General features: G+C 56.9%; 32 protein-coding genes (2 of these 32 running past the window's edge). 25 read left to right on the top strand and 7 right to left on the bottom strand.

Features of this window, described 5'->3' with window-relative positions; all coding sequences use genetic code 11:
- From LN244_RS11295 to LN244_RS11260, 8 genes are all read left to right on the top strand, one after another.
- A protein-coding gene (locus LN244_RS11295; protein WP_239039890.1) for a VCBS domain-containing protein crosses the window boundary here: on the top strand, positions 1 to 8,060 show its 3' portion. It extends 24,643 nt beyond the left edge of the window; the window shows 8,060 of its 32,703 coding nt (coding positions 24,644-32,703); its start codon lies off the left edge, out of view; it ends in the stop codon at positions 8,058 to 8,060.
- Positions 8,061 to 8,160: 100 nt separating this feature from the next.
- Positions 8,161 to 10,248 carry a ShlB/FhaC/HecB family hemolysin secretion/activation protein gene (locus LN244_RS11290; RefSeq protein WP_239039889.1) on the top strand — a complete coding sequence of 696 codons (2,088 nt, stop codon included), beginning with the start codon at positions 8,161 to 8,163 and terminating at the stop codon, positions 10,246 to 10,248.
- Positions 10,249 to 10,262: 14 nt separating this feature from the next.
- A complete protein-coding gene (locus LN244_RS11285; protein ID WP_239039888.1) occupies positions 10,263 to 21,554 on the top strand; it encodes a two-partner secretion domain-containing protein in 11,292 nt (3,763 codons plus the stop codon).
- Positions 21,555 to 21,575: 21 nt separating this feature from the next.
- Entirely contained in the window at positions 21,576 to 21,884 is a 309-nt protein-coding gene (locus LN244_RS11280) for a DUF3467 domain-containing protein (RefSeq protein ID WP_239039887.1), read from the top strand.
- Entirely contained in the window at positions 21,868 to 23,682 is a 1,815-nt protein-coding gene (locus LN244_RS11275) for an HlyD family efflux transporter periplasmic adaptor subunit (RefSeq protein ID WP_239039886.1), read from the top strand. Before LN244_RS11280 ends, LN244_RS11275 begins: the two co-directional genes overlap by 17 nt.
- Before the next feature lie 2 nt (positions 23,683 to 23,684).
- Complete coding sequence (locus tag LN244_RS11270; RefSeq protein WP_239039885.1) at positions 23,685 to 25,829, top strand: PqqD family peptide modification chaperone; 2,145 nt, start codon at positions 23,685 to 23,687, stop codon at positions 25,827 to 25,829.
- Between the two features lie 2 nt (positions 25,830 to 25,831).
- Positions 25,832 to 27,811, top strand: a complete 1,980-nt coding sequence (locus tag LN244_RS11265) for a preprotein translocase subunit SecA (protein ID WP_239039884.1) — start codon at positions 25,832 to 25,834, stop codon at positions 27,809 to 27,811.
- A gap of 8 nt (positions 27,812 to 27,819) precedes the next feature.
- The gene (locus LN244_RS11260) at positions 27,820 to 28,560 is read left to right on the top strand and encodes an efflux RND transporter periplasmic adaptor subunit (protein ID WP_239039883.1); all 741 of its coding nucleotides are present in this window, start codon (positions 27,820 to 27,822) and stop codon (positions 28,558 to 28,560) included.
- Between the two features lie 49 nt (positions 28,561 to 28,609).
- Here the strand turns inward: LN244_RS11260 and LN244_RS11255 are convergent, their stop codons facing one another.
- A complete protein-coding gene (locus LN244_RS11255) occupies positions 28,610 to 29,617 on the bottom strand; it encodes an AraC family transcriptional regulator (RefSeq protein WP_239039882.1) in 1,008 nt (335 codons plus the stop codon).
- A 256-nt stretch (positions 29,618 to 29,873) separates the two neighbouring features.
- Between LN244_RS11255 and antA the strand changes: the two genes are divergently transcribed.
- From antA to LN244_RS11220, 7 genes are read left to right on the top strand one after another with little or no spacing between them, the layout of a single operon-like run.
- Positions 29,874 to 31,259: an anthranilate 1,2-dioxygenase large subunit gene (gene antA / locus LN244_RS11250; RefSeq protein WP_239039881.1), complete on the top strand. Its 1,386-nt coding sequence runs from the start codon at positions 29,874 to 29,876 to the stop codon at positions 31,257 to 31,259.
- A 3-nt stretch (positions 31,260 to 31,262) separates the two neighbouring features.
- Positions 31,263 to 31,751: an anthranilate 1,2-dioxygenase small subunit gene (gene antB / locus LN244_RS11245; protein WP_239039880.1), complete on the top strand. Its 489-nt coding sequence runs from the start codon at positions 31,263 to 31,265 to the stop codon at positions 31,749 to 31,751.
- Positions 31,752 to 31,792: 41 nt separating this feature from the next.
- The gene (gene antC, locus LN244_RS11240) at positions 31,793 to 32,812 is read left to right on the top strand and encodes an anthranilate 1,2-dioxygenase electron transfer component AntC (protein ID WP_239039879.1); all 1,020 of its coding nucleotides are present in this window, start codon (positions 31,793 to 31,795) and stop codon (positions 32,810 to 32,812) included.
- A 39-nt stretch (positions 32,813 to 32,851) separates the two neighbouring features.
- Positions 32,852 to 33,775, top strand: coding sequence for a catechol 2,3-dioxygenase (locus tag LN244_RS11235; protein ID WP_239039878.1), 924 nt, complete (start codon positions 32,852 to 32,854; stop codon positions 33,773 to 33,775).
- A gap of 52 nt (positions 33,776 to 33,827) precedes the next feature.
- On the top strand, positions 33,828 to 34,817 hold the full coding sequence (locus tag LN244_RS11230) for a TRAP transporter substrate-binding protein (RefSeq protein WP_239039877.1): 990 nt from the start codon (positions 33,828 to 33,830) through the stop codon (positions 34,815 to 34,817).
- A 54-nt stretch (positions 34,818 to 34,871) separates the two neighbouring features.
- The gene (locus tag LN244_RS11225; RefSeq protein WP_239039876.1) at positions 34,872 to 35,420 is read left to right on the top strand and encodes a TRAP transporter small permease; all 549 of its coding nucleotides are present in this window, start codon (positions 34,872 to 34,874) and stop codon (positions 35,418 to 35,420) included.
- Positions 35,417 to 36,676, top strand: a complete 1,260-nt coding sequence (locus tag LN244_RS11220) for a TRAP transporter large permease (RefSeq protein WP_239039875.1) — start codon at positions 35,417 to 35,419, stop codon at positions 36,674 to 36,676. The genes LN244_RS11225 and LN244_RS11220 overlap by 4 nt, the downstream gene beginning before the upstream one ends.
- Positions 36,677 to 36,712: 36 nt before the next feature.
- Here the strand turns inward: LN244_RS11220 and LN244_RS11215 are convergent, their stop codons facing one another.
- Positions 36,713 to 37,723: an AraC family transcriptional regulator gene (locus LN244_RS11215; RefSeq protein WP_239039874.1), complete on the bottom strand. Its 1,011-nt coding sequence runs from the start codon at positions 37,721 to 37,723 to the stop codon at positions 36,713 to 36,715.
- A gap of 213 nt (positions 37,724 to 37,936) precedes the next feature.
- On the opposite strand from LN244_RS11215, the gene LN244_RS11210 reads away from it, so the two are divergent.
- The 5 genes from LN244_RS11210 (at position 37,937) to LN244_RS11190 (ending at position 42,800) form a co-directional block, all read left to right on the top strand.
- Complete coding sequence (locus tag LN244_RS11210; RefSeq protein WP_239039873.1) at positions 37,937 to 39,172, top strand: dienelactone hydrolase family protein; 1,236 nt, start codon at positions 37,937 to 37,939, stop codon at positions 39,170 to 39,172.
- A 15-nt stretch (positions 39,173 to 39,187) separates the two neighbouring features.
- Positions 39,188 to 39,976, top strand: a complete 789-nt coding sequence (locus LN244_RS11205) for an SDR family oxidoreductase (RefSeq protein ID WP_239039872.1) — start codon at positions 39,188 to 39,190, stop codon at positions 39,974 to 39,976.
- 72 nt (positions 39,977 to 40,048) lie between these two features.
- Positions 40,049 to 41,293 carry a styrene monooxygenase/indole monooxygenase family protein gene (locus tag LN244_RS11200; RefSeq protein WP_239039871.1) on the top strand — a complete coding sequence of 415 codons (1,245 nt, stop codon included), beginning with the start codon at positions 40,049 to 40,051 and terminating at the stop codon, positions 41,291 to 41,293.
- 1 nt (position 41,294) lies between these two features.
- Positions 41,295 to 41,834, top strand: coding sequence for a flavin reductase family protein (locus LN244_RS11195; protein ID WP_239039870.1), 540 nt, complete (start codon positions 41,295 to 41,297; stop codon positions 41,832 to 41,834).
- A gap of 66 nt (positions 41,835 to 41,900) precedes the next feature.
- Complete coding sequence (locus LN244_RS11190; protein WP_239039869.1) at positions 41,901 to 42,800, top strand: SphA family protein; 900 nt, start codon at positions 41,901 to 41,903, stop codon at positions 42,798 to 42,800.
- A 21-nt stretch (positions 42,801 to 42,821) separates the two neighbouring features.
- Here the strand turns inward: LN244_RS11190 and LN244_RS11185 are convergent, their stop codons facing one another.
- Positions 42,822 to 44,912 (bottom strand): cytochrome c3 family protein, encoded by a 2,091-nt coding sequence (locus tag LN244_RS11185; RefSeq protein WP_239039868.1) that lies wholly within the window; start codon positions 44,910 to 44,912, stop codon positions 42,822 to 42,824.
- Positions 44,913 to 45,080: 168 nt separating this feature from the next.
- Between LN244_RS11185 and LN244_RS11180 the strand changes: the two genes are divergently transcribed.
- Positions 45,081 to 46,034 carry a helix-turn-helix domain-containing protein gene (locus LN244_RS11180; RefSeq protein WP_239039867.1) on the top strand — a complete coding sequence of 318 codons (954 nt, stop codon included), beginning with the start codon at positions 45,081 to 45,083 and terminating at the stop codon, positions 46,032 to 46,034.
- Positions 46,035 to 46,093: 59 nt separating this feature from the next.
- Here the strand turns inward: LN244_RS11180 and LN244_RS11175 are convergent, their stop codons facing one another.
- Both LN244_RS11175 and LN244_RS11170 read right to left on the bottom strand, forming a co-directional pair.
- A complete protein-coding gene (locus tag LN244_RS11175) occupies positions 46,094 to 47,083 on the bottom strand; it encodes a porin (RefSeq protein ID WP_239039866.1) in 990 nt (329 codons plus the stop codon).
- A gap of 47 nt (positions 47,084 to 47,130) precedes the next feature.
- On the bottom strand, positions 47,131 to 48,816 hold the full coding sequence (locus LN244_RS11170) for an arylsulfatase (protein WP_239039865.1): 1,686 nt from the start codon (positions 48,814 to 48,816) through the stop codon (positions 47,131 to 47,133).
- 194 nt (positions 48,817 to 49,010) lie between these two features.
- Between LN244_RS11170 and LN244_RS11165 the strand changes: the two genes are divergently transcribed.
- Positions 49,011 to 50,381, top strand: a complete 1,371-nt coding sequence (locus LN244_RS11165) for an MATE family efflux transporter (RefSeq protein ID WP_239039864.1) — start codon at positions 49,011 to 49,013, stop codon at positions 50,379 to 50,381.
- A 193-nt stretch (positions 50,382 to 50,574) separates the two neighbouring features.
- Complete coding sequence (gene phbB / locus LN244_RS11160) at positions 50,575 to 51,324, top strand: acetoacetyl-CoA reductase (RefSeq protein ID WP_239039863.1); 750 nt, start codon at positions 50,575 to 50,577, stop codon at positions 51,322 to 51,324.
- Positions 51,325 to 51,657: 333 nt separating this feature from the next.
- Here the strand turns inward: phbB and LN244_RS11155 are convergent, their stop codons facing one another.
- Entirely contained in the window at positions 51,658 to 53,706 is a 2,049-nt protein-coding gene (locus LN244_RS11155) for a transferrin-binding protein-like solute binding protein (protein WP_239039862.1), read from the bottom strand.
- An 11-nt stretch (positions 53,707 to 53,717) separates the two neighbouring features.
- Positions 53,718 to 55,073 carry a porin family protein gene (locus LN244_RS11150; protein ID WP_239039861.1) on the bottom strand — a complete coding sequence of 452 codons (1,356 nt, stop codon included), beginning with the start codon at positions 55,071 to 55,073 and terminating at the stop codon, positions 53,718 to 53,720.
- A gap of 149 nt (positions 55,074 to 55,222) precedes the next feature.
- Here LN244_RS11150 and LN244_RS11145 point away from each other — a divergent pair, with 149 nt between their 5' ends.
- Positions 55,223 to 55,846, top strand: a complete 624-nt coding sequence (locus LN244_RS11145) for an NBR1-Ig-like domain-containing protein (protein ID WP_239039860.1) — start codon at positions 55,223 to 55,225, stop codon at positions 55,844 to 55,846.
- A gap of 130 nt (positions 55,847 to 55,976) precedes the next feature.
- Positions 55,977 to 57,671, top strand: partial view of a TonB-dependent receptor gene (locus LN244_RS11140; protein ID WP_239039859.1) — the 5' portion only. The gene runs 147 nt beyond the window's last position; 1,695 of the gene's 1,842 nt are visible here — the first part of the coding sequence; its start codon is at positions 55,977 to 55,979; the stop codon falls past the right edge of the window.

Here is a 57,671-nt window from a genome sequence, read left to right as displayed (position 1 = left end):
CTGACAGCTCGGGCCTGAACGACGGTGTCATCACCGGCATCTCCAGTGGGGCGGTCAATAACGAGGATGCGCCTGTATCCTCCTATGGCGACCGCGTGCTGCGTTTTGTCGGTTTCGAAAACCTGATTGGTGGCGTGAAGAGCGATATCTTTGCCTTTGAAGACAAGGCCGCCATCAGCGGCAGCCTCTACGGCGGTGCAGCCAGCGGTGTGGGCCTGAACACCACGTTCGAGCGTGAAGGCGTTCGCAACACCATTGATTTCTCCGACTACACCACCGCGGTCAGCATCAATACCAGTGGCAGCGAATATACCCTGCCGGACGGCTTTACCACCGTCGCAGGCGCGGCGACCGTTGCTTCCGGCAGCCGTATCAACACCAGCGCAACCAACGTCACCATCCGTGGTTTCCATAACATCATCGGTGGCAAGGGCAACGACGTACTGGTGGGCGACAAGCGCCAGAACCAGATCTTCGGCATGCAGGGTAACGATACCCTGATCAGTACCCAGGGGGGTGACCTGCTGGTCGCTGATACGCTGGTGGTCGAGGATACCGGTAAAACCATCGAGTCTCTGACCACAGCGTTGGTGGATCGTCCGGCCTGGACGCAGTTGCCTTCACGCGAGTGGACCTGGTTCGACGCCACGATTCACAGCACCTCGCTTAATGGCACCGGCGAAGTTCTGATCGGTGGCCTGGGTGACGATGTGTTGCTGGGCTCACTGGGACTTGACCGCCTGTACACTGGTGACGGCAACGACATCCTGGCGGGCGACCTTGCACGCATGAGTTTTGATTCCACCGGGGCGCTGGTCAGTGCCGAGGTTGACGAAACCCTGGATGCCGGTTTCGGCGCCGCTGATTACATCGAAGGCCTGAACGGTGACCATGTGGTGATCGGCGGTGCCGGTGCGGATGTGATCAAGCTGGGCAACGGTGACAACCTTGTGCTGGCTGACGAAGGTTACCTGTCACTGGATCCGATCAGCGGTCGTGCGCTGGATGTACGCACCCTGACCAGTGGCTATGGTGATGCGGATACGGTCACTTTGGGCAGTGGCAGCAATATCGTACTGGGTGGTGCCGGTGGCGACAGCATTACGGCAACAGAGGGTGATGCCGAGCGCAATATCATCATCGGTGACCACGGCCGGATTCAGTTCTCGCTGGCTGAAGTGGATGATCACCGCCTGAGTGAACTGACCTCCCAGACCACCGTCACGACCGGTGGCAACGATATCATTACGCTCGGTACCGGCGATGCCGTCGTCGTCGGTGGCCGAGGTGCGGACAGCATCACCCTGGCTGTGACCGGCGGTGCTGCAACCGGCAACTCCGAGCGCCTGATCGCAGGTGATCACGCGGACATCCTGTTCGATACCTATGGCTTGATGACCGCTTTCCGTTCCACTGATACCACAGCGGCAACGGCGGGGGCTGATCAGATCCGTATCGGCAGCGGCAGCGATAATGCTGCACGCGATCTGGGTCGTAACTTCATCATCGGTGGTCTGGACAACGACCGCATTCTGGTTGCGGCACATGTGGATACCGATGGCCGTCTGGTGCGGTCCGAAGCCAGCAGCGAAGATGTGGTACTGGGGGATAACGGCGAGATTCTTCGCGTTGCCTCCACGGATACCCGTCCGAACGTCATGCTGGCGGTCAACAGCACTGAAACCGACAAGGGCGGCAATGACCAGATCGTTTCTGCCAACGGTAACAAACTGGTCGTTGGCGGCTTTGGGGCCGACACGGTTAACCTGTTCGACGGTACTCATCTGGTGATGGGTGATAACGCCAGTTTCCTGTTTGACTCGGTGGCCGAGAATGGTGTGCTGCGCTCGGCCACCAGCATCGACACCGTGCTGGGTGGGGCCGACACCATCACCCTGCGTGAAGGCTACAAGCTGGTGGCGGGCGGTATCGGTGCCGATACCATCCGTATCGATGCCACGACTACGGCAGACGCCAGTGGCGCAGGCTGGAGCACCGGTGGCGAATACCTGGGCGGTACCAGCTTGCTGTCTGGAGTGGTGGGTATTGCAGCGGTGCTGCCGTCGCCGACCACAACCTCGGCTCAGATCGAGAACCGCGGACGCAGCGGACGCTTTATTGCCGGTGACAACGCCGAATTCCTGTTCGATACCCGCGGTGGTCTGACGACCCAGCGTACCCTGGATCAGATTGCGGCCACTGGTGGTGATGACACCATTGTGATCGGTGCCGACAACACCACCGCCACATTAGGCTTCAACCTGGTGATGGCGGGTATGGGGTCGGATACCGTTGAAATCGAGCCGGGTTCCCTCAGTGAAAGCGTCGTCCTGGGCGATAACGGTGAGTATCTGCGTCAGCCGCAGAGTTACCTGCTGACAGCGGTGCGCTCGACGGTGACAGGCTCCGGCGGCAGCGATAGCATTCTGCTGGGCTCCGGCCGGCATATGGTGATCGGAGGGCAGGGAGCCGATACGGTTGATATCCGTTCAAGCGATGCGCGTGCGGCTGCGGATGGCAGCAGCAACCGTATGCTGGTGGCGGGTGATTCGGCCGAACTGATCTTCAGCTCCGATGCGCTGGTCAGCATGACCAGCCTGGCGACCAACAGTGGTGGTGACGATATCCTGACGGTTCAGGAGGGTGATCTGGCGCTGATCGGTGGTTTCGGTCGAGACCTGATCAGCATCAATGCCAACACCACGGCTGTCAGGGCATTGGCAGGCGACAATGCGCGCTTTGAGTTTGCACCGACGGACCAGCCTGAGGCTCAGGTTGAGAGTCTGACCCGCATGGTATCGACCGACCTTCAGGCCGCCACCGGTGGTGATGACCAGATCCGTGTCGGTCTGGCCGGTTCCATTACCGGCGTCATGGGTGAAGTACTGGCCATTGGCGGTATCGGTGCCGATCGCATCAACATCAATGGTGCCCGTGCTCGGGCTACTCTGATCGGTGACAACGGTGAAATCCGCCGTCAGGCCGGTCTGTTCGAGAATGGTGGCGCGCAGCGCGAATCTGTCAGCAGCTTCGATTTCACTCTGGGGGCCGATGACATCCTCACCACCGTTGCCGGAGATGCGGCGATCATTGGTGGCAGCGGCAGTGACCAGATCCGTGCAGGCCGCGGTGATACGCTGATTGCCGGTGATCATGCCCGTATGCTCTTCGGTGCCAATGGCGCCATCGAGCTGATGACCAGCCTGGGGACCAGTATCGGTGGCAACGACAGCATCCAGATGGGCGGTGGTGACCTGACGCTGAATGATGGTGACAAGGTTGTCATCGGTGGCTTTGGTGCCGATACCATTACGCTGAGTGCTGACGTGGCGACCGCAGGTGAAACCCGCGAGCGTACGATCGCGGGTGATAATGCCAATATCGCCTTCGACGTTCTGGGTCGCCTGCTGAACTTCGCGACCCTGGATGGTGATATCTCCACTGGCGGCAACGACAGCATCACGCTGACCCTGTCGGGTGATGACCAGAATGCCGGTGCAATTGCCGAATACCAGGTCATTGCCGGTGGTGTGGCAGATGACACTATCCGTGTTCAGACCGGTGTCAGAACTGAAGATGTGATTTCCGGTGATAACCTGGATTACCGTCGCCTTGTCGCCGCAGACGGCATGCGTCAGCACCTGTTTGCGGGCGTAATTCAGCCGACTTTGGGTGGTGCCGACCAGATCGTGACCGCCGGAGGTGACAAGCTGATCTTTGGTGGTGCCGGCAGCGACAGCTTGACGGCCTTTACCGGTGCATTGGATGAATCTGTCATCTTTGGCGATGCCGGTGATGCTGCCTTCGAGCAGTATATCGATGCGAATGGCTTCGATCGCACCCGCCTGCAGCAGCTGATGACGACTTCAGCCACCTCGGGTGCCGTTGACACCATCGTCCTGGGCAGTGGTGATGCGGCTGTCTTCGGTGGTGCAGGGGCCGATCAGATCCGTATCAGCTCGACCGATCAGAACCGTCGCCTGGTCGCAGGTGACGAGGCACAGGTCAACTATGATCTGGGAGTGCCGGTACTGATGCAGAGCACCGATAACAGCTCTGTGGCCACCGGCTTGCCGGGTAACCAGTTCATTCTGCCGGATGCGGGCACCAACTTCCTGATCGGAGGCCTGTCCATCGATACGCTGGTGGGCAGCATCGGTGACAGCCATCGTCTGTTGCCGGGTACGGGCTCCATCAACCTGCTGAGCAAGGTGGTGAGTGTCGTGGTCCTGGGCGAGGCCGGTGAAATGGGCATCTTCGCGGATCGAGAGTACGCCTCCGGTGCCAACGACGAGCTGCTGATTTCCGGTGCGACCCTGGTCAAGGGCGATACTGGAGGTGGTACGGGTGGTGGCGACAGCTACACCTACTACGGTGAAGGCAGTGTTACCGAGGACCGTGTCGACAGCGTGTCTGGCCGTATCGCTTACCCTGCGCTGACTGGGGGCTTTGCAACCTTCAATGCGGCGAGCAATAGCCAGCAGGGACAGTATGGTTATCTGACCGTGTTCGAGAATGGTGGCTGGCGCTATGACCTGGGCCATGATGCCAACGGCTTCAGCGAAGTGGTCAATGCGCAGGTTCAGGCGCTTAAGGATGGTGATCAGCGCGTTGAGTACTTCACCGTGACCACCACCGATGGCAGTACCACCACTGTAACCATCGATGTACTGGGGACCACGGACGCACCCGAGTCTGTATCCGCGTCGTTGACCGAAGATGATGCGCTGGTCGACACCGCATCCGGACGTCTGGTCGATGGTGCCGATGCGGAACTCAAGACGCGCTACTTTGAAATGGATACTCAAACCGCGTTTGGCCGCTTCACCCTGACCGCGGATGGCCAGTGGCAGTATCTGATCAACAACAGCGCCGCGGCTGTCCAGGCGTTGCGGGCGGGTGAGCGTGCTACCGATACTCTGGTGGTGACAACACTGGATGGCAGCACCGCCTCCGTTAACGTTGAGCTGGTCGGCACCAATGATGGCGCTGTCATCGACGGGACTGAGCCGACTCAGGTGACGGTTGTCGAAGTGGCCGATAATGCCGCGGCTGACCAATTGCTGAGCACCAGTGGCCAGTTGTCGGTCAGCGATGTGGATGCCGGTGAAGCCTTCTTCGATGCGGGTGTCAGCATCCTCTCAGCCAATGCGCTGGGTGAACTCAGCATTGCGGCAGACGGTAGCTGGAAATATGTCGTGCGTAACGGTGATATCCAGCACCTGAATGCCGGCGAAGTGCGTATCGAGCGCTTCCAGGTCAGCAGTGCGGATGGCAGTGCCAGCCGCACGCTGGAGATTCGGATTGAAGGCCGCAACAACACGGCTGTAATCGCTGATCCGGGCAATCCGCAGGTTGTCGAGGACCAGCTGACACAGCTAAGTGGTGTATTGAGCATCACCGATGCGGACGCCGGTCAGTCGCAGTTTGTGGCTCAGGACAGCAGCTCGGCCTATGGCCGCTTCGTAATTGATGCCAACGGCAACTGGACCTATAGCCTCGATAATGCGTCTGTTGCCGTACAGCAGCTGACCTCGGCTGATCAGCTCAATGACAGTTTCACGCTTGTCAGCGCAGACGGCACAACGCGTACGTTTACCCTGAGCATCCAGGGCAGTGACGACCAGCCGGTGATCACACCGGCCGCGAGTGATGGTGCCCTGGCGGTGCTGACTGAAGACCAGCAGCTGCTGGCCAGCGGTGTGCTGGCGATCAGTGATGCGGATGCCGGTCAGGCCCAGTTCGTGGCTCAGGACAGCACTTCAGCCTACGGTCGCTTCATCCTGAATGCCGACGGCAGCTGGAGCTACGCGCTGGATAACACCGGTGCGGCAGTGCAGGGGCTGATAACCGGTGAACAGGTGACCGACCAGTTCACGGTCGTGACCGCCGATGGCACCACCGAAACCTTCAGTTTCACCATCCAGGGCCAGGATGATCAGCCGGTGATCACTCCGGCAGCGGGTGATGGTGCGCTGGCGGTGCTGAGTGAAGACCAGCAGCTGCTGGCCAGCGGTGTGCTGGCGATCAGTGATGCAGATGCCGGTCAGGCCCAGTTCGTGGCGCAGGACAGCACTTCAGCCTACGGTCGCTTCATCCTGAATGCCGACGGCAGCTGGAGCTACGCGCTGGATAACACCGGTGCGGCAGTACAGGGGCTGGTAACCGGTGAACAGGTGACCGACCAGTTCACGGTTGTGACCGCCGATGGCACCACCGAAACCTTCAGTTTCACCATCCAGGGTCAGGATGATCAGCCGGTGATCACTCCGACAGCGGGTGATGGTGCGCTGGCGGTGCTGAGTGAAGACCAGCAGCTGCTGGCCAGCGGTGTGCTGGCGATCAGTGATGCAGATGCCGGTCAGGCCCAGTTCGTGGCGCAGGACAGCACTTCAGCCTACGGTCGCTTCATCCTGAATGCCGACGGCAGCTGGAGCTACGCACTGGATAACATCGGTGCGGCAGTGCAGGGGCTGATAACCGGTGAGCAGGTAACCGACCAGTTCACGGTCGTGACCGCCGATGGCACCACCGAAACCTTCAGTTTCACCATCCAGGGTCAGGATGATCAGCCGGTGGTCACTCCGGCAGCGGGTGACGGTGCCCTGGCGGTGCTGAGTGAAGACCAGCAACTGCTGGCCAGCGGTGTGCTGGCGATCAGCGATGTGGATGCCGGTCAGGCCCGGTTCGTGGCTCAGGACAGCACTTCAGCCTACGGTCGCTTCATCCTGAATGCCGACGGCAGCTGGAGCTACACACTGGATAACGCTTCTACTGCCGTTCAGGCGCTGGGTGCAGGGGTTAGCGTGACCGACAGCTTCATGATTGAAACGGCTGACGGTAGCGTTCAGCAGTTCAGCTTCAGAATCGATGGCCAGGATGATGCTCCTGTGGTGACACCTGATTCTGCGGCAGGCCCGATCGCAAGCCTCGTGGAAAGCCTGGTGATGTCACAGAGCGGGCGTCTTGAGGTTGCCGATGCCGATGCTGGCGAGTCGGCTTTCCAGCCCATGAGTCAGACGACGGCCTACGGTACGCTGACGCTCACCGCGTCCGGCAACTGGACCTACCAGCTGGATCCCGCCAGTCAGGCATTGGCTGATCTGGCCCGAGATGAGACCGTCGAGGAGCAGTTTATGCTGACAACTGCGGATGGCTCTGAGGTTGTAGTAAGGGTGCTCATCACCGGTTACCTGAATGTGGCTCAGAATCAGGCAGGCTTCGAACTGGATCAGGCCGAGGTGACGGACACGGCCACTACAACTCCGACCAGTGGCACCGTTAGCCCGACATCGGGCTCTGGAAACCTGCTGGAAGAGTTGCAGGATGGTGGCTCAACCATGACTTCGGACGGTACTTCTACAGAAATTCAAACAGTTGTATTTAGTGCGGCCACACTTGGTGATAGTCTCTTCATGCCGACACAGGGAAGCGTTCCGGTCATTTCCGGCTCTTCACTTGGCGACAGCGTAGATACAGCACCGGGTTTGCTGGACTCAGGCGTCAACCTGAGTTCCGGTTCTGCGGCCAGTAATCCGGTGCCGTCTGAGCAGCCGGCTGTCGATAGCACCGGCAGCAATGAAACCGTCAATGAGCCTGTGGCACCAGCTGTCCAGACCTCTGGCAGTCTGCCGGGTGAGCAGCCTATCGCTGCTGAAGCGGCTCAGGCAGCAACCGTTCTGACACCTCCGTCAACTGTGGTTGACGATGAAGATGATGAGGACAAGCGTAACCGGGCTCAGGACTCTGGTGAGGCTGACGGCGAGACGTCTGTACAGGATGAACTGCCTGAACAGGAAGGGGTCGCCGGTGGTGCAGCCGCTGAGTCGTCTGCGGATGAAACTGACGAGCCGCAGGAAGCTGAAGCTGAAACGGAAGAGCAGCCTGAGGGTGCACCGAACGAAGAGGCTCCCGCATCGCCTGATGACGCACAGCCGGAGAATGCCGGACTGACCGCTCTTGAGGGCGTGAGTCTTGCCTCAAGTCTGGCGGTAGCCAAATCAGGGGCTTTGGGTGGTAATGGACGAATCCGCTGGAGTTGGGAGCGGGCAGAGGCCTGATAACAAGCATGAATGTTGAAGTGATGTACACAATGGACAGGTACGACGCCTTGAAATCGAAAAACGTTACTCCTTTTGGTCAGGCCTGCGAGGTAATGCAATGAGTTCTTTTAGAACTGGCATTAAACCGCTTGTTTCTCTGACGGCAACGGTTCTGGCTGCAGCTCCCATGTTGCTGTTGGCGCAAGGGCCTGATTCCGAGCCTCAGTTGGTGAGCCTGTTTGCCCAGCCGGATGGCGTCAATGTCACCAACCCTGCCTCAGATCCAATGCGTATCCCTGATCGCATGAAGGGCAAGGTCGTACTTCGGGCGCCCGCAGCGGCACCGAAGATCGATCCGGCGATTGAACCGCCACCGGTTGACCTTACCCAGCGGAGCTTCGCGGTTGATACCATCCCGGTTCTTGATGGTGCCGACGTGAATGTGGACCACCTGGCTCAGGTTATGGAGCCCTGGAGTAACAAGGCACTGAGCTTCGCTGAGTTTCAGCTTGCGGCCAACGACCTGCTGAAGTTTCTGCGTGAAAATGGCCATCCGGATGCTGTGCTGCGTTTCTCCCAGATGCAGTTCATGGAAAACCAGCAGGTGGCGGTTGCCATCGAAGGTCTCAAGCCGGTTACGCCTTATCAGGATGCAACCCCTCGCATACAGGTCGCCGGATTCGAGATCAATGGCGTCACATTGCTGACCGAGGCCGAAGTGGCTGAGCATATGGCCCAATGGTCTGATCGCGAGCTGACCGTTGAAGAATTGGGTGAAGCGGCCGAGTCACTGGCGCGCCTGCTGCGTGATCGCGGTTATGCGCTTGCTCAGGCCTGGCTGCCACCGCAGGAGATTCGTGACGGCATCGTACGCGTCGATGTGCTGGAGGGTATTGTTGATGAGCAGTCCGGTGACAACGGCCTGACCGTAGCCGGTAATGATGCTCGTCTCAAGAACGATATTGCTGCTGCTTACCTGGCTGAAGCGGTCAAGCCGGGGGAACCTCTGGATGTGACGGCGCTGGAAGAACAGGTCCGTTTGCTTAACGACCTGCCGGGCGTCAAGCGCGTCCAGACCGATCTCAAGCCCGGCGCCCAACCGGGTACCACTCAGGTACTGGCTCAGGTTGAGGATGATGACCTCGTCAACGTGCTGGTGACCGCAGATAACCACGGCAGCACCTACTCCGGCGCCGAACGCCTGAGTGCCAATATCAACCTGAACAGTCCCAGTGGTCATGGCGAGCAGGTTTTCCTGAACGTGACCGAGTCCAGCGACTCCAGCAGCTTCAAGGTTGGCGGGCACTTCCCGGCGGGCCGTTCCGGCTTGCGTCTGGGTCTGTCCTATGCCGCCATGAATGTGGATTTCGATCTGGATCAGGGATTCTCGGTGCCGGTTAACATTGCCAGTGACTCTTCGGCCACTTCACTGTTCGCCAGCTATCCGCTCAAGCGAAGTGCACAGACGAATATGGATCTGTACGCGAGCCTGGATTTCAAGAATTATCAGAACTCGATTCTCTATGGTGCGGTTGAAAACGACCGTGACATCACATCGGCCAGCCTCGGTTTCAACGGTGATCACATTGACCGCTTCAGTGGCCAGACCCGCTGGGGCCTGACCCTGACGCAAGGCAGTGTCGGGTTGGAAGAGGGCAGCAGTTATCAGTTTAACGATGCCAACGGACCGCAGACCGAGGGCAGCTTCACCAAGTTGAACTACTCGCTGCAACGCTACCAGGCGCTGCCGCTGGACGGCCTCTTCTTCAACGCTGCACTGAATGGCCAATGGGCCAGTGGCAACCTGGATAGCGCCGAGAAGTTCCAGCTGGGTGGACCAGACGGGGTGCGCGCCTGGCCGGTGGGTGAAGGGATCGGCGATAACGGCTGGGTGGCCAATCTTGAATTGCGTCAGATTCTGGCGCAACCGGATTGGGGCCGAGTCGAGGCTTTCGGGTTTTATGATGTGGGTGGTATCACCCAGTACGCTGACCTGAATCCGGGGATTGTGTATACCGGCCCCAACAGTTACACGCTCAAGGGGTATGGTGCGGGTGTAAGTCTGACCTATGGCGAAAGTGGCAATGTGCAGCTGGTTTACGCTCACAAGGCGGGAGACAACCCGAACCCGACGCCTGAAGGTACCGATAGCGATGGCAAGAACGACCAGGGACGTCTCTGGTTGATCGGCAAGATTCTGTTTTAAGGGAGAGGTCCGGAATGACCAAGAACAACCTTCGGGCGAGTACATCACCCACTTTCAAGCCCAGACTTCTTTCCCTGGCCGTGGCATCCGTCTGCCTGTCAATGAAGCTGCAGGCGGCGCCCGCCGTGGATGAACTGCCCTCCGGTGCAGCGATTCAACAGGGGCAAGCCATCATCACGCAAACCGATAACGTGATGAATATCCAGCAGAACACCTCGCGGCTGGTAACGGACTGGAATACCTTCAACATCGGTTCAGATGCCATCGTCAATTTCCTGCAGCAGCGCTCCGATCTGGCGTTGAACCGGGTCCTTTCTGGCGATCCTTCCCAGATTCTGGGGCAGTTGAACGCGCAGGGGACCGTGATCATCGCGAACCCGGCCGGTGTACTGTTTGGCAGCAGCGCGCGTATTGATGTCGGCAGTCTGGCGGTGTTGGGCCAGATGCCTGACAGCGACGAATTCATCAATGGTCAGCTGCTGCTCGAAGATCTGGCGGCTGGCGGTAACGTCATCAACAAGGGGCAGATCACCACCCAGACCGGGGGCTTTGTCGTTCTGGCCGGTAAAACCGTCGAAAACAGCGGCAGCATCACTGCAGACGCGGGGCAGGTGGCCCTGCTGTCAGGTGACAAGGCACGGCTTGAGCTGACCGCCGATGGCCTGGTCGGCGTTGAAATGGATGGCGTCAGTGCAGAGGCGGCGATTGCCAACAGTGGTGCCATTATTGCCGACGGCGGCAAGGTGCTGATTCAAAGTCGCAACGCAGGCGGCGCCCTGTCTGCGGCAATCAACCAGACCGGCATCATTCGCGCCAACTCCCTGGCGGTTGCGGGGGATGGCAGTATCCATATCGATGCCGGTAATGGCGCAGCGATGATTGCGGGTACGGTTGAAGCGCGCGGTGACGATCCTGGGGAAACCGGCGGTCGTGTCATGATTACCGGGGGTGATGTAACCCTGTCCGGCACCGTCAATGTAGACGGTACAGCCGGTGGCGGCGCCATCCATGTCGGCGGCGGCTGGCAGGGGGATCAGAGCGAGATTGCCGAGGCAGGCCGAGTTACCGTTTCTGAAAACGCTGATATCAGCGCCGATGCAACCGTTAATGGTGATGGTGGTGAAGTGGTGCTCTGGTCGGCTGATCAGACCCGTCATGACGGCACCATCTCCGCACGTGGTGCCGGAGAAGGCAGCGGCGGCCGGGTTGAAACTTCCAGCCGGGGTGCCCTGGGTGTCAGTGGCAGTGTCGATGTCTCCGCCGAGTCTGGTGAAGGCGGCAGCTGGCTGCTTGACCCGACTGACCTGACGGTCGATTCAGGCAGCGGTAACGCGGATACCGTCAGCAATACTTCGATTGAGAATTCGCTGAATGGTGGTGCAAATGTCACGTTGTCTGCGACCAATGATATTTATGTCACTGCGTCGATTGCCAAGACATCAGGTGATGCTGCGACGCTGACCTTTGACGCCGTTAACGATATCGTGCTGCAAACGGGAGTGGATATCACCTCCAGTGGCAACGGTAACGCGCTTAATCTGGTGTTTGGTGACTCTTCCACAGCTGGTACGGTTTCCATTTTCGGCCAGTTGGCGACTAACGGCGGTGATGTTACCTTCAACAAGGTGACGTACCTGCGTCATGAAACGCCGGTGAGTACCAAGGTGACCCAGAGTGTCGGCAACAATACCCCGTCCGGTGATGTCGTGTTCGTCAAAGATGTCTACCTGGCCGATGACGGCTACAGCGTCACCCTCAACACTCAGGGCTCTGATTCCGGCGGCGTCTATAACAACGTCGGCGGCAAAATCGAATTTCGTGGCCAGGTACTCAGTGCCGCACCGGTGATCTCCTCGACCAACCTGACCGCCCAGACGCAGTCGCCCCAGAACCTGGTACTGGACACCACAGGTCTGACCGGTGCTGATCCCAGCACCGCTGGCAAGATCATCTTTAACGGCAATATCGGCAGCCCTTTAAACCCGCTGCGCAGCCTAACCTTCAACGGCGCGACAAATATCGATTTCAATGCTACCAGCATTAACCTGAGCAATACTTCCGGCCCGGTCATCACGGCCAGTACCAACTTTGCCGATAACCCGGTGCTGAACCTGCTCAGCAATGATGTGACCATCAACATTACCGGTGGCGCAGTTCCTGGGTTGACGGCTGGCTATACCAGCTACCTGCAGGACAGTTTCGATATTTATGCCGCCGCAGTGGGCGATCAGACGCTGACCATCAACTCTGATCAGTCGATCAAACTCTCTGGTGTGAGTATTGATTCCAACGGCACCGATGCGTTCAATCTGCTGTTCAGTCCCAATGTCGCCACCGGCTCAGGCCAGGGCGCGGTGATCATGTCGGATGTGGCCATCACGACCACAGGTGGCAGTGTCAGCCTGGGCAGTGCCGGCAACTATGCCGAAGGTGTGGCGGGCGACACCGATGGCAGTGATGGCGTTCGTCTTCACAATACCCGAATTGAAACGGCGGGTGGCGACCTTTCGATCTATGGCCGTACCGCTGACAATACCCAGGCGTCAGACTCTTCCGGCGCGGGTGTACGTATTACCGGTGCCGCTACCTACCTGAGTACCGACAGCGGTCAGCTAAGCGTACGGGGGCAGGTGCTGAACCAGACCGATAGCGGCAACAAGGATGCCATCATCATCGGCGAGGGCGTTTCCGGCCAGGCCACGTTGACCACGACTACCGGCAATATCCTGATTGATGGTGACGCCAGCGCCGTGGGCGACAGCGTTACCGGTGGTAGCCGTTATATCGGTGTCCTGCTGGCCAACAGTGCGCTGGTGCAGAGCGGCAGTGGCGATATTCTGATCCGCGGCCAGGGCGGGGGCGGCAATGTGAACTCCGTGGAGCAGAACCACGGTATTCGCCTGCAGAACAACGACACCCGTATCCTCAGCAGCAGCGGCGATATCCTGCTACAGGGTACCTCCGGTGGACGTCTGGACGATGCCGGTGAGAACAGCTTCGGCATCTTTGCCACCGGCAACAGTATTTATGTGGGACGTGATTCGGACAAGAGTGCGGCTACCGGGGACATTATTTTCGTGGCCGACTCCATGGAGTTCGTCAACAGCTCCTCGTCTCGCCTGCAGGCGTCCAGCGATGGTCATCTGGTGATCCGTCCCGAAAACGCGGACACCCAGATCGTTTTCGGTAACGCAGGATCGCGTCCGGAAAACGGCATCAGCAAGATCCTGTATCTGGGTGAAGACTGGTTCAACGGCAGTGCCAATTCGGTGTTCCTGAGTGCGCCTCAGGTAACCGCCACGGCCGGTGCGCTGGACTCTCAACAGAATCTGCTCGTTAACGGCAATGCCGGCGGCACTTTCAAGCTGAACGTGGGTGGTGTCCTGACGGGAGATATTGCTTATTCGACAGACTCCCCAACCCTGGGTGCAAATATCCAGAGCGCGATCCAGGCCCTCGGTGACGGATACAGTAATACCACAGTCATCAATCAGGGCAGCGGCAGTTATCTGGTCACGTTCAGAGACGGGACCTCTACGCCAGTGGCTTTGGCGGATCTGGTCACGGCCGATACCGGTCGTACCGGTTTTGCCGATATTACCATCGGTCGAACTGATCTGAGCGGTAATATTACCGTGAGCGCACCGACCACCTTCCGTGATGACCTGACCCTGCTGGCGGGCGTTAACAACGATGCCTATGCGGCGAAAGTGATCATCAATTCCGCTCTCACCCTGGCTCGACAGCCGAATACATCGGATGCCGGCAGTCTGACCATCATCACGGACGGTGAATTGACCACATCCGAGGGGCTGGTGGCGAAGGGCGTGATCAGCGCCGATGAGCTGCGTCTGCAGGGCAGTGGCGATTTCGTCGCGACCGCCATCAATCGAATCGGTACGCTGGCGGCCGATGTGATCGGTGATCTGGTACTGACGACGGGTCAGGCCTTGAACATCGGCCAGATCAGCAGCACACGTGTGGAAGGGTATACCTCGAATACGACGACGGGCCAGGTTGATATCCTGCCAGCCGTGACTAACGCTACCGTTGGACTGACAGCCGATCAGATTGACCTGCGTGCGCTTAGCACCACTCCCGATGTGCTGGCTGATGTCACCCAGTCCGAGAATATTACAGCGGACATCCTGAGCGTCCAGGTTGAGAATGGCACCTATATCCAGACGGGTGGTGCCATGATTGCTGCCAGTGCCGGTGCAACAGACCTCTATTTGAGCACCGCTGACGGCACGGCCAAACTGCTCAATGCCAACGTAATCGGCACCTTTGCCGGTGCCTTCACGGCTGATTCCGGTCTTGAACTGAATAATACCGCGGCGCTGGAAATCGGTCGCGTCACCCTGTCCGGCAAGAGTGCCAATGCCGCCAGCGACCTCGGCCTGATCAGCCAGACGACCGTCAATCGAGACGGCATCCAGGCACCGGACGCGCAGGTTGTGCTGAAAACGGCCGGTGCTCTGACCCAGTCGGTGGCTGCTGGCCAGTCTCAGATCAACGCCGGCGTGCTGGCAGCTGACGTGACCGGTGGTGCAATACAGCTGGACAACCAGACCAACCAGATTGATCTGGCCGCGCTGTCGCTGAATACCGATGGTTTCGATGTCACGCTGCTCAATGCCGGTGATCTGACCATCGGTGAAGTGACCGGGATTGATACTGGCCTGATTGGCGCAGGTTCAGTCACTGGCGTGACGCCGGGGGCGAACGGCCATATCCGCATCGCTACCGGTAACGGCTCTCTGACACTGGATAAGGCCGTGACGGCAACAGGAACCGGTACCGTTGATCTGCGTGCCGGTGGGGTCGGCTCAGACCTGATCATCGACCAGGCTGCGCCTGAAACCACTCTGGTCACCAGTGAAAGCGGTGCAATCCAGCTACTGGCCGGTGGCAGCATTACCACCACCAAGGCAACCGATGGTGTAGCCCTGATCGACTCCACCGGCAGTACCGTTCTGCTGCAGGCGGGTGATGCGATCGGCAGCGACAGCAACCGAATTGAAGTCTCCGTTCCGTCCAGCCTGGCGGCGGAAGCCGGTGCCGGTGGTATCTGGCTGCGCCATCTGGACAGCACCGAGCTGCAGATTGGGCAGGCTATGGCGCTGAACACCGCCGAAACCTTCGGCGGCACCGTGAACCACACCGGTGGTGTCATGTCCGGTCTGAGTACCCTGGCGGGCAGTAACGGCAATATCAGCCTGACCAAGGTTGATGGCGACCTTGTCGTGCTGGATGCCATTGCTGCAGATGGCAGCGGCTACGTAGATCTGCGGACCGACGGTACGGGGTCCATTCGCATTCACGGTGGGCAGGTAAGCTCTGAAAGCGGCACCCTGCAGTTGCTGTCGGCAGCAGCAATCAGCACCAATACTGCCACCGACCTGACCAATGCCGGCATCGAACTGAGCACCGCCGGTGATGTGTTGCTGGTGGCGGCTGATGGCGCTATCGGCAGCCAGAGCAACCGTGTCGAGATCGAGAATGCCACCGGTGTGGCGACCCAGAGCAGCGGTGATCAGTTCCTGCGCCACAGCGGTGATATGACTGTTGCTGAGGTGACGGTGGTGAACGGCAATGCGCTGGATACGGCAGCGTCTCTGCTGGCCCTGCCCACGGGTTATTTCGGTCTGGTGGCAGGCACCAGTCAGGTGATTGACCTGCTGGTGACTGGTGCACTACAGCTGAATGAACAGGTGCAGGTCGCGGGCGGCACCATCCGCTTCAATGCAGCTTCGGTGGCACAGGATAACACCGATACCACCAAGGCCCTGACGGCACAGAATCTGAACATGCAGGCGACCGGCGATATTGCGCTGAACAATGCAGGTAACGCCATCGATACGCTGGCGGCTGACTCTAACCTTGGCAACATCAGCTATGTCGACAGCGATGGCCTGACTATTGGTACCGTTGATGCCGGTACGGCAGATGAGCTCAATGGTTTGAACGCGGCAAGTAATGTCGATGTCCAGACGCTGGGCGGTGACCTTGTCGTGGCGAAGGCGGTAGGTACTGGCACCGGCAACATCGATCTGCGTGCCTTGAATAGCGGCGCTTTGACCACCAACGATGTAGTGGTTGCCGGTAGCAATGGCAATATCGATCTGCGCACCACCAGCGGCGCTATCACGCTGAATGCCGATGTAACGGCTAACGGCACTGGCTGGATCGATGTGCGTGCCGGTGGGGCAACCTCCGATATCACGGTCGGCAATCTGGGCGCTGATTACGCCCAGATCAGTTCTAACAGCGGTAACATCCAGCTGCTGGCGGGTCAGAACCTGCTGACGACCCGTGCGACCGACGATGCCGGTCGTGCGACCCTCGCTACCAACGATGGAAGCGTCCTGTTGCAGGCGGGCGGCACTATTGGCAGTGACCTCTATCGTATCGAAATCGGGGGCGCAGCGGCCTTGGCGGCCAACGCAGCCAACGGTAGCATCTGGCTGCGCAAGCTGGGCATGACCGATGCTCTGAAGCTGGGTGACGTGGAAGCGTTCAACACCCTTGATAATGTTGGCGGCAGCTTCAATGGCAGCTTTGCCGGTTTGACCACCGGTAATGCAGGTAACATCACCCTGACCACTCAGGGCGGTGACCTGACGCTGGTCGAAAATGTATCGGCTGACTCTTCCGGTTATGTGGATCTGCGTACAGCCGGCACTGGCGCGATCGCGCTGAACAATGGTGCCCAGATCACTTCCGGCACTGGCACCCTGCAGATTCTGGCGGGTGGTGATATCACTACCGACAGAATCACCGGTACCACTACCGAGCTGGATACGAGCGGCGATGTGCTGCTGCAGAGCGGCGGCAATATCGGTAGCCAGGATTACCGTATCGAGCTGGCCAATGTGGATCAGCTGGCAGCCGTCAGCACCAGTAGTCAGTATCTGCACCACACTGGAAACATGACCGTGGATCAGGTGTTGGCAGTGAACACGGCCAACACGACCGATCATGTGGCGGCTGACCTGAACGGTCTGCTTGCGGGCGCCGGCGAAGTGATAGATCTGCTTGTTGACGGGGCATTGCAGCTGAATGACCGTATTCAGGTGTTGAGCGGTACTGTCAGAATGAATGTTGCAAATACGGTGCTCCAGAGCACCACGGCTGCTAACGAGGCCGTGACAGCATCTAACCTGAGCATTCGCGCGGGTGACAGCATTACGCTGAACAATATTTATAACGATGTAGACACGCTCGCGGCTGACTCTAACCTTGGCAACATCAGCTATGTCGACAGCGATGGCCTGACCATCGGTACCGTTGATGCCGGTACGGCAGATGAGCTGAATGGTTTGAACGCGGCAAGTAATATCGATGTCCAGACGCTGGGCGGTGACCTGATCGTGGCTCAGTCTGTCGGTACAGACAGCGGCAATATCGATCTGCGTGCCTTGAATAGCGGCGCTTTGACCACCAACGATGTAGTGGTTGCCGGTGGCAATGGCAATATCGATCTGCGCACCACCAGCGGCGCTATCACGCTGAATGCCGATGTAACGGCTAACGGCACTGGCTGGATCGATGTGCGTGCCGGTGGGGCAACCTCCGATATTACGGTCGGCAATCTGGGCGCTGATTACGCCCAGATCAGTTCTAACAGTGGCAACATACAGTTGTTGGCGGGTCAGAACCTGCTGACGACCCGTGCGACCGACGATGCCGGTCGTGCGACCCTCGCTACCAACGATGGAAGCGTCCTGTTGCAGGCGGGCGGCACTATTGGCAGTGACCTCTATCGTATCGAAATCGGGGGCGCAGCGGCCTTGGCGGCCAACGCAGCCAACGGTAGCATCTGGCTGCGCAAGCTGGGCATGACCGATGCTCTGAAGCTGGGTGACGTGGAAGCGTTCAACACCCTTGATAATGTTGGCGGCAGCTTCAATGGCAGCTTTGCCGGTTTGACCACCGGTAATGCAGGTAACATCACCCTGACCACTCAGGGCGGTGACCTGACGCTGGTCGAAAATGTATCGGCTGACTCTTCCGGTTATGTGGATCTGCGTACAGCCGGCACTGGCGCGATCGCGCTGAACAATGGTGCGCAGGTCACCTCCAGCAACGGCACCTTGCAGCTGCTGGCTGGGGGTGCGATAAGCACCGACCGTACAAGCGATCTGACCAATGCCGGTATCGAGTTGAGTACCAGTGGAGGTGTACTGCTGGTGTCGGCCACTAATGCCATCGGCAGTCAGGGCAACCGCATCGAGATCGAGAATGCCACCGGTGTTGCGACCCAGAGCAGCGGTGATCAGTTCCTGCGCCACAGCGGTGATATGACCGTTGCTGACGTGACGGTGGTGAACGGCAATCCGCTGGATACCGCAGCGTCTATGCTGGCATTGCCCACCGGTTATTTCGGTTTGGTGGCGGGTACCAGTCAGGTGATCGATCTACTGGTGACCGGTGCACTACAGCTGAATGAACAGGTGCAGGTCGCGGGCGGCACCATCCGCTTCAATGCGGCTTCGGTGGCACAGGATAACACCGATACCACCAAGGCCCTGACGGCACAGAATCTGAACGTGCAGGCGACCGGCAATATTGCGCTGAACAATGCAGGTAACGCCATCGATACGCTGGCGGCAAGCTCGACGAGCGGAAGCATCAGCTACGTGGACAGCGACGGTCTGATCGTCGGCACGGTCGATGGCCTCAGTGGCATGAACGCCGCCAGTAACATTGATGTCCAGACACTGGGGGGCGACCTGATCGTTGATCAGACGGTGGCTGCCACCAGTGGCAATATCGATCTGCGTGCACTGAACAACGGTGCATTAACGACCAACGCGGCCATTGAGGCCAGCACGGATGACCCCGACGGCAATGTAAACTTGCGCACCGAGCTGGGCGCGATTACGTTGAACGCTGATGTTACGGCTAACGGCGCAGGCCGGATCGATATCCGTTCCGGGAGTTCTGATTTGACCCTTGGCGCGGCGTCCTTGATCAGCTCGGCCACCGGTGACATCCAGCTGCTGGCCGGTAACAACCTGATCAGCGGCAAGGCCACCAACAACAGCGCTTCCATCAGGACCGATGGCAGCGTGTTGCTGCAGGCGGCTGGCAATATCGGCAGCGACAGCTATCGCATTGAGATCGGCGGTGCCGCGGCGCTGGCAGCTAACGCAGACAGCGGCAGTCTCTGGCTGCGCAAGTTGGGTACGGATGAGCTGCAGCTGGGCGGAGTTGAAGCTTTCAATGCTGGTGACAACGTCGGCGGCAGCTTCAACGGCACTTATGCGGGCCTGACAACCGGTGGTGTGGGCAGCATCACGCTGACGACTGCCGGTGGCAATCTGACGCTGGCTGAGAATGTTACAGCTTCGGGCAGTGGTGATGTGGATCTGCGTACGGCGGAAGCTGGCCTGGTTATCTTCGGCACTAATGCCCAGGTGACTTCGGGCAGCGGAAATCTGCAGATCCTTGCGGGTGGCGCTATCAACAGCGGCAGTACGTTCACTGAGCTGAGCACTACGGGTGGCAACGTCCTGTTGCAGAGCGGTGGCGACATTGGCAGCCTTGCCAATCGAATCGATATGACCGGTGTCAGTGGCTTGGCCGCACAGAGTGGCGGCAGCCAGTTCCTTGGGCAGGATGGCGCCATGACGGTGGCGGCCGTGACGGCCATTAACGCTGACAGCAACATCGATAGAGACGCCGAGAACCTGAATGGCCTGACCGCCAGTACTGACGAAACCGTTGACCTGGTGGCGACCGGTGCCCTGCAGCTGAACGACCGCGTTCAGATCAGTGGCACCAATGGTCTGATCCGCTTCGCGGCCGATAGCATCAATCAGGTGCTCGACAGCGCCAAGGCGGTCAGCGCCGGCTCGCTGAAAGCCCAGGCGAACAGTGATATTGCTCTGAACAACCCGGAAAATGCCATCGGCAGCCTGGCCGCCGAATCCGTCAATGGCACCATCAGCTATGTGGACAGCGATGGCCTGACGGTGGGTGCCGTGGACGGTCTGAACGGACTGGCAGCGGCAGGGGATATCAATGTGCAGGCATTGGCTGGTGATTTGATCCTGGCCCAGATGGTGAGCAGTGATGCGGGTAGCCTGACGCTGGGTGCGGATGCGGGTCAGATGCAGTTGAACGCCAATCTGGCAACCATCGATACGGCACAGATCCTGATCACTGCCGCCGAACTGTTGCAGACAGCAGGCACCAGTATCAACACCGGCACGCTGGTTGCGGGTGTTACCGGTGACCTGACCATGGCTGGCAACAACAGCGCCCGGACGGCCTCCCTCAGCGCGGATGGCGAGTTCAGTCATGCCGGTCTGCTGACTCTGGTCGACAGCGGTAGTCTGAGTGCTGGTGGCAATATGACGCTGGGGCCGGTGAACGGTGTGACAGCGGACCTTCTGGCTCAGGCTGATGGCCGTATCACGCTGCAGGGAGCAACAGATCTTTCCACCGCCTGGATTCGCAGTGGCAACGAACTGTTCCTCGACAGCCCCATGACCGTGCATGGCAATACCGCCAATGCGGCAGTACTGGCGGCGGGCACCTGGTTCTACAACCGTACCGGGCTGGGCAGCGATGCTATCGTGGCCAATGGCAGCAATTGGCTGGTCTATGACCGCACCGCCAACGACTACACTCAGCGCATGGCCGGTCTGGAGCCTGACTATATGGTGTTCAGCACGTTGTATAACGACATGCCGGCTGAGCAGGTAACGCGTCCGGGTAACGGCTACTATACCGGAACCACGATTCTGGAGCCGGATAACTACCTGCGCGTTGTGACGGGTATCAACCAGGAGTCTTCATCCGGCAGTGGCATCCCCAGCCAGAATGCGAGTGAACCCGTGATCGCCATATCCGAGACCGAGCAGGTGTTCCCGCCGGCACTGCTGAATACCCAGACTGATGTGGTGTTTGGTGAGCAGGTTATCACCGTTGCCGGTGAAGACGGTTATGCTCTGTTGACGACGGACCCGCTGACATCGGGTAATTTGAGTATCGAGATGCCGGTCATCAAGCTGAAAACCGGAGAGGAGTTCCGCATTCCTCTGGCTCAGTTGGTCGGCGAGTCTGAATTGGTAACTGTTGCTCTTGAGGGCGGAACGGTGCCGAACTGGATGGAAGTAATCGGTACTGGCCTGTCGGCACGTTTGTCCGGCATTATTCCGGAAGGATGGATGCCGTTCGTGATCCAGATTGAAACCAGGAACCCGTTGACGGGCGCTCTTCAGACCTTGAAGCTGTTGATCGTCCCAGTCGAATCAGAAGAATATGAGATCACACAGGAACCGACTCGTGTGTGACTTGAAACCAAGGAGTAAGAAATGTCTGAAGCTGCAGAACAGAAAACCATGAACGAACAGCCTTCACAGCAGCCGGTCATGCCGAAGATCAAGTGGAATGACACCAACATGCAGTCCACCTATGCCAATGTCTGCAATGTCATGGGCACCCGCGAGGAGATCATGGTACTGTTCGGTTCCAACAAAAGCTGGCAGGGTGGCCAGGAAGAAGTGGAAGTGATGCTGTCTCAGCGCATTCTGCTGACCCCTTATGCCGCCAAGCGCCTGCAGATCATGCTGGATATGGGACTGAAGGAATATGAAAAACGATTCGGTGAAATCAAGCTCTGATACGCCGAATCCGGAAAAATACATGCACTGGTTCAGGCTCCTCCATGAGGAGTCTGATCCGGTGTTTTTTTCGGCCTGGTTCAACCTGCTGAACGATGGACTGGGTGGCATTCAGGAAGGTGTATTGGTGCTGGGGCCTGCCAATACAGGGCCGTTTGAGCCCAAGGCATCCTGGCCCTACAAAACCCCCTGCAGCGCTGCACTGATGGCGGCTGCCGAGCAGGCTATGGAGCTGTGTCGCCCTGTGATGCAGCGTGCGGGTGCACACCTGCTGTTTGCGATGCCGGTCGTGCACAACAATGATCTGCTGGGTGTGCTGGCTATCTCCCCCAACTCTCCCGGGCTGTCTATCCAGCAGAAAAACTGGATTCAGTGGGGATTGGGCTGGTTGCTTGGCCATGGCTCTGTTCAGGCCGGGGCAAGCGACGGCGAACTTAACGAGCGTCTGATACTGCTGCTGGAACTGCTGATGTCGTCGCTGGACAGCGATGATCTGGAGCAAGCCGTACAAACCGTCTTGTCACAAGCCAGTGTCAGCCTAAACTGCGACCGTATTGCACTGGGTTTTGCTCATCGCCAGGGCGTCAAGCTTTTTAGCCTGGCGAATGTGGCAGAGTTTTCACGCAAGATCGACCTGGTTCAGGACCTCGAAGCTGCCATGGTCGAAGCCGTGGATCAGGGCGAGGCAGTTGCCTGGCCAGGGGACCAAGACAGTCTGGTCATTCGTGATGCGCACCGGGCCTTGGCCGAGCGTCAGGGTAATCACACTCTGCTGTCCATTCCCTTCATTCGTGACCGGGAACAGTACGGGGTGCTGACCTTTGAATGGGCAGAGGAACCGGAAACAGACAATATCGAGTTGGCAACGGCGGTTGCACCCATTCTTGGGCAGGTTTTGCTCAAGGGACGCAATCAGGATCATGGCTGGCTGGATCATACACGCCGCCTGTTGGCGACCCCTTTCAAGCGAGTGTTCGGGGCCGGCTATCTGGGCACCAAGATGCTCGCCATGGGCGCCTTGGCGCTGGTGTTGTTTTTCAGCCTGGCAGAAGGGGAGTTTCGCATCGACTCGGATGCTCGTCTTGAAGGAGCCCTTAACCGATCACTGGCGGCACCGTTTGATGCCTATCTGGAGCAGGCGATCCTGCGTGCCGGTCAGGTGGTGAAGGCTGGTGACCTGCTGGCCAAGCTGGATGACCGCGACATGCGGCTGGAACTGGCCAAACTGGAAAGTCAGGAAGCCCAGTATACCCGCCAGCTGCAGTTGGCTCAGGCCAGTTGGGACTCGGCGCAGGCCGGTGTGATTTCAGCTCAGCTGGCGCAGGTACAGGCGCAGTTGACGCTGGTGAGAACCATGCTGCAGCGTACCGAAATACGGGCGCCCTTCGATGCATTGATCACCAGTGGTGATTTGTCGCAGGACCTTGGGCTGCCGATTTCCAAGGGGCAGGTACTGTTTGAGCTGGCCCCGCTGGCTGATTACCGACTGGTGCTGGATGTTCCCGAAGCCGATATCGGCTATCTCCAGGTCGGGCAGCGTGGTGAACTGGTGCTGAAAGCTTTTCCGGATCAGCCTGCACATTTCGAGGTGTCCTTGATCACGCCGCTGGCAGAAGCTCGCGACGGGCAAAACCTGTTCCGTGTAGAAGCGCAGCTGGATGCCTTTACCGAGGGGATGAGACCCGGTTTGGAAGGTGTCGGCAAGGTCAGTGTGGACGAGCGCAAGCTGATCTGGATCTGGACCCGTGAATTGCGTCACTGGTTGAGCCTATCCCTCTGGAAGTGGTTTGGGGTCTAAGCATGTCGGCACTCTTTTCCGCATCCTGGTACCGTACGGCAGAGCTGGTTCCTCGGCTCAGAACCCAGGCACGTATCTACCGTCATGTATACCGGGGAGAAGTCTGGCGGGTGGTGCAGGATCAGAGCAGCGGCAAGTTCCTGCGTCTGAATGCACAGGCCTACCGTATCCTCGGCCTGATGGACGGCCAGCGTAATCTGGAACAGATTTGGCAGCTGGCCTGTGAAACCATGGGGGACGATGTTCCCGGGCAGGACGAGATTCTGCAGCTGATGACACAGCTGCATAATGCCGGTGTTCTGATCACCGGTCAGGTGCCGGATCTGGATGAGCTTCGGGAACGGACCCGCGAGTCCAGACGCAATCGCATCAAACAGTATCTGTCCAACCCGCTGGCACTGAGAATTCCGCTAATCGACCCGGATCGCTTTCTGCAGCGACTGGTGGGTTGGATTCCGGCCTGGATGCACTCCGTTATTCTGGCTTGCTGGGCCTTGCTGGTCGCCTTCGGTGGCTGGCTGGCTTTTACGCATTGGGAAGGGTTGACCAGTGATGTGGCCCAGCTGGTATTTACGCCTCAGTACGTAGTGACCCTGCTGCTGGTTTTCCCGTTGGTGAAAGCCGTACATGAGCTTGGGCATGGCATCGCCATCAAGCTGTTTGGCGGTCAATGCCATGAAATGGGGGTGATGCTGCTGGTCATGATGCCGGTACCCTATGTGGATGCCAGCCATGCGACCGGCTTTGTCAGCAAGTACCGGCGCATGATCGTCGGCGCGGCCGGCATGATGATCGAGCTGGCGCTGGCGGCAGTGGCGCTCTGGGTCTGGACCTGGACAGAGCCCGGCTTGCTGCGGGTGTTTCTGCATGATGTGGTGATTCTGGCGGGGGTGACCACGGTGATCTTCAACCTCAATCCGCTGCTGCGGTTTGACGGCTACTACATCCTTTCGGATTGGCTCGAAATCCCGGGGTTGGGGCAGAAAGCCAACCAGTATCTGGGCTACCTGTGCAAGCGTTACCTGTTGCGTATTCGCCGTGGCCTCCAACCACCCAGAACGACGCCGCGTGAGCCGGGCTGGCTGACAGCCTATGCCATTGGCTCCTTCTGCTACCGCATGGTCCTGGTGTTTACCATCGTCATGTTCGTCGCGACGCAATTCTTCATCATCGGTATCGTGCTGGCACTCTGGGCCATCTATATGATGCTGCTCCTGCCGTTGATCAAGCTGATCAAAAACGTGATGCATGACCCCTTGATCATGGAACGCAGGATGCGTCTGTACAGTCTGGTCGCTCTGGGCATCGGCGGGCTGGTCTGGTGTCTGGCACTGACACCGGTTCCCTCGGCCACACTGGTCGAAGGGGTGGTGTGGATGCCTGAGCAGTCACGTATACGCGCCCCGCAGAACTGCTTCGTACGCGAACTGCTGCAGGAACAGGGCATGGTCCGTCAGGGCCAACCCTTGATCCGGTGCGAGGATGACCTGTTGCCGACACGTCTCGCGGTGCTGGAGCAGCGCAGGAAGGAGGTGCTGGCTCGGCAGGTGATCGCACAGCGCACGGACAGGGTCGAGGCCCGGCTGCTGGAAGAGGAGCTGATCAGTATTCAGACTCAGGTCGACGACCTCAAACAGCGTATTGCCAATTTCACGTTGGTGGCGCCCATGGATGGCCGTTTCGTGGTGCCCGGTTCTGCCGATCTGGAAGGGCGCTGGTTCCAGCGTGGTGCAGTCGTTGGGCATATCATTGATCCTGAACGTTACACGGTGATGAGTGCCGTACCGCAGATGAGTATCGACCGGGTTCGAGCGGACAGTCGGCAGGTTCGATTGCGTCCGGTGGGTGATATCGAGCGTGAAGTGACGGCGCATGTGCTGCGGGCAGTGCCTTCTGCCACCAAGCGCCTGCCCAGCCTTGCGCTGGCGCTGCAGGGCGGCGGCACGATCGGCATCGAACCCGGTGAGCAGGAAGCGCTGGCGTTGGAACCTCTGTTCCTGCTGGAGCTGAAAGCCGAATCGGATCAGCCGATCAGCACCACCTTGGGGGGACGGGTGTATGCCCGTTTCGAGCACACTCCCGAGCCATTGGCGATGCAGTGGTATCGAGTGCTGCGCGACCTGTTTATCCGCAAGTTCGGGGTCTAAGCATGTTCTCGCTACTGACCTCGGCCGAACGTTATCCGCAGAAGCTGGACTGGATTGAGCTGCCATTTCTGGAACGGGTCTGGAACTGGATGGTACTGCACTGGACCCGTCACGTGCGCCTTTCACCCCGGCGGCAACTCAGGTTTGTGCAACAGGTGGAAGCGTTTGAAGAAGCGTTCAAGGCGCTGGACGAGGCCGCGCTCAAGGCTCGGCTGCAGTCCATTCGGCTCGGCTTGCGACGTGAAGGCATAGAGGATAACCAGGTAGCGCCGGCCTTCGCACTGATCCGTGTGGTGTCATCCCGGATCATGGGGATGCGGCACCACGATGTCCAGATTCGTGGCGGTTATGTGCTGGTGCATGGCTGCATCACCGAAATGGATACGGGGGAGGGTAAAACCCTGACTGCGACGCTGGCGGCCATCGTGATGGCATTGGCCGGACGTCAGGTTCACGTTGTGACGGTCAATGACTATCTGGCCGGTCGTGATGCCGAGGAGATGGCGCCTCTGTATGCCTGGTTTGGTTTGACCACGGCAACCGTAGCGGAGGATGCACCCCGTGAAGCGCGTGAGCAGGCCTATCGCCATCCGATCGTGTACTGCACCGGCAAAACACTGGTATTCGATTACCTTAAGGACCGTCTGGTGCTGGGGCAGCAACTGTCGCAGATGGGTATCCGCCTGAAGGACTTTATCCGGAACCGGCCCGGCGGAGAGCTGCTGTTACCGGGATTGCAGTTTGCCATCGTCGACGAGATCGACAGTGTACTGATCGATGAGGCGCGTACGCCATTGATCATCTCTGCCACTGATGACAGTGCACGGCATGAACAGTACTACGGCCATGCATTGGCACTGGCGCGAGAGATGGCGCTGTATACGGATTTCGTCATCGATGCCCGCAAACGGGTTGAACTGACACGTGCCGGGCGCGAGCGCCTGGATGAGTTGGCCCAGTCGCTGGAGCCGCTCTGGCACAATCAGTTCCGTCGCGAGGAAGCCGTGATTCAGGCTTTGACAGCGCTCTACAACTTTACACGGGATGAGCACTATATCGTTCGCGACGACAAAGTGATGATCGTCGATGAACATACCGGTCGCATCATGCCGGACCGCTCCTGGGAAAAGGGGCTGCATCAGTTGATCGAACTGAAGGAAGGTGTCCCGGTCACGCCGCCCCGTGTCACGCTGGCCAAAATCAGTTTTCAGCTGTTTTTCCGCCGTTATATGGGGCTGGCCGGCATGACGGGTACCGGACGTGAGGTGGCGGCTGAAATGGGACACGTCTATGACCTGCTCTCGGTGCGGATCCCTCCTCATCGCCCCAGCCGCCGGATCAGTCAAGGCAGCCGTGTCTTTGCCACTGCTGATCTCAAATGGCAGGCGTTGGTTGAAAAACTGGGGCAGATGCAGGAGCGAGGGCAGCCGGTGCTGGTCGGGACACGGACCATCAATGCTGCTGACGAACTGGCAGAGCGGTTGGCGGCAGCAGGAATCGAGCATCAGGTACTGCATGCCAACCAGGATGTGGAAGAAGCAGAGATCGTGTCGGAAGCGGGCAAACGCGGTCGTATTACCATTGCCACCAACATGGCCGGCAGGGGAACGGATATCAAGCTGGCAGACGGGGTGGATGCCCTGGGCGGCCTGCATGTGATCCTGACCGAGCTGCACGACAGCGCGCGGGTGGATCGGCAGCTTGTCGGACGTTCAGCCCGTCAGGGACAGCCGGGCAGCTGGGAAGAGATCCTGTCGCTGGAAGATGAACTGGTGCAGGTACTATCCGGGAAGTTGCTGGCGCCGTTGGTGAAAGCGCTGCAACGCTCACCCGAGAGCAGAGCCCTCCAGTGGGTTGCCCGCAAGGTCTATTGGCTGGCACAGAAAAAGCTCGAACGATACCACAAGCGGATCCGGCGCAGCCTGCTCAAGGCCGAATTCCAGACTCGCCGCTCCTTGTCATTTACCGGAAAATCGGAGTAGTCACTCAGATGTCAAAACAGAAGTATTCCCTGCTCGTGCTGCTGGCAGGCTGTCTATCGGGATGGGCTCAGGCTGAGCCGTTACAGGCTCTCAGCTGTTATCTGGAGCCATCGGCTGATGTCACCGTAGGCACGACGGCAGAAGGACGTCTGACCCGAATGCTGGTGGACCGCTCGGATCACGTCAAGGCAGGGCAACTGCTGGCCGAGCTTGAATCGGGGCTGGAAAAAGCCGCGATCAATACCAAATCGGCTCAGGCAGCCTATGCCTCCCGCCGTCTGGAGCGCATCCGTGACCTGACAGCCGCCAAGCTGATCACCGATCAGGAAGTGGACGATATCAAGACCGAGAAATCGATTGCCAACCTGGAATTGCGTGAGCGCCGAGAGCAACTCAAGCTGAAGTCTATTACCAGCCCTATCGATGGTGTGATCGTGGAGCGCATGGTGGCGGAAGGCGATCTGGTGACAGGGGGCGAAGTGGTTCGTATCGTCAGCCTAGATCCCCTCTATGTCGAGACGGTTATGCCGCTGGAGCGCTTCGGTACCCTGAAAAAGGGTGATGCCTATCAGGTACGATTGCAGCATCTGGAAACACTCCATCAGGCTCAGGTGATCAATGTCGATCCCATCATCGATGCTGCGAGCAGTACCTTCCGGGTGCGTTTGCAGATGGACAACCCGGAGTATCGGATTCCGTCAGGGCTGAAGTGCATGTTGTTGCCAGCAGATGCAGTAGCGGCTCAATAATAGCCAGCCCCCGGTGTTTTGTGTCTCTGCCAGGCCGAGCTGAAGTCGTTCACAGATTCAGCTTGGCTTTAGCCAGTGTTTCAGAAGGGGTTTCGCCAAATATATTTTTATAATCGGTGGAAAACCTTCCCAAGTGATTAAATCCCCAGTTTAGTGCGAGTGTTGAGATGCTTTCTTCGCCCATGGATTTAATAATGTCGGTGCGGACTCCACTCATTCTGATTCTTTTTAAATAGGCTGTCGGTGGCATGCCTATATATCGTTTAAAATCAGAATATAACTTGTTTCTTGAAACGCCAGAAATCCACTCAATATCATCCATGTGAATTTCATTTCTTGCATTTTCCTTCAGGTAGTCAATGGTTTTAATTAGATAGGATGGCAGATTGTTCCTGAGGGCGTTTTTTACATCATCGGAATAGTTGTGCGGCTGAGATGTCAGGATACCCTTGATCAGAGCCTGCTCGATATCCCGAATAAAGGCGGGACTGTTGTAGAGGCTGTCCGTGTTGCCCAGCTCTGTCTCGATGTACCTGATGGTGCGCCACCAGGCGCTGGAGGAGCCAACCTTGGCGTCCATTTTTGGATCGAAAATCAATGGCTTGTCGGCAGGTTTTCCAATCAGTGACTCCAGGCCGAGTTCCATCGCCTGGCGAGAGATGCGTACCAGCGTCTTGCGGCAGTTACCGCTGATATGAAGTTCATAGGGCGCTGCAGGTGAAATGATCACGCCATTGGTAATGTTGGACTGGACATTACCATCGCGACAGCTCAGTTCCTGGTATCCACTGAGCGGCAGACTGATGCTGTAGCTGTTACTCAAGTCCTCAACTTTAACGGTTACATCGGTGCCATATTCGATATAGCCAATGGCCGTTGTAGTTGAGTTTAAAATATTGCCGACATGTCTGAAATGTATTTTGCTGGGCTCGTGAACCTTCAGGTCATGAGGGCCGCATATATTTGACATCCAGGATACGGCTTCACCGGCATTATGAATGTCGGCAACTATTTTTTTGGATGGTTCGCCACCCAGAATGTTATCTGTTTCCAGCATGGAACAACCATTTTTTAATTATTATATATTTCAGGCCTGTTGGGTCTGGGCATAAGCCATATTTCAAGCTAGCACCTGTTGTAACCTTGGGTCAACGTTTCATCACCTCGATCGATGTGTGGCAGTTGAGAGGGAAAAACGGGATAGCGCTTCTGAAAAAAGCGGATAGCTGACGAACACATGGCTCTGGTCTCATGGACGACACGATAAGAGAGGAGGGCAAGGTGATCTGCCCGCCGCCAATGGAGACCCAACCATGAATAATAACAAACTGACTCTGGAACACTGGCGTGAGACGGTCGAAGCGGCACTCGACTTCCGCCCTGATGACAAAACCTACAAGGTGGCACGCGAGATCTTTACTGATCGTGAACTGTTCGATCTGGAGATGGAGCTGATCTTCGAGAATACCTGGATCTATGCCTGTCACGAAAGTCAGATCCCCAATCCGAATGACTTCTTCACCATGCAGGCCGGCCGTCAGCCGATGATCATCACCCGTGATGCCAAGGGCGAGCTGCATGCACTGCTGAATGCGTGTCAGCATCGAGGTGCGACCCTGACACGCGTCTGCAAGGGCAACCAGTCCACGTTCACCTGTCCCTTCCACGCCTGGTGCTACAAAACCGATGGCAAGCTGGTCAAGGTCAAGGCGCCGGATGAATACCCGGCCGACTTCGACAAGTCCACCCGTGGCCTGCGCAAGGCGCTGGTCAGCAGCTACAAGGGCTTCGTCTTTATCAACCTGAACACCGAATGTCCCCAGTCGCTGGAGGAGTTCCTTGGCGATGCCCGTATCGGCTTCGACATGATGGTGGCACAGTCCGAAACCGGCGAGCTGGAAGTCTTGCCGGGCTCATCCTCGTACACCTTTGACGGCAACTGGAAGCTGCAGAACGAGAACGGACTGGATGGCTATCACGTCAGTACCGTGCACTACAACTACGTGGCCACCGTGCAGCACCGCAAGCAGCAGGACGAGGCCAAGTCCGGCAAGTCCAGCAACACACTGGATTACAGCAAGCTGGGTGCGGGTGACAAGGAGACGGATGATGGCTGGTTCGCCTTCAAGAATGGTCACACCATCCTGTTCAGCGATATGCCCAACCCCGAGGTTCGCCCGGGCTATGCCTCGGTGATGCCGCGTCTGGTCGAGGAGTATGGGCAGCAGCGTGCCGAGTGGATGATGCATCGTCTGCGTAACCTGAATATCTACCCAAGCCTGTTCTTCATGGATCAGATCAGTTCACAGCTGCGCGTGGTGCGCCCGGTCGCCTGGAACAAGACCGAGATTCACAGCTTCTGTCTGGGGGTGAAAGGGGAGTCGGACGCTGATCGCGAGAACCGCATTCGTCAATTCGAGGACTTTTTCAACGTGTCCGGCATGGGGACACCGGACGATCTGGTGGAGTTTCGTGAGGCTCAGAAGGGCTTTGAGGGCCGGGCCGAACGCTGGAATGACATCTCGCGTGGCTGCGAAAACTGGGCTTATGGACCGACGGCCAACACGCGCGCCCTTGATATCGAACCGGTGATTACCGGTACCGAGTTCACCCAGGAGGGGCTGTATGTGAATCAGCACTCAACCTGGCAGCGTTATCTGCTCGAAGGTCTGGCAGCCAAAGCGAAGAAGGAGGGGTAAGTCATGAGCAACGTAATCCAGAGCATCGAGCAGTTTCTGTACCGCGCATCCGAATACTGTGACCGCCAGCAGTGGGATGAGTACCTGGGCATGTTTGACGAAGAGGCAGAGTTCCATATCCCGCAGTGGGACACGGAACATGTCTACACCACCAACCCCAAGCGTGAAATGTCACTGATCTATTATCCGAATCGCTCCGGCCTTGAGGATCGCGTATTCCGTATTCGGACGGGCAAAAGTGCGGCCTGCACGCCGATGCCGCGCACCATGCATCTGGTCGATAACGTCCAGGCAGAGCTGCAGGACGATGGCTTGTGGAAGGTCAAAGCCAACTGGGCGACGCATTTCTTTCGCTTCGGCGAATCCGAGTGCTTCTTTGGCTGGTCTGAGTACCTGATGCGGGCGGAAGGCGACAGCTGGAAGATCATGAGCAAGCGCGCCATCGTGTTGAATGACAAGATTCGACACGTGCTGGATTTCTACCATGTCTGAGCACCTTCGGGTGCTCATGTTTCACGAGAGTGGTGAGTAGTATGCATAAGGTAGCATTGAACTTCAGCGATGGACGCACGCATTTCATCGGTATCAATCCGGGGGAGGTGCTGATGGATGCCGCTCTGCGGCATGGCCTGACATTGCCGGTCGATTGCCGGGAAGGCGTCTGCGCCTCCTGCAAGGGCACCTGTCAGTCCGGGCAATATGATCTGGAGTATGTGGATGAAGATGCGCTGAGCGAAGATGACCTGTCAAAGGGGGGGATTCTGGCGTGTCAGATGCGGGTCAGCAGTGATTGTGCGGTGCGTTTCGACTTTGATTCTTCGCTGTGTACCAGTGCCGGCCCGGAAGAGGTCGAAGCCCTGGTGACCCGAGTCGAGGTGTTATCGGACTCAACGGCCGCCCTGCATCTGGATGCCAGCAGCCGCGAAGGGCAACTGGATTTCCTGCCCGGTCAGTATGCCCATGTGCAGGTGCCGGGCTCAGATGAGTGGCGCTCCTATTCCTTCGCCTGTCAGCCCAACGAAAACAACCAGCTGCAGCTGCTGATCCGTCTGCTGCCGGATGGTGTGATGAGCAACTACCTGCGCGATCGTGCGCAAGCGGGAGACCGCATCCGACTGAAGGCCCCTTTGGGCGCTTTCTACCTGCAGCAGGTTAAACGTCCACTGATCATGGTGGCAGGTGGAACCGGTCTGGCTGCTTTTCTTGGCATGCTGGATCAGATGGAATCCGATCCGGGCCGGATTGATCAGCCGGTCAGCCTGTTCTATGGCGTAACCAGGCCCGAAGACCTCTGTGAGCTGGAGCGACTGGACCGCTATCAGCGGTCTGTCCCCGGGTTCCGCTATCACAGCATCGTGATGCAGCCGGATGAGACCTGGCAGGGCGCACAGGGCGTCGTGACCGACCTGTTCGAGGAGCAACACTTCAACGGTGGCGAAGTGGATGCCTACCTTTGTGGGCCGCCGCCGATGGTAGAAGCCGTCAAGAACTGGCTTGACCAGCGGCAGATGGAAAATGCCAGTATCTATTTTGAGAAATTCTCTGCCAGTTGAGATAACACCCAACACAATAACAATAATGAGGACCGCACAATGAAAAAAGGCGTCATGCGTCCCGGACATGTACAGATCCGGGTGCTGGATATTGATGAAGCGTTGGTCCATTACCGCGACCTGCTGGGGCTGATTGAGGTGGATCGCGATGCCCAGGGCCGTGTCTACCTGAAGGGCTGGACCGAAGTGGACCGCTTTTCCGTGGTGCTGCGTGAAGCGGATCAGCCCGGTATGGACTTCATGGGTTTCAAGGTTTTGAGCGAAGCGGCGCTGGAACAGCTGCACGGTGAGCTGGTTGCCTATGGCGTTGATGTGGAACAGATCCCGGCCGGTGAATTGGAAGGCTGTGGCCGTCGCATCCGTTTCTGCGCACCGACGGGGCATCAGTTCGAACTCTTTGCCGATAAGGTGCAGTCCGGTCGTTATGGCGTCGGCAACCATAATCCGGAAGCCTGGCCACGTGACCTCAAGGGCATGAAGGCCCAGCGTTTCGATCACTGCCTGCTCTATGGCCCGAATCTGGATCAGACCTATGACCTGTTCCGGGAAGTGCTGGGTTTTGACCTTTGCGAACAGGTGATGACCCCGGATGGCAAGCGGGTGGCACAGTTCCTGACGACCAGTATGAAGGCCCACGACATCGCCTTCATCGATCATCCGGAGCCGGGCAAGTTTCACCATGCATCCTTCTATCTGGAGACCTGGGAAGACGTGTTACGGGCGGGTGACCTGATTTCGATGACCGACACTTCCATCGATATAGGACCTACGCGTCATGGTATTACGCATGGCCAGACGATATATTTCTTCGATCCTTCCGGTAATCGCAACGAAGTTTTCTGTGGTGGAGACTATTTCTACCCGGATCATGAGCCGATTACCTGGGATGCGGACAAGCTGGGCAAGGCGATCTTCTACCATGACCGACAGCTCAATGAGCGTTTCCTGACTGCGCTGACCTGAGGCAGAAGCTCCCGGACCTCGTCCGCACAATAAAAACTAATGGAGTTAGTCAATGTCTATCAAAAAGTTTGTGACCCCCGTAATGACCGGTGCGCTTGCGTTGATGATGGCGCTGCCTGCGCAGGCCCGAGATTTTCGCCTTGGCCTGATTACGCCGCCGCCACATAAATGGACCCAGGCAGCCTATGCCTTTGCCGAAGACGTGAAGGAAAAGTCCGGTGGTGAGCACAGCATCTCAGTCTTCCCGGCTCGACAGCTGGGTAATGAGGCGCAAATGGTTCAGCAGTTGCAGACCGGTGCTCTGGATATGGCATTCCTGACCATTGCCGAGGTGTCTAACCGCGTGCCTGATTTCGGCGCACTGTACGCGCCCTATCTGGTGGAAAATATCGATCAGGCAGCGGCTCTGCTGAGATCGGAAGCAGCCGGTGAATTGCTGAATCAGTTGCCCTCTGAAGCCGGTATCGTTGGAATCGGCTATGGTATGGCGGGCATGCGCCAGGTGATGAGCCGTGATGCCGCGCAAGGCCCGGAGGATCTGGTTGGCAAGAAACTGCGCATCACCCCGTTCGAGCCGATTCGTGATTTCTACAAGGCGGCCGGTTCTGCACCGACACCGCTGCCGCTGCCGGCCGTATATGATGCTCTGGCCAATGGTCAGATCGATGCCATCGACATGGATTTCGACTCCATTCTGATCTTCAAGTTTTATGATCACGCCGAGAACCTTCTGATCTCCAACCACATGATGTTCCCGATGGTGGGGGTGGTCTCCGGTCGCGTCTGGAAGGACCTGAGCAAGGAAGAGCGTCAATTGCTGCAGACCAGCATGCGCAAGCATCTGGACGGTGTGATCGATCACTTCCAGCAGCAGGAGAAACTGCAGGAGCAGCAGCTCAGAGCGCTGGACAAGGTCGTGATTCAGGAGGTCAGCAAGGACGACTTTGCTGCGGCGATCGCGGAATGGGAAAAGATCTGGTCGGAAAAAGCGAAGTCACTGCCGCGTCTGCGTCAGGCCGCTGCCGAGATCAAAGGCAGCTGAGGCTGATCGAGCGAAGACCCGCGAGCGCCCCCCTCGCGGGTTAAGGACGACACTATGCTGAATACCCTTTCCGACACGATCGTAAAGATCGAAACGGCTTTGGCGGCAATGCTTGCCGCTGCAGTAACCCTGCTGATCCTGTTGAACATCGTCAGCCGTGCGCTGGGAATGGCGATCTACTGGGTGGATGAGCTGGCCATCTACGCAATGGTCTGGACCACTTTTCTGGCGACTTCCGTCGTTTTGAAGAAGCGTCAGGTCGTCGCGGTAACGCTGTTGGTGGACCTCCTGGGCGAACGGACTCGAGCATGGATGCAGTGCTTCTCGGACCTGATGATTCTGGTTTTTTCAGCGGGATTGCTGGTGCTCTGTTGGCGTTGGCTGGACCCTGCGACGCTGGCATCGGTGGATTTTGATATTAAGGCATTTCAAGGAGATACCTTTAATTTCGTTTATTCCGAGAAAACCAATACCCTGGGGATAAAAAAAATATGGCCCTGGCTGATTTTGCCTTTTATTTCCATTTCCCTGTCCTTGCATGCATTAAATAACCTTGGCACGAGTTTGAAAAAGGCTATTTATTTTAAGGGGAAAGCAAAATGACATTTATAGTGTTTTTTCTGCTGCTATTTGCCGCTGTCCCCATTGCGCTTGTTTTGGCCCTGACCGCACTTTGGTACATCGCAACCTCGGGTAATTCGGTGTTGTTCGATTCATATCCCCAGCAGCTGTTCGGAGCAGTCGAAAGCTATGGTTTGCTGGCGATTCCTCTGTTCATGCTGGCAGGGGAGTTGATGAACGAGGGTGGCCTGACCTCCCGGTTGATCAACCTGGCGCGAATCTTCGTTGGCGGCTTCAAAGGCGGGCTGGCCTACATCAACCTGGTGGCGAACATGATGATGGCGGCCATTATGGGATCGGCCGCATCCCAGATTGCCATCATGTCGCGTGCCATGGTGCCGGCGATGGAAAAGGAGGGCTACTCCGGCTCCTATGCAGCGGCAATCACGGCTGCGGGCGGGCTCTTGTCCCCGATCATTCCGCCCTCGATGCTGTTCGTGCTATTCGGTGTGCTGGCGCAGGTGCCGATCGCGGACATGTTCATTGCCGGGATTATCCCGGGCCTGATCATGTCGGCTCTGTTCTTCGTGGTCATTGCCCTGATCGGGCTGGTACAGGAATATCCAAGGGGAGACTGGCCTGATCGTCAGCAGATCAAGTCATGGTTGTGGATGGGAATTCCGGCCGCTTCAATTCCTGTCGTGATCATCGGTGGCATCCTGACCGGTCTGGCGACGCCAACCGAGTCGGCGGCTTTGGCTTCACTGGCGGCGCTGCTGATCGGCAAGTATATCTACAAGGACCTGGACTTTTCCCATATGCCAGAGATCCTCATGCGTACAGCGTTGAACTCGGGCATGGTGATCATGCTGATCTCGGCGGCGGGCGTGTTTGGCTGGGTGGTTGTGTATGAAGAGATCCCACAGGCCGCGGCCAGCTGGATTGCCGATCAGACTTCCGATCCATTCGTCTTCCTGATGATGGTGGTCGCTGTATTGATTCTGGTAGGGATGCTGGTAGACGGGATTGCTGCGTTGATTCTGGTGGTACCGATCCTGCTGCCGATCGCCCAGCAGCAATTTGATATCAGTCCGTATCAGTTTGGCGTCGTGGTGTGTCTAACGCTGGTAATGGGGCTGTTGACGCCGCCGGTTGGCGCCGGGCTGTTCATCGGATCGGCGATGACGGGCATCGGGCCCATGCAGATCTTCCGTTCCCTGTTGCCATTTCTGGCGGCAACCCTGGTTACACTGGTTCTCCTCAGTGCTTTCCCCGAGCTGGTCCTGATGTTGATCTGATGATCGAAGGGTGTCGGCAGGCGCAAGCGCAGGCCCTCAGGCCTGCGCTTTGCGTTTGGTCTCACTGGGCTTTTCGCCGAACAGTTTCTGGTACTCCTGACTGAAGCGCCCCATATGCGTGAAGCCCCAGTGCATGGCGATATCCGTGACCGATTCATGGTTGTCCTGTCGGGACAGGGCTTCATGGATACGTTGCAGACGTACGTTGCGCAGAAATTCCATTGGACTCATGTGTCGAAACTCCCGAAACCCTGCATAGAGTGTGCGCACACTCACATCGGCGATTTCGGCCAGCATGGCGGGGGTCAGCGACTCCTGCGCGTGAGCCTCAATATACTCTTCCACCCGTTTCACATGGCGGGGAGCCAGTGGCCGATAGTCCCCCGACAGTTCCTCTGAATAGTTGTTTACTTGCTGGCTCAGAAGGGTGCTGATCACAAGCTCTTCCAGTTGCCGAGTAATCAGCGGCTGCTGCAGGCATTCGGGCAGGTCCCTTTGCATCTGTGTGATGTATTCCAGCATGTGTATCCAGGCCGGTGAGTCACGCCAGTTGAGGTGACAGTCAAACTGCACCGGTTGTTTCACGCTGTGGCCCAGATAGCGGCTGCAGATTCGCTCCAGTTCGCGGCGGTCAATGCGCAGCATCAGCTGATCACACTGGCTGTCATAATGCATCTTCAGCCGTTGTGTCGGATTCAACACCACTCCCTGATGGCAGCTGGTGATCAGGCTGCAGTCACCACAGCTGATCTCCGCCTGGCCGCTGACCGGCATCTGGATCAGGAAAAAATCCTCCAGACAGTCGGGATCTACTTCAACCGCTGCACCATATTTCAGGCGATGGAATGACACATGCCCCATGGAAAACTGGTGCAGTCTGGAGTCCAGTGAGCTGTTGCGCTGCGTGGGCGTCAGGCGGTGAGGCTTGAAAGCATCCCCGACCTTGCTGTGCACTTCGTCCACGTCACCGGATTTGAATACCCGGGTGTCGGGTTGCTCCAAAAGTGCATTCACCAGTAAAGGCGAAAAACGTTGTTTGGATTGCATTGGCTACTTCCCTTCTTATTTTTATCTTGCCGCATTAAGAGCCGCGGTTGCTCAGGGTCAGTTCATTATAAACAGGGGGAACTAATAGAGTAGATATCTGGATTTATTTTTCTGCACTATCCGGATAGTGGCTGCCGTTATCGGATCGTGCCGGTAAATCGATTTTAAATAGTATGGGCTCCGAGACGTAAAAATAATAACAAGGAGCCACTCATGGGAATCCAGATTCAAATTGATGCAAAAGATGGTTCGGGCACGTTCGGCGGTTATATGGCCGTGCCGGCTTCCGGGGAAGGTCCGGGCCTGGTGCTGCTGCAGGAGATTTTCGGTGTAAATGGCACCATGCGTCAGATCGCCGATTACTACGCCGAGGAAGGTTACGTGGTGCTGGTGCCTGATCTGTTCTGGCGTCAGGAGCCGGGAGTGGAGCTGGGGTACGATGCCGATTCCTGGCAGAAAGCCTTCGGCTTCTATCAGGGTTTTGATCAGGACAAGGGGGTCGAAGATATCGATGCAGCCCTGTCAGCACTGAAAAACCGTGATGAGTGCAATGGCGGGGTCGGTGTGCTGGGCTTCTGTCTGGGTGCACGCATGGCTTACCTGACGGCCTGTCGCTGTGATGTGGATGCAGCGATTGGCTACTACGGCATGGGCATGGAGAGCCACCTGGACGAAGCGGACAATATTCGCGGCCGCCTGGTTCTGCACTTTGCCGAAAATGACGAATACTGCCCGGCGGCAGCGCGCAATGATCTCTATGCGGCGCTGGAATCACGCGACAATGTTGAACTCTATACCTACCCGGGTGTGGATCATGCCTTTGCCCGTCCGGGGTCCGAGCACTACCACAAGCCATCGGCGCTGATGGCACACGAGCGCTCAGTGGCAGTGCTGCGTCGTACGATCGGTCCGCGTTACAACCTCTCTTACCTGTGGGACAAGCACTGCGAGTACGAATTTGATACCCGTAATGTGGATGACACCATGGCTACCATGGTGGCCGAGCCCTACGTGAACCATATTCCGACACTGACAGGCGGTGTGGGGTACAAGGATCTCTATCGCTTCTACAAGCATCATTTCGTTGACGTGAACCCGGACGATACTCGCCTGATTCCGATCTCGCGCACCATTGGCGATACCCAGATCGTGGATGAGCTGCTGTTTTGCTTTACGCATGACCGCGAAATCGACTGGCTTGTCCCGGGCATTGAGCCCACGGGCAAGTATGTCGAGATTCCACTGGTGGCCGTGGTGAAATTCCGCGGTGACAAGTTGTATCACGAACACATCTACTGGGATCAGGCCTCGGTTCTGGTTCAGCTGGGCGTGCTCGACCCTGAAGGCTTGCCGGTTGCTGGCCGTGAAACAGCGGCGAAGCTGCTGGATGAGAGCCTGGCATCCAACAAGTTGATGCCAACCTGGCCAAGCAGTGCCGGCAAGGACTGAAGGGGAGACGATCTCATGAGCGAATTGAGTAACCGCGTTGCCCTGATTACCGGCGGCGCAACCCTGATCGGGGCCGCAGTGGCTGAAGCCTTTGTTCGCAACGGAGCCAGGGTGGCCATTCTTGATATCGATGTCGACGCAGGTGCCCGATTGGCCGACAGGCTGGGGGCCGCAGCCCTGTTTATCGAGACCGACATCACCGATGACGCTCAGTTGACGGCGGCCGTTGAGAAAACGGAGCAGCACTTCGGTGCCTTGCACTACCTGATCAACCTGGCCTGCAGTTACCTCGATGAGGGCGCTGAGTCCTGTCGGGGCGACTGGCTCAAGGCTTTGGATATCAACGTTGTCAGCGCCGTGATGGCGGCTCGGGCCGTGCGGCCGCTGCTGGCACGGCAAGAGGGTGGCGCCATCGTCAATTTCACCAGCATTTCCGCGCAAGCTGCCCAGACCGGACGCTGGATCTATCCCGCAAGCAAAGCCGCTCTCAAGCATCTGACACGCAGCATGGCACTGGACTTTGCCAACGATGGCATTCGGGTTAACTCGGTGTCACCAGGCTGGACCTGGTCTCGCGTGATTGACGAAGTCAGCGGTGGTGATCGCGCCAAGGCTGATCGCGTGGCCGCGCCTTTCCACATGCTGGGGCGTCTGGGTGGGCCGGAAGAGGTCGCTGAAGTGGTGCTGTTCCTGTGCTCGCCACAGGCGAGCTTCGTCACCGGTGCCGATTACGCCGTCGATGGTGGCTACTCGGCTCTGGGGCCGGAGCAGCAGGAGCCTGCCATTCCCAAACTGGCGGAATAAAACATTCGCTGTAACCCAACAGCCGGTCGAGCCCCCACGACCGGCACATAACAATAAGATCGGAGTCTCTCCATGACACGCAAAATCGCAATCGTAGGTGCCGGCCAGTCCGGCCTGCAAACCGGTGTTGGTCTCCTCAAGGCCGGTTATGACGTTACCATTCTGTCCAACCGCACCGGTGATGACATCCGTGCAGGCAAGGTGATGTCCAGCCAGTGCATGTTTGACCAGGCACTGCAGACCGAACGTGATCTGGGCCTTAATTTCTGGGAGCACGACTGTCCGCCCGTCGAAGGAATCGGTGTCACGGTTCCCAATCCGGAACAGCCGGGCGAAAAACTGGTTGATTGGTCGGCCCGACTCGACAACAAGGCGCAGTCGGTGGATCAACGCGTCAAGATGCCGGTCTGGATGGATGAATTCGTTCGCCTGGGCGGCGATCTGAAAATCTGTGATGTGGGTATTGCCGAGCTGGAAGAATTGACCGCAGCCCATGATCTGGTGCTGCTGGCGGCGGGTAAGGGGGAGATCGTGCGCCTGTTCGAACGCGATGACCAGCGCTCACGCTTCGACAAGCCTCAGCGTGCACTGGCACTGACTTACGTGCATGGCATGACACCGAATGAGCCCTATTCACGGGTGGCATTCAACCTGATACCGGGCGTAGGCGAATACTTTGTTTTCCCGGCTCTGACGTTGAGCGGCCCCTGTGAAATCATGGTCTTCGAAGGCATTCCGGGAGGCCCCATGGACTGTTGGGGTGATGTCGCGACGCCGCAGGAACATCTGCAGCGAAGCCTGGAAATCATCCGTACCTATGCGCCCTGGGAAGCCGAACGCTGTCGCAATGTAGAACTGACCGACGAGGGCGGCATTCTGGCAGGTCGGTTCCCGCCAACCGTCCGCAAGCCGGTGGCCACGCTGCCATCAGGCCGCAAGGTGTTCGGCATGGCAGATGCGCTGGTGGTAAACGATCCGATTACCGGTCAGGGCTCCAACAATGGTGCCAAGTGCAGCCGCATTTACCTGAACGAAATCATCGCTCGCGGCGACCAGCCGTTTACCGAAGAATGGATGCAGCAGACCTTCGAAACCTACTGGGCGTATGCGTCTCAGGTGGTCGAGTGGACGAACAGCATGCTGTTGCCGCCGCCGCCTCATATTCTGGAATTGTTGGGTGCTGCACAGCAGTCTCCCTCGCTGGCTTCACGCATTGCCAATGGTTTCGATAATCCGCCGGACTACATGCCCTGGTGGATGGATGATGAAGCCTGTGGTGACGTCATACAAAGTCACTTGCAACAGGGAGCGGCCTGATATGACCAGCGTAAATACTGCCAATGTCGCGGTTGAAAAAGGGAGCACGGCTGCTAGTCTTGCGCCCGCCATTGATCCGCGCGAGCTGCGTGATGCTCTTGGCCTGTTTGCGACCGGTGTCACCGTCGTAACGGCGCCTGGAAACGGAGAGCAACCCGTCGGCATAACGGCCAACTCCTTTTCTTCACTGTCGCTGGAACCGCCGCTGGTACTTTGGAGCCTGGCCATGAGATCGCCAAACCTTGACGCCTTTGAAGAGGGCAAACCCTTTGCGATCAACATTCTTCAACGTGATCAGGAGGCGCTGGCGCTGCAGTTTGCTCGACCGATGGAAGACAAGTTCCATAACGTGGAATACGAGCTCAACAACCGCCAGGTGCCCCTTCTGCAGGGTGCGCAGGCGCAGCTGGAGTGCACGGTTGAGTTCACCCGCGTGCTGGGTGATCACCTGCTGATCGTCGGTCGAGTCGAGGCCATGCAGACCGAGCCGAGCGAGCCGCTGCTGTTTTATCGCGGCGCTTTCGCCCAGCTGGTGGGTTAAGCCCTTCCTTGGGGAGCAGGGCCGCAGGCCGCTCCCCGATAACAAGAACAAGACAGGATTTCATGCATGATGAATTTATGGAGTAAGCCGAGTCTGACGGTGGCTGTAGCGTTGGCCATGGTACTGCCCTTCGAGGCTCAGGCGACCGAAGGCGGTGGTTCCAACTATCCGATGGGAGCCGAGAACTACCTGATGGGAGCACTGCCGCCGCCTGGGGTGTATCCGCTGATCTATGCCAATCGCTATGCGGCCGACGACCTGATGGATGACTCGGGTGACAGCTTGCCGATCGACTTCCGCTTGCGTGCCAATGTGGTGGCACCGCGTCTGGTATGGGTCACAGACAAGACCATTCTCGGCGGCCAGCTGTTCCACGCTGCCCTGCTGCCGCTGGTGGACCTGGATGTCTCCGTCAATGGCATGGCAGACAGTAATCAGGGCGTCGGTGACCTGGATCTGACCGCCTTTGCGCTGGCGTATCACCACAGTCCCAATTTTCACTCTGTGGTCGGTATGGATATCTTCGTCCCCACAGGCGAGTACGATGCCGGTGAGATGGCCAACATCGGGCGCAACTATTGGGGTATACAGGCCGCGTATGCGGCATCCTGGGTCAATCCCACGGGTTGGAATGCCGACATCAAGGTGATGTACGACTACAACTTCGAAAATGACGATACCGATTACCAGTCAGGGCAGGAGCTGCACTTCGACTACTCTCTTGGCTATGGTGTCAGCCCGAACTGGGTGGCCGGTGTGGGTGGCTACGCTTACGAGCAGACCACGCCTGACAAAGTGAACGGCGTCGACATTGGCAACGAGGGACAGGCTTTTGCTATCGGCCCATCGATCAAGTATGACAACGGTCAGGGCTTCTTCTTCTCATTGAAGTACCAGAAGGAGTTTGCCGTCGAGAACCGTCCGGAAGGTGACGCCTTCTGGATCAAGACCATCATCCCCTTCTGATCGGTCTGGCCGGCCCTGACTTCAGGGCCGGCTTTCTGTGGTCAGGCCAATCTCTCTGATTAATACCTCGACCTGCAGGTTGTCAGGCGCAATCAACTCCAGTCGTGTGGCGATCTTTCGGGCCTTTGCAACCTGGCCCAGCCGCAGTAACGCCAGCGCATACCGATAGTTGAACAGCCAGTTTTCTTCCAACAGATCTGCCGCTTTCTCAAGATCGTCGAGTGCTCTCTCATATCTTTTAACCTGTAAGAGGGTCAGCCCCCGCAGATGCAAAAGGTTTGCGTTGAGGGGCAGGTAGTCCAGGCCGCGCGTCAGTAACACCACCGCTTCGTCGAAACGCTGCTGACTGCGAAGCAACTCCGTCAATAGCATGTAAGCAGGCAGATAGGCATGGTCCATTCGCAGTGCGACCTGAAAATCCTGTTCGGCAGATTCCTGGGCACCGGAAATAAGCCGGTAGCGTCCTCGCAGCGTGCGTCCGGCAGGTCGGTCCGACTGCTGGTCCAGATAAGCCTCGTATTCGACACGAGTACCTGTCTCCCCGCTGGGTAGCGCGTCAACCACCATCAGGGATTCAAATGCTGCCAGTCGTACACTCAGGCTTGGATCTCGCAGTCCTGTGCTGGCTTTATCATGCAAGGCAGAGGCTGGCAGTTTTGCGGCGGCTTTCCAGCCGCTCTCACGCATGAGAGGGTTGGAAGCGCTCAATTGATCCAGAATCAATTCGGGTGTGCTCTCTGCAATGGCTGCGGATTGCTGCTCCAGCAGGCTGGCGCGGTGAAGTGCCGCATTTTCCTGATCCGTGATAAAGCGCAGCATGGCAGGCAAATCTGCCTGCTGTATTTCGAACCAGTGCGAACGTTCTCTATAGTCAGGCCATAGCTCAATGACCTGTTTGATCGACCAGTCTCGGCTTTTGTCAGTATGACAGGCCAGACAAGGGTCGGGACTGCCAGCCCGTTGAGAGGTAATCGGGCTGGGAGTAGTGAAGTTATGTTCTCGTCGCGGGTCTACCTTCATGTAAGTGCGTTCGGGCATATGACAGCCGACGCATGCTGCCCCCGATGAGCCCTGCTGATGATGGTGATGTTGGGGATTGTCAAAATTGGCTGCCGCATGGCACTGGCCACAAAGCTCATTACCTTCAGCCACGGGCTTGCCACTGTGTGGGTTGTGGCAGTTACTGCAAACCACACCTGCGTGATGCATTCTGCTTTGCATGAATGAGCCCAGCACAAACACCTCTTCTCGGACACGGCCATCGGGATAATAGAGGGGGCTTTGCAAACGTGTCAGCCGGTACTGATCATTGATCTGACCTGCGGGAGACTGGTCCAGCCGGGTACGCAAAGCATGACAGCGGCCACAGGTTTCAACCTGTTCTGCCGATGATGTGGGTCCTGTGTGCTCAGGCTTGTGTTCAAGTGTACCGGTGAGCCAGGCACCATTGGCGCTCATATCTGCTCCCGCGGGCATACTTTCGCCATTGTGAGCTGCCTGAGCGTGCCTGGGGGCGTTGTGATGGCAGGCGCTGCAGCTCACGTTGACCTGGTCGAATCGGGACCGGTAGCGGTCTTCATCCGGCATGTAGTGCTTGCCGAATCCCGTACTGTGACAGTCGGCGCACATGCCATTCCAGTTTTGGTAAACCCCTTGCCAATGCAGCGGATCACCGGGTTGCGAGTGATCAGGATCATCCAGGCGAAACCAGCGCTGACCACCGGCATCGCTACTGCGACTGTCCCAGGCGATATTCAGCGCCTGCAGTTTGCCGTCGCCGCTGTCGATCAGATATTGCTGCAGGGGATAAACCCCCAAGGTATAGACCAGGGTCCAGATCCGTGTCTGATCCGCTTCTGTCAGCTTGACCTTGAAGGTACCGGCCTCTTGGTAGAATTCAGCTTTGATGCCTTTACTGACGAAAGGTGTATGGTCAAAGTCGCCCAGAACGTTGTCCTGATTGGCAGGTTGCAGCGAACGTGCGTGCTGGGAGGCTTGCCACTGAACCACTTCACGGGCATGGCACTGGATGCAACTGCTGGTTTCCTGTGCCACCGCTTCCGACAGCAATATCATCAGGAGCAAACTGGCATACGTGATCAAATGATTCATTTCTGGAATCCCCCTGTCGAAATATTTAACGAAAACAGCACATCAACCAGCCCTGCATGATTGTGGTGGAACTCCAAGATGCCGAAATTGCTGGTTTCGGAAAAAACAGAAATCCGGGTATGATCTTTGCTTAACAACAAGAACAAAAACAACAATTGCTGCGTACTCATGAACTGCGTATTGCCCTTTTCCTATAACATCTGTCTGGAGTCAGAAGATTTCGATGAAGCCCAGGCATTCTTGAACTCGCGTATTGATGAACGAGAGGTCACTCCGCTCACGGCACAAGGTGGCGGGACCAATCGAATTACCCTGCAACCCCTGCAACAAACACTTCTTTTCGGGGCTCATTGGGGAGAGCGGGTGCATATCCGTTCCGGTGCACTCAGTACTTGCCATTTGGTTTTCCCGCTATATCGTTCCATTGAGGTTCGCAATCTCAATCGCGTACTGGGCCCCAATGAGATGTTGTTGATGATGCCCGGATCCGAAGCGGATCTGATTTGGGATTCCGGCACTTCAGCCATCGTTATTTCATTTGACAGCGCGACGGTGCATACCTGGTCCAGTCTTGAGGGGGAAAGTCTGGTGTCCGGCGTGTTGCGGATTCTGCGGCCTGACAGTCTACAGGTCCGTTCCATGTACAGTTTGCTGCAGTGCGTGGCCAGCCAGCACCAGATTCACGAGGGCAGCATCCTGCCGGTGATGCAGCAACACTGGGAGTCATTGTTGATTGAGTCATTGGCCGATCAACTGACAGATCCCGCGCCTGCTCATATTGACATTCTGCCGTTGCACTTGCGTCACACCGTGGACTGGTTGAAAGCCCATATCGCGCAGCCTGTGAGTGTGTCCGATCTGGTAAAGGTCGCCGGTTGCAGTCGGCGTTCACTGGAAATCGGTTTTCAACAGTTTCTCGGCTGTTCACCGGCGCGATATGTGTTGCTGCAGAAACTGGAGTTGGCGCATCAACGTCTGCAGCAGTCACAGGGAACGGTCAGCGAGGTAGCTGATCAGTGCGGCTTTAACCATCTCAGTCATTTCACCCGTCTGTACAAGGATCATTTCGGCGAAACGCCGTCCCAAACATTGAAACAGCGTACGCTGGTTCCCCGGGGGTAACGGGGGCAGACACCGGCCGGGGAAGGGGAACCCAGCCAATGCCCATCCCATAACTATCCTCAGAAGCGCAGGTTTACGCCCAGCGCATAGTTGCTATCCGCTTGGTCATATTGACCGGTTTCCGCCCAGACCTTTACCTGGTCATCCAGTTGCTTTTCGAATTTCAGCATGTAAACCGACTCATCGGCAGCGTCATATTCGTGGTCTTTTTCCTTATAACCCACAGCCATGCCGAAGCCTTTGCCCAAATTAATGTTTGCTGAAATTCCAAAGGAGTCAGACTCGGCGCTGCCATCAGGAGCCAGGGGGTAGGGTTGATTATCACTGTGTTCCCAGACAGCTCCCAGCTGGATATTGCCGAAGTCGTAACCGGCGCTCAGGGCGGTCAGCAAGAGATCATCCTGAGTGAAGGCGGGCAACTGTTCCGACTGGATCAGGGTGGTTCCGGCGCCCAGGTGTAGTTTGCCGTCGTTATATACCACACGAATGGAAGCCGCATCCGCGTCTTCGTCGTTATCCTCCTGCAGGGTAATGGCCGCCATTACCAGACGGGTATTGGCAACGGCAGGTGATGCCCAGGCGAAGGTGCCGGACGTGCGATCCGGCTGAACGAATATACCGTCTGCATTCAGTGCCGCATGTGGCTCGTTGTACTCGTAGTGGTTTATCGGCCCGTAGAGCTGAGCCCACTGCCCGGATGTGCCTCGTGCCGCGAGTACGAAGGTGCCGTATTGTGTCGGCAGCCTCATGACGGCCTCCTTGACGTGGATGTCATCCTCGCCATCCTTGCCGGGATCACCACTGTCAGCACGGTTGGCTGCAGAAGCGAGATCCACTTCCAGCTGATAGAGCAGGTTGAGGTCCTGAACCTGGGCCTTGCCTTTGAGGCCCAGCTCGATTTCAAACGCCTCGGCTTCCAGGTCCTGGTTGTCGATTTTCAGTGCACCGGCACTGATAAAACCGTAAATTTCCGGTTTGCTGAATTCAGCTGCGTGGCTGCTGACCATCGGCAAGGTGGCCAGGGTGATGGCAAAAACCATTTTCTTCATTGCGAACATCGTCTCGTTATCTCCGACAAAGCCTGATGATGGGTGGCTTACTCGACACAGCGGCCAAAGACACAGGTGGTAAAGCTGTAACCGATCTTCTTCATTTTCTCCGGGTCGGAGGGGAAAACGCCGTTGTCACGGACATAGGCTTCCCAGTCGGTGAGCAGTTCTGCCAGCTTCTCCGGTTCCTGCCAGGCGAGGTTGTGACGTTCTGTCGGGTCATTTTTCAGATTGAACAGCTGCCATTCGCCATCACCGTAAGGGGGCTCCAGCAGGCGGATTTTCCAGTCGCCCTTGCGCACCGCGGACCGGCCGAACAGCTCCCAGCCAATCGCACGCTCTTCTGCCTGGTCGCCTTTCAGCAACGGCAGCATGGAGCGACCCTGTATCGGCAGAACCTCGCGTCCGTTGTAAGGGCTGCTGACATCCTTGATACCCGCCAGCTCCAGAAAAGTGGGCATAACGTCCTTGACGTGGATAAAGGACTGGTTGATCTGTCCAGCCGGTTGTTCACCGGGCAGGCGTACAATAGCCGGAGTCACCAGACCACCTTGAGAGGGGAATCCCTTGAACAGCGGGAAAGGTGTCGCACTGACCTGACCCCATTGAGCTCCGTACCAGACATAGGAATTGGGGCGTCCCAGGTTCTCAAAGCTGTTATCGTATTCGCTGGCGAACCAGGCCTTGTTGCCGGGAAGTACCTCGGGACTGTTGCCGTCGGCACCGTTATCGGACATGAACATGATCACGGTGTTGTCCAGTTCGCCTTTTGTATCGAGCCAGTCGATCAGGCGGCCGATGTTGTGATCCATGTTGTCGACCATGGCGGCGTAGATTTCCATCCGGCGAGCTTCAAACCTGCGCTGCTCGTCGGTCAGCTCTTCCCAGCGAGGCAGCTGTGTCAGCGGAGTGTGGGCTGTGACCGAAGCATCGATAATACCCATCGCCTGCATCCGCTTCAGTCGAGCCTGACGTACCTGCTCGTACCCCTGCTCGTACTTGCCTTCGTATTTCTTCAGATAGGCCTCAGGTGCCTGCAGTGGCCAATGTGGAGCGGTATAGGCGACATAGGCGAAGAAAGGCTTGTTTTCATCCAGATCTTCATCGATGTACTGCATCATCAGGTCGGTATAGTAGTCAGTCGAGAAGAAGCCTTTGGGCAGCTCCACGCTCTTGCCGTTATCGCGGTAAATCGCTTTGGGGTCCTTGCCGATGATGGCGCGTTGATCGTCAAAATGGCTGGCGCCACCCTGAATCAGCGCGAAGGACTTGTCGAAGCCTCTGGACGCTGGGCTCTTGTCTTCACTGCGGCCCAGATGCCATTTTCCGACCATATAGGTGTTGTAGCCGTTGTCGCGAAGGACTTCAGGCAAGGTTGCTACAGCCGTGTTCAAGTAGCCTTCGTAGCCGGGTTTGCCTTTCTGTTCGGGCTGCAGCAACTCGGCCATGTTACCCAGTCCGGCCTGGTGGCTGTCAGTGCCGGAGAGCAGCATGGAGCGTGTTGGTGAACAGGTGGGCGCGGTATGGAAGTCGGTTAGCCGGATACCCGAGGACGCCAATTCATCCAGATTCGGGGTCTCGATCTCGCCGCCGAAAGCGCCGATATCCGAGTAGCCCAGATCATCGGCCACAATGAGTAGAATATTCGGTTTCTCGGCAGCTGAAGCCAGAGAGGCGGAGGTTAACAAAGCCGCCGCAGCGGTTTTGCGCAAAATGGAAAGTCTGCTTTTCATGATGAACCCTTGATTATTGTTATGGGAACAGACTGCCGAAGCAGTAGGCGCAGTATGTTCAGGGCATCAGCAGGAGCGTTAACCGGTTTGCGCAAGGGGTTAAACATTTGCGCAACTAATTCCAGATGGCACAGCCGCGCAGGGGGGAAGTTTTCTGTTAAACTCTCGGACCTTTCTCCAACAACAGGAACAGCATGTCCCGGCGGCCCGATCTGCTCAACGCGCCCATTCGCCAGACTCTGGTGCGCATGACGATCCCGATGATGTTCGGCATCGTCAGCCTGATGTTGTTCAACCTGGCCGATATCTGGTTTGTCGCTCAGCTCGGTACTCAGCCGATGGCGGCGCTGGCCTTTACCTTTCCGGTTTCCTTCTCGGTCGTCAGTCTCGCGATAGGCCTGGGGATAGGTACCTCTGCGACCCTGGCACGCCTTATAGGCAGCGGTAATGGCGGTGGTGAAAAGGCGGCGCGATTGGCTACCGACAACTTGTTGCTGACGATACTGCTCATGACGGTAGTCGGCTTTGCCGGCCAGCATTTTGCCGATCCCATCTTTCGTTTGATGGGGGCAGATCCGGAGCTGATGCCCCTGATCGACGCCTATATGGAGGTCTGGTTTGCCGGCTCGGTGTTCCTGGTCATGAATATGGTGTGCAACAGTACTTTCAGGGCTTCGGGCGATACCCGACTGTCTGCGACGGTGATGCTGATCTCTTCATTGCTCAATGTCATTCTCGATCCTTTGCTGATTTTTGGCTGGGGGCCGATTCCGGCCATGGGCATTCGTGGTGCTGCCGTGGCCAGTGTGTTGGCCTGGTCCGCGACGACGTTGCTGGCGCTGCACCTGCTGTATCACCGAAAAGGGATGCTGCTGCTGGAGTTGCCTGATCTAAGGCTGATGCTGGAACACTGGCGCAAGGTGCTGTCGATCAGCCTGCCTGCGGCCCTGTCGAATATGATGACGCCCCTGGCGAACGGTATCCTGACGGCGCTCGTTGCCGTTCATGGTGCAGAAGCGGTTGCCGCTTTCGGAGCCGGTGCACGTATTGAATCGCTTTCGCTGCTGGTCTGTCTGGCACTGTCGATGACCTTGCCGCCCTTTATTAGCCAGAACTATGGGGCGCTCAAGGTCGATCGCGTCAGGGCTGCCTATCGTGGCGCCATTCGTTTTGCACTGCTGTGGCAGCTGGTGATTTTTGCCGTGCTCGTGCTGGCGTCCGGTGTCATTGCCAACCTGTTCAGTGATGACCCTGAAGTGGCGCGCTGGTTGCAGATGTGGGTACTGATTGTCCCGGCGGGCTTTGGCTTTCAGGCGATTACCTTCCTGAGCGCTTCTTCCTTCAATGCCCTGCATCAGCCGATGCGGGCGATGCGAATCAGCCTGTTCCGGCTGTTTCTGATGTATGTACCCCTGGGTTGGCTGGGCAACCATTTCTTTGGTTTGACCGGCATGTTCTCGGCCTTGGTCCTGGCGAATGCAATCACCGCTGTTGTGGCGTCCATTTGGGTCAAGCGCTACCTTAAAACCCTCGAAACCGAACCGGGTGTTTTACCTGCTTCCTGAAAGTCAGGGTATCTCCTGATGTACCAAGGTCATACTTCTGACATAGTTTAATTGGACTATGATCAGTACAGTTATGCGTTAACTGACAATCATAAAACGTCGTACTCAAAGCCTGACGGCCCCCATTCCTGCCAAAGGTCATGATAAGACCAGAGGGATGGAGCAGGCTTCAACATGGAAAGGGAAGCAAAGCATGAGCAAACGAGTAGCATTGGTCACCGGCGGAACCGGTGGTTTGGGGGAAGCAATCTGTCGCAAGCTGGTTGACGCGGGTTTTCATGTTGTCGCCGGTTACAACAGCGGCGGTAATCATGACAAGGCTAAAGCCTGGCAGGAAAAGCAGCGCGAGGCAGGATATGAGATCGATGTAGCCTACGGCGATGTCACTAATGCCGAATCATGTGCTGCATGCATCGCAACCGTGAAGGAACTCACTGGTCGTAACGTGGATGTGCTGGTGAACAACGCGGGCATTACCCGTGACGGTCAGTTCAAGAAAATGAGCTGGGAGCAGTGGAATGAAGTTCTCAGCGCCAACCTGGATTCCATGTTCCACATGACCCGACTGGTGATCAACCCGATGATCGATCAGGGCTTTGGTCGTGTCATCAACATCTCCTCCGTTAACGCGCAGAAAGGTCAGTTTGGCCAGACCAACTACTCCGCGGCCAAGGCCGGTATCCATGGTTTCACCAAGGCTCTGGCACAGGAAGTGGCTGCCAAGGGTGTGACCGTCAATACCGTATCACCGGGCTACGTTATGACGCCGATGGTCGCCAAGATCGATGATTCCGTGCTGGAAAAAATCGCCAAGTCCATCCCGGTAGGTCGCCTGGGCGAACCGGACGAAATCGGCCGTATCGTGACCTTCCTGGCGGAAGACGAATCCGCCTACATCACCGGTGCTGACTTCTCCATCAACGGTGGTCTGCACATGTTCTGATCCCTCTGGGAGTAATGAAAACAGAGGGCTGCCATTGGGCGGCCCTTTTTTAGGTTCTTCGCAGATCAGCTGGAAAGTAAGGAGTGCGGCAGCAAGAAGGGTTAAGGTTGTGTTCGCCAAAACTCGACCCATCATCCAACACCCTCTCCATTCGCCTACAACCGCGTACTTCACAAATGCCAGCCTGTGGTGGCTGAAAGCACTGATTCACGATATCAGCCGACGGCGGGTACGGGAGCGGGATCTGTTCGACTATCGCGTTTGGCTGGATGTGTTTCTACGCCACACATTCAAACCAATTGAAAGGGCTCTCTTGTGAGAGCCCTTTGTTGATTAAAGCGGCGGTGCAAGTTCGGGGGCGATTCTCGTGGCTCGATAAACGCCTTCTACGCCTTCCAATTGGCCACCGGCATCCTTGTGGGTAAATATGAACGCACCCCCGGTTTCCTCCGCGTTAGGGCCGTAGAAATGACCATACAAGGTGCCTTGAGATTCAGGGCCGTCGTCTATATGTAGAGCACCGCCATAGCTACCGGCTTCGTTAATAGCGTAATCAAACGTCAGGGCGCGCATGTTTTTTGTTATGCCACCGGAGTAGGTACGAAAGAGGGACACTATCCCTTGAATTTGATCGCTGTCGAAATTAGCAGTTAATTGAGCTCGGCCACCAATATAACCATCACCGTATGAGCCTCCTGAGTACGCTCCCACTACATCGCCTTTGTAGGTTGCGCTGCCGGTAGCATCGGGCAGATAGCTATCGGGTGTCGGTACTCCAAGAACGATATAACCTATTTCACTGTTGTAATATGGAAATTCGGGGTCATTTCCAGACCAGCGGCCCCACTCAGTATACTGGAATTCTTCAACGCCATAATGCACATTAGTGATATAGGTATTATCAACTTCACGCCAGGCTCCACCACCGGCTGCAACTTGAGCCGCAGGCTGCATGACATCGTTCTGCCGGTTACCACCGGCAGGATCAAGAGTCAAAATGTTGGTGGTTTCTAAATGAGTTGCTTGTCCAATGGTTGCAACATTCGATGCCTCTTCAAAATCGGTACTGGGAGACTCACCTGGAGTAGATTCGCCTGATGACGGTTGCTCGATGAAACCAGTCTTTAATTCTTCATTAAAATTATCATGGGCATTAAGCGTTAGCTGAGTATGATCTTGATATGGTTGTTCTAATATTTTTTGAATAGGAGGATAGCTAGGCTTTACCCACTGGGTAAAGTTAGCCATGCTGTGACCGCTGGCATCATCAATTGTGATCACTTCGCCATAAAGCAACGATCCCATCTTTTGATCGGGATCTATGCCCAGAATTCGCTTTGTCGACACTAAAAAATTGTTGAATTCATCAATTTTTGATTTTTCAGCTTCTGGCAAAATAATCTTAGTTGGCCCAATAGAAACCCATAGGCTTAAATCTTTTGAAAATTCGTTTAAACTTTTTGTGAAGTCATAAGTTGAGTATAGACTCTTCAGATCCGGCGATGACCTGATGTTATCATAAAGAGAATGTATCTCGAATTGTAGCTTAACTATATCCTCAGGGTTTGATGATTTGCTATTTATTTTGGTTTCAAGTTCCTCAATTTTTTCATGGAATAGCAGAAGTGTCGTCAACGGATCTTTTTCGGTACGAAGGTTTGTGATCAATCCTGTATTACTTTTCGGGTATTGTGGCAGTTGTGACAAGGCTTCTGCATTAATGGTCATAGGTGCGCTATTAAATGTGACTGCTGTTTTGCCTGTATAAAAGGATGCATACTGGGCAAGACCTCCACCTAATGAGTGTCCAGTTAGGGTAAAGTCTTTTTTGTAAAGAGCGGCGTTACCCAATAAAACTCTAAGAGTCTTGAATTGATCGTTCTCCGGGCCGCTGGATCTTAGAAGTGCCAAATCAGTTGCGATATCCTCAAATAAACCGTCTTCTTTGAACTTTCCAGCGTTATCTGCGTTGCTGGCGGTTGTACCACCTAATGATACTATAATTTCACCTTTGCTATTTTCATATATTCCGCCATTGAAACCTGAGTCATCTGATGTGTAAAAAATAAGCTGGTAATCTGTTCCTTTTATAGGTGTTTTTATCTGTGATCCAGATGTTTTATATATATGGGATGCCAGTATTGCCTCATCAGAATATTTATTAATTACTTCAGATGGGTTTGATTTCTGTTCTGATATAGAAATCCATCCATCTAGCGAAAGAGCTTGATATGAATCTGGTGTCTGCTGTGAAAATGGATCTTTATAAATTGGAGTCGTACTTCCAGCACCGTAAATTAACTCTTGGCTATTAGATGTTTCTGAAATACTCAAGCATATCGCAAGAGTTATAAAGTTTTTTTTGTGTGTTGAGAAATACATGTTTAATGCCCTCAAAACTTCTTGATGATTCTGGTATTTAGTATCTGCCGATCATATTCATACAGCTCGATGGTGGAGCGCTGGTCGGTGTGATTCAAACCAATATCAAGACGTGCATTCCACTGTGGCAGGGCACGATATAAAGAGGCCGACAGCTGCGTTTTTCGGTCGACGCGCTCAGTCCCCGACATGGGTTGAATGCCGTCATAGGCAATTCGCGAGTAGTCGGCCGACAGGCTGGTGCTCCACACGCTGTCAATGGTGTAGTCAGCAAAGGCGCGTGCTCCAAGGCGCTTGTTGCTGCGCGTGTCGGTTTCGGAGGATTCTCGCCCGATGTAAAGTCCGGCGCCTGCCGCCAGGCTTCTATTCGGCGCATATCGAATACTGGCGTCCAGTCGGGCCTGCGTGCTGTCAGGGTTATTGCTCCGTTTGTAATTCACGTCCTGCCAGGTCAGACGGCCGGAGGCACTCCACTCGCGGTTGATCTGATATCCAACCTGAGGGCTGATGCCGATGGAGGTCTGATAGTAGCTTTCCTCATGCCCCAGCCGAACCACACTGGTAACGGCTGGCAGGTACACATACAGGCGTCCCAGGTTAAAGCCCGGCCCGAACCAGGCGGAGCCAACCAGCGCATCGTAATCATCAAGGTCCGCGTAATCCGTGTAATTGAGGCTGGCACCACCGCGCAGCGATGTCTGCTGGTTCAGGCTGCGGTTGTAACCAACAGTCATCCCCAGGTCGGCAGCCCAGTCGCCGTTGCCCTGGGCCGCGTTGTTGAGCACAAAGGGAAGGTTGCCAATATAAACGGTGTCGGTATCGGGGCCGGCATTGACGTTGGAATCGTAAAACCCTCCGGCGGAAAGGCTGAAGCTCCACACATCAAGCCGCTGCTCGATGGCTGCCAGATATGACTCGATGCGGCGTGATACCGTCTCGGGCGGGTTGCCGGCCAACACTGTTTTCAGCTCGTTTTCCGCCAGTTGATAGCGTCCCAGTGCATACAGTGATTCAGCCATTTCAAGGCGTACGCGTGGGCTGTCCGGCTCCAGTTCAAGCAGTCTTTGAAAGTAATCGATGGCGCGAGGATGGTTGCCGGCGCGCTTTTCGGTCAGGCCCATCAGGAACAGGTCATTGGGTGCATGGGTGCCCTGTTCTATTTTGGCTTCCAGCAACTGCCTTACGGCATCAAAATCACCGGCGTGCAGAGCAGCGGCCGGGCTGGTATATCTGAACTCGTCAAGTTCTCGCGGATCCTGAGCCATGGCCGTTGAAGCGGTGGACATCATCCCGAGCCAGCAAAACAGAGCAGGTAATCCGGGGCGTTTGGTGCTGGCGGGGCACAATACGGAAGAAAGCACGCGCATGATAGGTCCTTTATAGTGCTTTTCTCGACTCGCGGAAGAGGGCGGGTTGAGTTGGAATAGCGGTTTGTTTAATCTCGACTGAACACTATCAATTCATGTGTTCACTGTGTTGGACACGCTTGTTACATCCACTGACCAAGGAGGTCTGCTTGAGCGCCATTGAGTTTTCGGATCATCTGAGTGCTCTCATTGCCGGCAGTGGCCTGAGCAAAAAGGAAGTTGCCCTGCGGGCAGGGATTTCCAGAGCCAATCTTTACAACCTTCTCAATGGGCAGGTCGCCGAGGCGAAACTGTCAACGCTCATCGCGATATCAGCCGCAGTCGGCGCCCACCCACTTGACCTGATCCGCATCTACTTCAAGGGGATGGGGGCGCCAAGATCGGCTTCCAGTTACAGGGGTATCGCAACAGGATTTGTTCAGGATGTGACCTTTCCAGACTACTCCGTCGTGTATGCCGGAGAGACTTTTGCCAAGGTGTGGGCGGTAACCAATACCGGTACCGAAGCCTGGGACAACATGTTTTTACAGTGTCAGGATCAGCCCATTGAAGTGGACGGGTTCCGGGTGGGGCTTGAGCCGCTTGAAAGCAGGGTGCCGGTTCCGACTGCCGAGCCCGGTGAAACGGTAGAGGTGACGGTCATGCTGAAGGCACCGCAGCTGCCCTGCACCGTCAAGAGCGAATGGAAATCGACGGACCAGGGCGGGAACCTGCTCTTTCCCGACAAGGCCCCGCTGTACTGTCTGGTTAAGGTGGCGGACATCAGTGTTTAGGCGGGGCGTAGTGTTTGGGGTTGGCTGTCTGCTCCCGCTTGCCAGTGCGCTGGCCGAAGAGCCCGTGCTTGTACTGGTAACAAACGGTCACTCACCTCCGGTCAGTACAAGCCACTCGCCCGACCGCTTCATGCAGACCTCACATCAACTCAGCGTACCCGATCCGGGGCTGTCCTCGATTGAGGACTGGTCATATCGTGTACCAGCCGTCCAGCCTTCCCGATTGGGAGCCGGAACCGGCAGTGACATCATGATCCGAGGCTTCAGCAGTGGTGGCCGCCTGTTGCTGGATGGCATGCTGGACAATCAGCACTATTTTGTCCGTGACCCGGCCACCATCGAATCAATTGAAATCATCAAGGGGCATAACAGTGTGCTGTATGGCTCCGGTGCGCCCGGTGGGAGTCTGAATTATCGCCTCGCTAAGCCACACTTTGAGCATCGTCGCACGGTCTGGGCAGGGGCGGGGGATTACGGTACCTACCAGGCAGGGCTTGATATCGAATCCCCCGTTACCAACCGCTACGCCTTTCGCAACATACTGTCGTGGCAGGCATCGAAGGGATGGAAAGCCAACACGGAAGACCAAGGCCTGGCCTGGCTTACAAGCCATGCGTGGCAACCCGGAGACCGCACCCTGCTCAGGTTTGACTGGGAATTTTCGCGTCAGACTTACCCCTACGACTTTGACAATGTATATGCCAATGGCAGTCCCGTGTATGGCAGCTCCTATGTACACCCTGCCAGCCGGGCGGATCGGCACTATCACCGGCTGGAGCTGTTTGCCGAACAGCAGCTCACGGACCGGGATCAACTTGAATTCAGTCTGCGCCATATTCGGGGGCGCCGTGATGAGCGGCAGATCGGTTTTTACTACATGATCAATGATCAGCTGCCGCTGATGGGGTTTGACCAGCAGGTGGATGACCGTTTCAGACAGACAACGGGACGGATTCAGTATGCCCGGATTCTGTCCTTTGGCAGCCTCAAGGCCGGGTTTGACTGGCATCAGACAGATAACGCCTATGACAACCGGCGCCAGATTGCCGGTTTTTGGCTGGATATATACAACCCGGACATGAGTTTTGCACCGGGGGACCCGGCCACCTACCAGCGCAGACCGGGCGGTCATGACTGGCGTGAACAGGCTCTGTTCATCAAGCAGGATGTACAGGTCTCGCAGCGGTTGACGCTGGCGGCAGGGTGGCGGCGCAGCCGATATCGCCTGAACAGCTGGCTTGATCCCGTGTACCGGACATCCGCTCAGGGTCTTCATGACAGCCTGGCAGTGGGGCTGGCCTATCAACTCAGCCCCTCGACCCGTCTTCTGGGCAGCTACAGCCAATCCTGGCTGCCCAATGCGGGAACGGATCGCAACGGGGAGGGGTTTGATTCCAGCCGTGGTGAACAGCTGGAGCTGGGTATCAACACAGAACTGGGGCGGGGGAAAAGCCTCAACCTCAGCCTGTTCAACATTGTACAAAGTGATGTGCTGGTGCGGGACCCGGATGATCCAGCCTACCGAATGACAGCAGGTGCAAAGCAGGTCAGAGGGCTGGAGTTGACATTGCACTATCCCCTGACGCGACAGCTGGACCTGTCTCTATCCGCCGGCCTGCTTGATGCGGTTTTAAGCCGTACTGGAGATGCCTATGAGGGCAATGACTTTCCTGGAGTACCCAAACGCACAGCCTCATTAATCCTGGATTATCGGCCGGTCACGGATGTACAGCTGCAGGCCAGTGTTTTGTATCAGGGGAAAAGGCCGGGGGACCGCGCCAATGGCTTTTATGTCGATGCCTTTACACGGCTGGATCTGGCCGCA

Source organism: Marinobacterium sediminicola (genome assembly GCF_022343685.1).
Taxonomy (GTDB): Bacteria; Pseudomonadota; Gammaproteobacteria; order Pseudomonadales; family Balneatricaceae; genus Marinobacterium; species Marinobacterium sediminicola.
The sequence above is the reverse complement of the archived record's forward strand: the minus strand, read 5'-3'. Positions and strand labels throughout refer to the sequence as shown.

Bases quoted from the DNA above. Each gene is read 5' to 3' on its own strand.
- LN244_RS11290 (WP_239039889.1), top strand. From the start codon at position 8,161: ATGAGTTCTTTTAGAACTGGCATTAAACCGCTTGTTTCTCTGACGGCA.
- LN244_RS11285 (WP_239039888.1), top strand. From the start codon at position 10,263: ATGACCAAGAACAACCTTCGGGCGAGTACATCACCCACTTTCAAGCCC.
- LN244_RS11280 (WP_239039887.1), top strand. From the start codon at position 21,576: ATGTCTGAAGCTGCAGAACAGAAAACCATGAACGAACAGCCTTCACAG.
- LN244_RS11270 (WP_239039885.1), top strand. From the start codon at position 23,685: ATGTCGGCACTCTTTTCCGCATCCTGGTACCGTACGGCAGAGCTGGTT.
- LN244_RS11265 (WP_239039884.1), top strand. From the start codon at position 25,832: ATGTTCTCGCTACTGACCTCGGCCGAACGTTATCCGCAGAAGCTGGAC.
- LN244_RS11260 (WP_239039883.1), top strand. From the start codon at position 27,820: ATGTCAAAACAGAAGTATTCCCTGCTCGTGCTGCTGGCAGGCTGTCTA.
- LN244_RS11255 (WP_239039882.1), bottom strand. From the start codon at position 29,617: ATGCTGGAAACAGATAACATTCTGGGTGGCGAACCATCCAAAAAAATA.
- antA (WP_239039881.1), top strand. From the start codon at position 29,874: ATGAATAATAACAAACTGACTCTGGAACACTGGCGTGAGACGGTCGAA.
- antB (WP_239039880.1), top strand. From the start codon at position 31,263: ATGAGCAACGTAATCCAGAGCATCGAGCAGTTTCTGTACCGCGCATCC.
- antC (WP_239039879.1), top strand. From the start codon at position 31,793: ATGCATAAGGTAGCATTGAACTTCAGCGATGGACGCACGCATTTCATC.
- LN244_RS11235 (WP_239039878.1), top strand. From the start codon at position 32,852: ATGAAAAAAGGCGTCATGCGTCCCGGACATGTACAGATCCGGGTGCTG.
- LN244_RS11230 (WP_239039877.1), top strand. From the start codon at position 33,828: ATGTCTATCAAAAAGTTTGTGACCCCCGTAATGACCGGTGCGCTTGCG.
- LN244_RS11225 (WP_239039876.1), top strand. From the start codon at position 34,872: ATGCTGAATACCCTTTCCGACACGATCGTAAAGATCGAAACGGCTTTG.
- LN244_RS11220 (WP_239039875.1), top strand. From the start codon at position 35,417: ATGACATTTATAGTGTTTTTTCTGCTGCTATTTGCCGCTGTCCCCATT.
- LN244_RS11215 (WP_239039874.1), bottom strand. From the start codon at position 37,723: ATGCAATCCAAACAACGTTTTTCGCCTTTACTGGTGAATGCACTTTTG.
- LN244_RS11210 (WP_239039873.1), top strand. From the start codon at position 37,937: ATGGGAATCCAGATTCAAATTGATGCAAAAGATGGTTCGGGCACGTTC.
- LN244_RS11205 (WP_239039872.1), top strand. From the start codon at position 39,188: ATGAGCGAATTGAGTAACCGCGTTGCCCTGATTACCGGCGGCGCAACC.
- LN244_RS11200 (WP_239039871.1), top strand. From the start codon at position 40,049: ATGACACGCAAAATCGCAATCGTAGGTGCCGGCCAGTCCGGCCTGCAA.
- LN244_RS11195 (WP_239039870.1), top strand. From the start codon at position 41,295: ATGACCAGCGTAAATACTGCCAATGTCGCGGTTGAAAAAGGGAGCACG.
- LN244_RS11190 (WP_239039869.1), top strand. From the start codon at position 41,901: ATGATGAATTTATGGAGTAAGCCGAGTCTGACGGTGGCTGTAGCGTTG.
- LN244_RS11185 (WP_239039868.1), bottom strand. From the start codon at position 44,912: ATGAATCATTTGATCACGTATGCCAGTTTGCTCCTGATGATATTGCTG.
- LN244_RS11180 (WP_239039867.1), top strand. From the start codon at position 45,081: ATGAACTGCGTATTGCCCTTTTCCTATAACATCTGTCTGGAGTCAGAA.
- LN244_RS11175 (WP_239039866.1), bottom strand. From the start codon at position 47,083: ATGAAGAAAATGGTTTTTGCCATCACCCTGGCCACCTTGCCGATGGTC.
- LN244_RS11170 (WP_239039865.1), bottom strand. From the start codon at position 48,816: ATGAAAAGCAGACTTTCCATTTTGCGCAAAACCGCTGCGGCGGCTTTG.
- LN244_RS11165 (WP_239039864.1), top strand. From the start codon at position 49,011: ATGTCCCGGCGGCCCGATCTGCTCAACGCGCCCATTCGCCAGACTCTG.
- phbB (WP_239039863.1), top strand. From the start codon at position 50,575: ATGAGCAAACGAGTAGCATTGGTCACCGGCGGAACCGGTGGTTTGGGG.
- LN244_RS11155 (WP_239039862.1), bottom strand. From the start codon at position 53,706: ATGTATTTCTCAACACACAAAAAAAACTTTATAACTCTTGCGATATGC.
- LN244_RS11150 (WP_239039861.1), bottom strand. From the start codon at position 55,073: ATGCGCGTGCTTTCTTCCGTATTGTGCCCCGCCAGCACCAAACGCCCC.